A 53,399-nucleotide genomic window follows, 5' to 3' on the forward strand; every position below is an offset into this window, starting at 1 on the left:
CCAGTGCCTTGTAATTCAAGGGAGAACCAATTGCGCGTTCTCTCCGTCGAAAACAATGGCCGGCATGGCGCCGTCTGGCCAGACACAATCCAGAAACAAAATTCTACAATCGGGAAAAACTCCTGAAAAGGTCGGGCGGCATAAACAGTGCCGTGGCGGTCAGGTTATCGGCTGCGACGCTAGTCTCCGGGTTTACGGATAAGCCAATGTCAAGATTGTCGATCAGCTTGTTGGGAGCGTTGCTGGGCCTTAGCCTGGTCACCGCAGCTGTCGGGCAATCGGAAGCAAAGGGGCCGCTCACCAGGAGCGAACGGTGCGCCAATCTCAGCCACCAATTTGATGAAGCCCTCGAAACCCATGCCACGGCAACGCAGGTCACCGCGGCAAAGGCACTTCAGAGAAAGGGCAACCGGTACTGCGCTGCCAAGAAACAGGCGCAGGGCATCCGGATGCTCGCCAACGCTCTGAAGCTGCTTGGAGTGACACCGAACGACCCGGTCCAGTGACGCTCAAAACGACCCGCATAAAAAGGAAATGAAGCCATGAAGAAGTCCCTCCTGTCCGCCCTCGGTCTGGCCGTTGCCATGGCCTTCTCGATGCCGGTTCTCGGCAACGCCGCTGCCACCACCACCGCTGCCGCCGCTGCCACGACCACCGCTCCGGCCGCCACTGCCCCGGCAACCGCACCGGCCAAGGCCGCTCCGAAGAAGGTCGCCAAGAAGACCGTCTGCAAGGAAACCAAGAAGCACAAGTGCCCGGTGAAGAAGGCCCCCAAGAAGGCGGCTGCCGCGACGGCCCCGGCTACCACCGCTCCGGCTACTGCCGCTCCGGCCAAGAAGAAGCCCTGATCAACTCTGAAGTCAGTTACCATCAAGGGCCGTTCCAGCCGCAAATCGGCTGGGGCGGCCTTCTGCCAAGGGGCATGATCGAAGCCTGAGCACCGGCGGCTTCCGGACACGCACCTTGATCGGACTTAACCCGTTCGCAACGCCGGTCTTGTAGGACAATCCGCATGAAGAAGCGGCGTTCGTCCATTTTCCGCTCGGTAGCGCTCGGCGGCTTGGTTGCCACCGGCATTGCCAGGGCATTGGTTCTGCTTACAGCCAGCCCCGTGCCGGATCCGGCGAGCGGACGCACCGAACCTTCGGTGTTCGCACCGGTGATTTCCAGCAATTGGGACTACATCACGCCGGCACAGAACTGGCTGCTCATCCTGCTCACCAGCGTGACGCTGATCTGCATCGTGGCATGGCCGATCGCCGCCTGGATGGAGCGCCGGACGGATGCCGATGCCAATCGCCGCGTGCTTGGCCGCCAGGGCCGTTGAACCGCGCCCGGCACGATCCCACATGACATGAACGGCCGGGCCGTCCGTGGACAGCTGCCGGCCAAATGGACGATCGCCGCCGCTCGTGGCAGGATGCCGGGCGCCGCGTGATCGCGAAACCGTTGCCCAAACCGTCGGCTCCCGGACTGTCACCTCACATGCCTGAAATCACCACGAAGCCGCGCACCAAGGTCAAGCCGCAAACCGAGCGGCCGAAGCTCTACAAGGTCATCCTCGTCAATGACGATTTCACGCCGCGCGAATTCGTGGTGACGGTGCTGAAGGGCGAGTTCAAGCTCAGCGAGGACCAGGCGCACCGGATCATGATCACCGCCCACCGGCGCGGTGTCTGTGTGGTCGCGGTTTTCACCAAGGACGTCGCCGAGACCAAGGCGACGCGCGCCACGGATGCCGGCAAGGCCAAGGGCTATCCGCTGCTGTTCACGGTAGAGCCGGAGGAGTGAGGAGTAGGGGTTCTTCCCTTCTCCCCTTGTGGGAGAAGGTGGCCTCGCGAAGCGAGGTCGGATGAGGGGTGTTCCAGGGAACACCGACGCCTCACTCCGCTGGAGCACCCCTCAACCGTCTCGGCGCTGCGCGCCGATCCACCTTCTCCCACAAGGGGAGAAGGAAGAGGCGCCGCTACCGTCCCTCGCGGTACCACATCGAGCCCATCGCCAGGAGCAGCAGGCCGAGACCGAGGAAGCCGCCGAACAGTGGAACCCGCGAGACGGCCTTGAGCACGCTGTCGTCGGTGGTGCGCAGGCCGATCCAGTCGCTGCCGGAAGCGTCGCCGGCCGAGCGCACGGGGACGACGGAAGGCAATGTCACGCTGTCGGGCGCGGTGGGTGACGCAAGCCGGCGCACACTGCCGCCGGTGGCTTCCGCCGGCGCCTTCAGCCGGTCTTCCGTGGAGATGACATCGGCGAATTCCGGCGCGTTGACCGGCCCGACATGGGCGAGCGCGGTGAGATCGCCATTGGCGACCTGGTAGAGGCCGATCTCGCTGGTCTGAACGCTGCCAAGGAAGACGCCGGGCTCGGACTTGTCGAGCTTGACGGTCAAGGTCTTGCCGGACGGGGTGATGATCTGGGCGGGGCCGGGTTCGTCCGCCATCGTCTGGCGGCGGATCTCCAGCACCATGCCGCGTCCCTCCGCGGTCAGCCGCTCTTCCTCGAGTTCGGGCTCCTTCATCAGCCAGTGGGCGATGCGCCTGTAGAGCTGGACGTGAGGGCCACCGCCTTCGAAGCCGCGCGCCCACAGCCAGCCCTGATCGGAGAGCAGCATGCCGACGCGGCCTTCGCCCTTGCGGTCAAGCAGCAGCAGGGGCCTGTTGTCGGCACCCTTCATCACCACTTCGCCCTGCGGATTCTGCACGCCGATAGTGCGGAACCAGCGGCTCCAGTGCGGCGGCTCGTTGGCGGAACCGTCGAGACCGCGCGTCACGGGGTGACGCTGGCCGAGATCGGTCAAGCGCGGATAGAAGGCCTTTTCGACCACCTCCCCGGTTGGCATCGCCGGCAAGGCCGACATCAGCGGGGTGCGCGCGATCGAGGCGTCGCCGGCATATTCCGGGCCGGCGGCGATCAGCAGCGCGCCGCCTTTTTCGACATATTCGGAGATGTAGTCGTAATAGAGGATCGGCAGCACGTCGCGGTGCTGGTAGCGGTCGAAGATGATGAGATCGAAGTCCTTGATCTTCTCGACGAACAGTTCGCGGGTCGGGAAGGCGATCAGCGACAGTTCGTTGATCGGCGTGCCGTCCTGCTTTTCCGGCGGCCGCAGGATGGTGAAATGGACGAGATCGACCGAGGCGTCGGATTTCAACAGATTGCGCCAGGTCCGCTCGCCGGCATGCGGCTCGCCAGAAACCAGGAGCACGCGAAGGTTCTCGCGGATGCCGTCGACCAGCGCGATCGCCCTGTTGTTGGCGTCGGTCAACTCGCCCGGCTCGCGGTCGATGGCGAGTTCGATGATGTTGCGGCCGGCGCCCGGAATGGTCACCTGCAGTGGCATGGCCTGGCCGACGATCGCATGCTCCACCGCGACCTGCTCGCCATTGACCGAAACCCGAACATCCACCGGAGCGGTCTCGTTTTCGGTGGAGATGACACGGTAGGTCATGTCGAGCGGCTTGCCGACGAGGCCGAAGCGCGGCGCGTTCTCGAAGCGGATGCGGCGGTCTTTCTCATGCTCGTTGCCGGTGATGAGCGCGTGCAGCGGAGCATTGAAGTCGGGCGCGCCGGCAGGGGCGTCATGCACCTCGCCATCCGTGATCATGACGGCGCCGCCGATACGCGAGGGCGGCACATCGCGGAAGGCGCCTTCCAGCGCACTGAACAGCCGCGTTTCCGTGCGCTCCTCGGCGGCGTCGGACTTGCCGGCCTCGACGACGCGGACGTCGAACTGCTTGAAGCGGCCAAGGCGCTGCTGCAGCCCGGCCAGAGCCTCATCTGTCTGTTTGGTGCGCTCGCCGATATCCTGGCTTTGGCTGCGGTCGACGATCAGCGCCACAACGCTTTTCAGCGGCTCGCGCTCCTCGTCGAGGAAGACCGGGTTGAACAAGGCGGCGGCAAGCGCGAGCAGGGCAACGAAGCGTAGCACCGCGCCTCGCTGGCGCAGCCACAGGCCGACCGCCGCCAGCAATGCCAGCGGCACCAGGACCAGGGCCAGCTGCGGCCAGGAGATCAGCGGTTCGAAGGAAATGGACCAGTTCATGCCTTACCCTCCCTTCCATGGAGAGGGTCGATCCGCGGAGCTGCAGTAAAGGACGCCATCCTACTGCCCCAACCGCTCGAGCAGGATCGGCACATGCACCTGGTCGGATTTGTAGTTGCCGGTCAGCATGTACATCATGATGTTGACGCCGGCGCGCAGCGCATAGACGCGCTGCATCGGATCGTTCGGCACGGTCGGCAGCAACGGATCGCCATTCTCGTCGACGGCCCAGGCGCCGGCGAAGTCATTGGCGGTGATCATGATCGGCGAAACGCCGTCGCCGGTGCGTACCGGACGGTTGTCGGCATTGCTGGCATCGAGCGATGCCTCGACCCAGAGCGGACTGCCGCTGAAGCGGCCGGGAAATTCGGGCAGGATGAAGAACGACTTGGTCAGCACATGGTCCGCCGGCACCGGCTCCAGGGGTGGCACGTTGAGGTTGCCCAGTATGTCGCGCAGCCGCTCGGTCGCCGGGCTGGTCGAATCGGCGCCGATGCCGTTGGCGAACTGGTCGCGCGTGTCGAACAGCACCGTGCCGCCCTGCTGCATATAGGCGTCGATGCGGGCGATCGCGGCCTGGCTCGGCATGGGGGCCGCGGGGTCGATCGGCCAGTAGATCAGCGGGTAGAACGACAGTTCGTCCTTCGAGATGTCGACGCCGGCAGGCGCACCCGGTTCGAGCGCCGTCTTCTCGATGAGGAAACGCGTCAGGCCTTCGAGCCCGGCGCGGCTGATCGAATCATCGCCCGGCACACCGGTCAGCACATAGGCGATGCGGGTCTTCGAAATCGCCGCGATGGCCACGTCATCGCCGGGCTTGGCATCATCGGCGCGGGCGAGGTCGGCATGGCCGAACAAGGCTCCCATCGCGATCAGGATCGCAGCAGTGGTGGCGGCCGCGCCCGCGCGGCGCGGCCGGCGCGAAAACAGCCCGCCCATCCAAAGCACCGCCAGCGTGTCGAGCAGCATCAGCACCAGGGCGGCTGCGACCAGCGCGCCCTTGAGGTTGCGCGACTCATCGAACGCATACTGGATCGAGGTGACCGGAACGTTGACCTGCGGGCGGGCCAGCGGCGTCAGCGTACTTGCTGCATCGAGCAGATTATGGGCGAAAACGCCGCTTTCCGAGCCGTAGAGGCCGGGCGGGTTGTCGAATGTCACCGGCAGCGCGCCGGCGCCGGGCACCAGCGGTCGCGCATCCGGCGTTGGCTGCACAAGCGACCCGTCGGCTGCGATCATGCGATAGGGTGCCAGCGAAGTGGCGGCGGCCTCGGCCCCGGCGATCGCCGCTCCCTGGTTGCGCGACAGCTGCACGATGCGGCGCAGCATCTCCACGAAACTGCCCGAGATCGGCAGGTTGGACCAGGTCGCCTCGGGCGTGACGTGGAACAGCACCAGTGTGCCTTTGCCTTTCTTCAGCCCGGTGACCAGCGGCGTGCCGTCGGCAAGCGCGGCCCAGGTACGCTCGACGATGTCGGGGGTCGGTTCGGCCAGCACCTGCCGGCTCACCGTCACCTCGGTTGGCGGCGCAAGATCGGCGAAGGGGCCGGCCTTGGGAAATTCGGTGACCGGCTGCGGCGAGGTCCAGGACAGCGCGCCGCCGAGCGAGCGTTCGCCGGTGCGCAGGCGCACCGGCAGCAAGTCGTCGTCATTGCCGGCGGCGGCCAGCCGCGAGCCGGCGAAGCGCACCAGCGTGCCGCCATTGTCGACCCAGTCGACCAGCCTTTGCCGCACTTGCGCGGGAATGGTGCCGATGTCGGCCATGATGATCATCGCCGGCTTCTGGTCGAGGATCTGCGGGATGGCGTCGGCGAGATCGGCGCTGGAGGGTTCGACCAGATCGGCGAAGGGCTGCAGGGCGCGCCTGATATAGTAGAGCGGCGACAGAAGCGGCTGCGCCTGGTCGGCCTCGGCCTGCGACAACAGCCCGACGCGGCGCCTCTTGGAGCTTTCGTCGAGCACGCGCACCGCGCCCGCCTGGCGCTCGCCGTCGAGCGCGATCGAGGCGAAATCGTTGCGCAGTTCGAACGGCACCGTCATCGTGCCCGTGGCGGTGGCCTCGCCCGGCGCGAAGGTCAGCGTCGCATCGGCGATGCGGCGGCCCTTGTCGTCGAAGGCTCCGGCGGTGACCTGCGCGGGAGCGGGATCTCCCGGCGCGCGGATCGCGGTCAGCGCGAAGCCGTCGACCTGGTTGTCGGCGCCGGTCAGTCCGGTCAGCGCAAGCCGGTCGGCGTTCGCCCAGATGACGCGGGCGGCATTTTTCGACAAGAGCGTGTTGAAGGCGGCTTCGTCGCCCTTTGCCGCAAGCCCGTCGGCGAGCACGGCGACGCTGGCGCCGGGCAGAGCTTCCAGCGCGCCGGCAACGCGCGCATAGACGGCGGGCCGGTCGGTGGGGATCGGCCGCGGCTTGGCGGCGCGCAGCCGGTCGAGCGCGGCGGCGGCGTCGAAGGGGCCGATCTCCGCATTGGCCTTTTCGGCGGTGAAGGCGATGATTACAGGCAGGCCGTTAGAGCCCGCGTCGTGGATCAGCCGCTCAGCGGTGGCGACGCGCTTGTTCCAGTCGGCGGCGCTAGCCCAGTCATTGTCGATGACCAGCGCGAGCGCGGCACCCTCGGCCGGAAGTTTTTCGCGCGGGTTGAAGACCGGTTCGGCAAGCGCCGCGACGACGAGCGCCGCCATCAGCAGCCTGAGCAGCGTCAGCCACCATGGGCTCTGCTGCGGAGTCTCCTCGCGCTTCAGAACGCGCGCCAGAATCTTCAGCGGCGGAAAGATTTCGCTCTGCGGCTTGGGCGGAGTCAACCTCAGCAGCCACCAGATCACCGGCAGCGCCAGCAGGCCCCACAGCACCATGGGGGCGCCGAAGGAGAGCGGCAGCCAACTCATGCGACCGCCGCCTTTCCGGCACGACCGCCAGCGGTCGGCCTGGGCTGATCGCCAGTTGCGATCATGCCGGCGGACGGGCCATCGGCGGTCATCGCCATGTGCAGGCGCACCAGCGCCTCGGAAGCCAGCCGGTCTGTGTGATTGACGGTAAAGCTCCAGCCGAGCCGCTTGCACCAGCCGGCCAATTCCGCGCGGCGGGCGGTGTAGAGAAGACGGTACTCATCGCCCAGCATCTCGGCACGGCCGGCGGTCAGCTTGTCACCCGTCTCGGGGTCGGTGAACTCGGTGCGGCCGGCATAGGGGAAGGTTTCCTCGGCAGGGTCGGCGACCTCGATCAGATGGGCGCGTACGCCGTGGCGGGCAAGCACGTCGAGCCAGGCCATGGTGTCCTCGACCGGGTCGAGGAAATCGCTGACGATGACGATGTCGCAGAAGCGCCGGATGCCGGACAGGTCGGGCTTTGCCGGCAGGTCGCCGGCGTGCATGAGCTGGGCGGCGATGCGCTCGGCGCCGTTGCGGGCGGTGAATGGATCGGTCAGGCCGGGCCAGGCAATGCGCTCGCCGCTGCGCGACAAAAGTTCGGCCATGGCGAGTGCCAGAACCAGCGCGCGCGACTGCTTGGAAACGCTGGCGCCCGTCGACTTGTAGAGCATGGACGGCGATGGGTCGGCCCACAGCCACACCGTGTGGGCGGCCTCCCATTCGCGGTCACGGACATAGGTGTGGTCGTCGCGGGCAGACCGGCGCCAGTCGATGCGCGAGGAATCGCCTTCGACATAGGGGCGGAACTGCCAGAAATTCTCGCCGATGCCGCGCTTGCGGCGGCCGTGCCAGCCGGCGATCACGGTGTTGACGATGCGGCGCGCCTCGACCAGCAGGTCCGGCACAAGCGACGCCCGCAACCGGCCACGGGCGAGCGCGTCGCGCGTCGCTGCCGGAGCCTGGACCTCGCCGATGCGCGCCATCAAATCCCTTTCACAAGCTTCGCCACGACATCGCGCACGCTGGTGCCCTCGGCGCGGGCCGCGAAAGTCAGCGCCATGCGGTGCTGGAGCACCGGCTCGGCCAGTGCGCGGACGTCGTCGACCGACGGCGCCAGCCGTCCGTCATAAAGCGCGCGGGCGCGCGTGCACAGCATAAGCGCCTGGCTGGCACGTGGGCCGGGCCCCCAGGCGACGTGCTTGTCGGTCTCGGCATTGCCCTGGCCGGGCCGGGCCGAGCGCACCAGCGTCAGGATCGCCTCGACCACGCTTTCGGGCACCGGCATGCGGCGGATCAGCGTCTGGATCTCCTTCAGTCGTGCGGCCTGCAAGACGTTGGTTGCCCTGGCGTCCTCGACGCCGGTGGTCTCCAGCAGGATACGGCGTTCGGCCTCGATTTCGGGATAGAGAATGTCGACCTGCATCAGGAAGCGGTCGAGCTGGGCCTCGGGCAAGGGATAGGTGCCTTCCTGCTCCAGCGGATTCTGCGTTGCCAGCACATGGAAGGGAGCCGGCAGGTCATGGCGGACACCGGCAATGGTGACATGGTATTCCTGCATGGCCTGCAGCAGCGCCGACTGGGTGCGCGGCGAGGCGCGGTTGATCTCGTCGGCCATCAGCAGCTGGGCGAAGATCGGCCCGGAGATGAAGCGGAAGGAGCGCTTGCCGGCCTCGTCCTGTTCCATGACCTCGGAACCGAGAATGTCCGACGGCATCAGGTCGGGCGTGAACTGGACGCGGCGCGAATCAAGGCCGAGCACGACGCCCAGCGTCTCGACCAGCTTGGTCTTGGCCAGGCCCGGCACACCGACGAGCAGCGCATGGCCGCCGGCCAGCAGCGCCACCAGAGTGCGCTCGACCACATTCTCCTGGCCGAAGATGACCCGGCCAACCCCCTCGCGAATCCTGGAAATGTCGGCCAGTGCCTTCTCGGCCTCGGCGACCATGTCCTTTTCGCTGATCGGGCTTTCCTTGACCATCACGCTCATGCAGCTCGATCCCTTTTTGACTGGAGATACCTATGGTTGGAAATACGGCGACACCATAGCATAAGTTGCCGCGATTCGGCCTCGCACAGAGCCTATGGTCGAACTTAAATCACAGACTTAGGCTGACAAGCGGAACAACAGTGACTATTTCGTGACGATGACGGAACACTTTGAACATCGCCAACAAAGCCTTACGCAGGCGACCGAGGCACGCGGCCTCGAGGCGCTGATCTCGCGCGCGGCGCGTGCCGGCAAGGGCGCCGCGCCGGTCGAGCGCTGGAATCCCGACTTTTGCGGCGATCTCGACATGGAGATCAAGGCGGACGGCACCTGGTTCTACCTGGGAACGCCGATCGGCCGCATGCCGCTGGTGCAGCTTTTCTCGTCCGTGCTGCGCAAGGATGCGGACGGCAGGACCTATCTGGTGACGCCGGTGGAAAAGGTCGGCATACGGGTCGCCGATGCGCCGTTCATCGCCGTCGAGATGGACGTTTCGGGCCGTGGCGAGGAGCAGGTCATCACCTTCCGGACCAATGTCGGCGACGTGGTGGAGGCCGGGCCGGAGCGGCCCCTGCGCTTCGTCGACGAGGACGAGACGGGAGGCCTGAAGCCCTATCTCCTGGTGCGCGGCCGGCTGGAGGCACTGGTGGCGCGGCCCGTCATGTACGAACTGGTCGGACATGGCGAGGAAATCGAGATTAACGGCAAGACCATGTTTGCCGTACGCTCGAACGGCGCGGTGTTCGCCATCATGCCGGCGGACCAGCTGGAACGGCTCAGCGCATGATGGACAGAATGTCGCCGGCGCCGTTCTCATCGGCGGATTTTCGTGCGCGCTTCGCCGCGCAGCCGCGGGCGCATGCCGGTGACGACTATGGCGACCACCGGTTCAATCCGGGCCACCCGCGCCTCAACCAGGGCAAAGCGTTGCGTAATGCGGCGGTGCTGATCCCGGTGGTCGATCATGATGGCGAGGCGACGGTTCTGTTGACCAAGCGGGCCGAGAAACTGCGCAGCCATTCCGGGCAGGTGGCTTTTCCCGGCGGCACCATCGATCCGGCCGACGCCGGCCCCGAGGCCGCCGCCCTGCGGGAGACCTTCGAGGAGATCGGGCTTGGCGCCGACCGCATCGAGGTCATCGGCCGCATGCCCGACTACGTTGCCGGCAGCGGCTACCGCATCGCGCCCGTGCTGGGCATAGTGCGGCCACCTTTCAATCTCATCCTGAACGCCGATGAGGTCGACGCCGCCTTCGAAGTGCCGCTGCACTTCCTGATGGATCCCGGCAACCACAAACGCGACAGCCGCATGTGGAACGATCTCGAATGGTTCTTCTACGACATGCCTTATGGCGACCGGCGCATCTGGGGCGTCACCGCCGGCATCATCCGTACGCTTTATGAAAGGCTTTATGCTTGAGTGTTTCGATCGCGGGCAGCGCCGAGTGGCTGGAAGACAGGCATCTGCAGCGTTTGCTTGCCGTACTCACACAGGGCGGCGAGGAGGCGCGCATCGCCGGCGGTGCGGTGCGCAACACGCTGATGGGGCAGCCGGTCGCCGACATCGACATCGCCACATCCTGCCTGCCTGAAGAGACCATCCGCCGCGCCGAGGCGGAAGGCTTCAAGGCGGTGCCGACCGGCATCGAGCACGGTACCATCACGGTGGTCGCCGGCGGAAAGCCCTATGAAATCACGACTTTGCGCGCCGATGTCGAGACAGACGGGCGGCGCGCCAAAGTGTCGTTCGGGCGCGACTGGAAGGCGGACGCCGAGCGGCGCGATTTCACCATCAACGCACTCTACGCCGAGGCCGACGGCACGGTGGTCGACCTTGTCGGCGGCATCGCCGACATCGAGGCGCGGCGCCTGCGTTTCATCGGCGACCCCGAAGCCCGCATCCGCGAGGATTATCTGCGTATCCTGCGCTTTTTCCGCTTCTTTGCCTGGTATGGCGAAGGGCGGCCGGACGCCGAAGGGGTGAAGGCCTGCGCCCGGCTGAAGGATGGACTGGCGCAGCTTTCGGCCGAACGCATATGGTCGGAACTGAAAAAGCTGCTTTCGGCGCCCGACCCGTCGCGGGCGCTGCTTTGGATGCGGCAGGCTGGCGTCCTGACCGCCGCGCTGCCCGAAAGCGAGAAATGGGGCATCGACGCGATCCATGGGCTGGCCAAGGCCGAGAAGGATCTGGGCTGGGCGCCGGATCCGCTGCTGCGGCTGGAGGCGATCGTGCCGCCGGATGCCGCGCGCATGAAGCCGCTCGCCGAGCGGCTGCGGCTTTCGACCGGCGAGGCGGAGCGGTTGCGTCACTGGGCGCTGGCCGCGGCCGTCGCGCCGAGGACGACCGAAGGCGAACTGGCAAAGAGGCTCTATCGAGGCGACCCGCAAGGGTTCGTCGACCGCTTGCGATTGTCGCTCGCGGGCGCGCGGGTGCGCGCTGTCGAGGACAATGAGGCCCTGCTGGAGGCAGGCGGCTTCTCACGCCTGCTTGGCTTCGCGCTGAAATGGGAAAAACCGGTGTTTCCGCTGAAAGGCGCCGATCTCACGGCGCTTGGCGCAAAGCCGGGCCCCAAGCTCGGCGAAATTCTCAAGAACCTCGAAGCGGAATGGGTCGAGGCGGGCTTTGCGCCCGATCGCGGCACGCTGCTCGACCGCGCCGCGCAAGCCCTGAACGCCGGGTAGGATTTCCCACCCGACTGCTGGTTCTTCCAATCAGGCGGCGTCACGGACCTTCTGGATCCGTGACCGGATCGCTTCGATCATCGTTTCGCGGATGATGGTTTCGCCATGCGTCTCGCGCATGTGCTCTACGGCGCGCCGCATCACTTCGGCTTCCTCGTCGGCACGGGTGTGCCATTCGCAGCCGGGTACGAGCGACCCGCAGTGAAATTCCTTCATCGGATTTCTCCTCTTCCTCCGTGGAGCCTGCCGGGGCTCCGCCACTTTTCTTGGCGCATGGTCCGGCGCCGCGCGCAATTCGGCCCATGAGCGGGGCAAAGACCATAACACATGAGGGGCGCTCTGGTTGCATCAAAGCATCGTGCGCCCCCGGCATGCTCAGAGGTCAGGGCCAGCGCACCTCCGGCGGCAGGCTGGACAGGATGGAGGCGACATTGCCGCCGGTCTTCAGGCCGAAGATGGTGCCGCGGTCATGCAACAGATTGAATTCGACGTAGCGGCCGCGGCGGATAAGCTGCTCGTCGCGGTCGCCATCGGTCCAGTTGCCGTTGAAATTGGCCCGCACGAGGTGGCCGTAGACGACCAGGAAGGAGCGCCCGACATCCTGGACGAAGTTGAAGTCGGCGTTCCAGCCGCCCTTGTCCTCGCCCGAATGCAGCCAGTCGAAGAAGATGCCGCCGATGCCGCGCGGCTCGTTGCGGTGCGGCAGGTAGAAGTACTCGTCGCACCAGGCCTTGAATTTCGGATAATCGGCGACGTCGGCGTTTTTCTCGCAGGCGAACTGCATGGCGCGGTGGAAGGCCACGGTATCGGGATCGTCCTGGGTGCGGCGGCGGTCGAGCACCGGCGTCAGGTCGGCGCCGCCGCCGAACCAGTGGCGGGAGGTGACGACCAGGCGCGTGTTCATGTGCACGGCCGGCACGTTGGGGTTCCAGGGATGGGCAATCAGCGAAATGCCGGAGGCCCAGAAGCGGGGATCTTCCTCGGCGCCCGGCATCTGCTTCCTGAATTCGGGCGAAAACTCGCCATAGACGGTAGAGGTGTGGACGCCGACCTTCTCGAAGACGCGGCCATGCATCATCGACATCGTGCCGCCGCCACCCTTGCCCTGGTCGCGTTCCCAGGGGGTCTTTTCGAAGCGGCCAGGCGACCATGAGGCAAGCGGCCCTTGCAGGTCCTGCTCAATCTGTTCGAAGGCGCCGCAGATGCGTTCGCGCAACGCCTCGAACCACAGGCGGGCCTTCATTTTCTTCTCTTCGATATCGGCGGGCAGGCCAGCGGGTATTTCGGGTCGTTCCAAGTGCCGTCTCCGGTTGTCGGGCGAGTCGGATCCGGCCCCCCGGACAAAATGACTCGTCTTTTGCCGGCGCGATCCCTAATCTCTTGGAGGGAAGGGTCAAGTCACTTTGGTTTTGCGCATGATCCCATTCTGGACATCGATGCCGATTCCGGGTCATGCGCAAGGGGCTAAGGAGTTGTTTGGTGCGCACCCCGGCGAGACCGCCGCTGGATGGCCTGAAGAAGAGGCTCGACCAAAGCCGGGCCGAACGCGAGCGCATGCCGCGTGACGGCTTTTTGCGCGAAACCTTCGTTCTGCCGCGCTCCGACGCCCGCCTCAAGGCCAAGGAGTGGTTCGAGCGCTTCCCCAAACAGGCCTACTGGACCGAGATCGAGAGCTGGTTCGAACGCCCGGGCGACCTGATCGAGTTTACCATCAGGCGGCTGCCGGCGGCCGATTAGGATTCCCTCTCCCCGTTAACGGGCAGAAGGAAGAAGCAACCTCCGCGCTCCCGTTCCTTCCCTGGCCAGCTTGTCCCCCTTGTTCCTGAGCGGGCATTTGTCGATCGACATGCAGCCGCAGCCGATGCAGTCGCTCAGCCCGTCGCGCAGTTTCTTCAACTGGGCGATCTTGTGGTCGAGCCCGTCGCGCCAGGCGGTCGACAGCAGGCTCCAGTCGTCGCGTGTCGGGGCGCGGCCTTCCGGCAGGGAGGCGAGCGCCTCGCCGATCTCGGTCAGCGAGATGCCGACCTCCTGGGCGATCTTGATGACCGCGACCCGGCGCAGCACGTCGCGGGCATAGCGGCGCTGGTTGCCCGAGGTGCGGTGGCTGCGGATCAGGCCACGGGTTTCATAGAAATGCAGCGCCGACACGGCCACGCCGCTGCGCCTCGCCACCTGACCAACCGTCAATTCCGTTACTGGAGCCATCTGTCACTTTTCCGCTTGATCTCAACTTAAGTTGAGGTTGTAGCGAAGAAATGACGATCGGGCAAATGACAGGAGAGGGCGATGTGCGCCTGGGTGAGAATGACCGGACAAACCGTTGCCGCCGGCGATGGCAGGCATCGCGCGATCGACGCGGTGCCTGTTCTATCCGAGCTGCCGGATGGCTTCGCCCGCGACCATGGCGACGGACAGCGCGACGTTGATCGAACGCGCGCCGCCTTGCATCGGGATGGTCAGCCGCGCGTCCGCCGCCTGGTGGACCGTATCCGGCACGCCTGCGGATTCGCGCCCGAAGAGCAGGATGTCACCGTCGGCGAAGGCGAAGCCCGTGTAGGCGGCGGTGGCCTTGGTCGACAGCAGCACCAGCCGGCGCGACTGCGCCTTGCGCCAGTCCTCGAAGGCGTTCCAGTCGACATGCCGGGTCAGGGCAGCCATTTCGAGGTAGTCCATGCCGGCGCGCTTGAGCGCTTTGTCGGAGAGCGGAAAGCCGGCCGGTTCGATGATGTCGACGCCAAGGCCAAGGCAGGCGGCCAAGCGCAGGATCGTCCCGGTATTGCCGGCAATGTCAGGCTGGTAGAGGGCGATGCGGAAACGGCCGTTCATTTTCGCATCCTTCTAATAAGTGGCGGATCGGCCACAGAGGCATGGTCGTTTTGGCGGCTCCTGGACTTCAGGCTGGCCATCTGGTGCGAATGCGTTTATACGACCCGCATTGTCAACCCGAACCGTAGGAGGGGTATTTCATGATGACCATGCACATCCAGCGCCCCACCCGTGGGCTTATTTGCGCCCCGGCGGTTTCGGTACGACGTTTCTCCTGATCCTTTAGACACTCCCGCACCGAGTTCCGCCGAAACCATCTTCTGGTCTTCGAGGGAATCCTGCGATGTTTTTCAAGCTGAACAAGGGGCCGACGGCCCCGCCCCAACGTGTCCCGACCGATACGCCGCTCATTCCGCGGCATGATGTCGACCACCCGTTTTATCTCTATTTCAATACGGAGGACGGACCAATGTTCGATCCCTACAGAATACCGGGCTCGAGGAGCCTGCATATCCACCGCTTGCCGACCTGGGCGCTTCTGGTCGGCGACACCTATTCGTCGGCAATGCACGCCGAAACGCGCCGCCGTCCGCATCGCGGCATGCTGCCCGATGTCGATTTCTCGCGCGCGGTTCCCGATCCTAGCCGGCCCTCGCTGGTGCGCCGGATCATGCGGCTGATCCGGCCCGGCGCGAAAATCCGGGTCGTTGATGCCGCATCGCCGGGACCGGCGACGGAGCCTGTCGGCGAAAAGCCCGCGAGCCCCTATATTGCGCGAAGCAGGGCCGATGGTCCGGATGATTCCGGATCATCGGCCCCCGGCGCCATGCGATCCGAAGATCACGTACATCGCCACGCCGCGTAAGCGGAAAACAGATTTGACAGGCATGACCTATGTTGTTGTTTAACTGGTTTGAAAGAAGGCTCGATCCGTTCCCCGCAGCGGAACCCGTCGAGCCGCCCAAGACGCTGGTGGCCTTCTGCCTGCATTATACGCGTGGCGCCTGGCCCTATATCCTTGTCGACGCGGTGCTGGTGGCGGCCATCGCCATCGCGGAAGTCTGGATGTTCGGCTTCCTCGGCCACATCGTCGACTGGCTGTCGGCGGCGAACCGCGAAACCTTCCTGCAGACGGAGGGCTGGAAACTCGCGGGCATGGCATTCATCGTGCTGTTCGCCTTACCGGGCACGGTGTGGCTGCATTCGCTGCTCAACCAGCAGACGCTGATGGGTAATTATCCCATGCGCATCCGCTGGCAGGTGCATCGCTACCTGCTCAAGCAATCGATGAGCTTCTACCAGGATGAGTTTGCCGGCCGCATCGCCACCAAGCTGATGCAGACGGCGCTGGCCGTGCGCGAATGCGTCATCAAGGTGCTCGACGTCCTGAACTACGTCATCGTCTATTTCCTCGGCATGCTGTTCATCGTCGGCTCGGCCGACTGGCGGCTGGCGGCGCCGCTGGCTGTCTGGCTGGTCGGCTACATCCTGTTGCTGCGTTTTTTCATTCCCCGGCTGGGCAAGGTTGGCGAGGAGCAGGCCAATGCACGCTCGGTCATGACCGGCCGCGTCGTCGACAGCTATTCCAACATCCAGACGGTCAAGCTGTTTTCGCATGCGCGCCGCGAGGCCACCTTCGCCAGGGAAGGGATGGATGGCTTCCTGAGCACGGTCTACCGGTCGATGCGGCTGGTCACGGTGCTTTTCGGTACACTCTACATCCTGAACTCGCTGCTGCTGTTCTCGATCACCGCCATCTCGCTGTGGCTTTGGATGGGGCAGGCGGTAACGATCGGCGCGGTCGCCGTGGTCATCGGCCTGGTGCTCAGAATGTGGGGCATGTCGCAATGGATCATGTGGGAAATGTCGGCCCTGTTCGAGAACATAGGCACGGTGCATGACGGCATCGCCTCGATCTCGCTGCCGCGCCTCGTCGAGGACAGGCCGGATGCGCAGGAGATCGTCGTTTCCAGGGGTGAGATCCGCTTCGATGGTATCGGCTTCCACTATGGCAAGCAGAAAGGCGTCATCGAAAACCTGTCGCTGTCGGTGAAACCGGGCGAGAAGGTCGGCATTGTCGGCCGCTCGGGCGCCGGCAAGTCGACGCTGGTCAATCTGCTGCTGCGCTTCTACGACCTGGAAAGCGGCCGAATCCTGATCGACGGCCAGGAGATCGCCGGTGTGAAGCAGGATTCGCTGCGCGCCCAGATCGGCATGGTCACGCAGGACACCTCGCTGCTGCATCGTTCGGTGCGTGAGAACATCCTCTACGGCCGGCCCGATGCTTCAGACGAGATGCTTGTCGAGGCGGCTCGGCGGGCCGAGGCGCTGGACTTCATCGGCGCGCTTTCTGACGGCAGCGGCCGCAAGGGGTTCGACGCCTATGTCGGTGATCGCGGCGTCAAACTGTCCGGCGGCCAGCGGCAACGCATCGCCATCGCTCGCGTTATGTTGAAGGATGCGCCGATACTTATCCTTGACGAGGCGACGTCGGCGCTGGATTCCGAGGCGGAAGCCGCCATTCAGGAGAACCTCTACAAGCTCATGCAGGGCAAGACCGTCATCGCCATCGCGCACCGGCTGTCGACGATCGCGGCGATGGACAGGCTCGTGGTGATGGACCAGGGCCGCATCATCGAGGAAGGGTCGCACGAGCAACTGGTCGCCAAGGGCGGGCTCTACGCACAGCTCTGGCAGCGCCAGTCGGGCGGGTTCCTGCTGGAGGACATCCCGGCCGAAATCGCCAATGACGCTATAGCAAAGGGGCAAGCCGCAGAATGATGACCGCCGCATGATGACAGCCGTCTATCGCTGGTTCGAGAACTGGGTCTACCCGTTCAGGGAGCCGGCGAATCTTCGGCCACCGGTAAGCGTGGGCGGCTTCATCTGGCACTATGTCGGCCAGGCGAAGTTCGCCTTCTTCGCCATGCTGGTCATCGGCGGTATCGCGCCGCTGGTCGAGGCCGGGCTGTTCTACTTCGTCGGGCGGCTGGTCGATATACTCGACCAGCTTCCCGAACGCAGCTGGCACGCGCTGTGGACCGCCGCCGGCCCCGAACTGGTGTTCATGGTCGCCGTGGTGCTGGTCATCCGCACGCTGGTGGTGGGCCTGTCGGCGCTGGTCGACGAGCAGACGATCACGCCGGGTTTCTACAATCTGGTGCGCTGGCAGGCGCACCGGCATGTCTCGCGCCAGTCCTACGCCTTCTTCCAGAACGATTTCGCCGGGCGCATCGCGACGAAAGTCTGGCAGGCAGGGCAGGCGACCGGCGACCTGATGGAGAGCTTCATCGAGGTCGTCTGGTTCATGATCGTCTACACGGTGACGACGCTGGCGCTGGTGGCGGGTCTCGACCTCAGGCTGGCGGTGCTGGTGGTGATCTGGATTACCGCCTTCGGCTGGCTGGCGAAACTCTACCTGCCGGCGATCCGCAAGCATGCCGAGGCGACGGCGGAGGCCGGCTCGATGATCAACGGCCGCATCGTCGATTCCTATTCCAATGTGCAGACACTGAAGCTTTTCACGGCCGATGGCGACGACCGCTATATCAGGAACGGCTTCGACATCTATCTCGACGCGCTGCGCCCGTTCACCCGCCGGCTGACCGGCGTGCGCATGGCGCTGACGACACTGTCGGGCATCATGATCACCGCGATCGGCTGCTTTGCCGTCTATCTCTGGGTCGAGGGCTCGATCACGGTCGGCGCGGTCGCCTTCACCCTGTCGCTGGTGCTGCGGCTCAACATGCTGCTCGGCCGGCTGATGATGCAGCTCAACGGCATTCTGCGGAATCTCGGCGTGCTGGAAAACTCCAAGGCGCTGATCTCGCAGCCGCTCGGGCTCGTCGATGCGCCCGATGCGAAAGAACTGGTTGTCGCCGGCGGCCGCATCGACGTGAAGAACGTCGAATTCCACTATGGCAAAGGGTTCGGCGTGCTGAACGGCATCGACCTTGTCGTCAAGCCGGGCGAGAAGGTCGGGCTCGTCGGCCCGTCGGGTGCGGGCAAGACGACGCTCGCCAATCTGATCCTGCGGCTCTACGATCTGGAAGGCGGGTCCATCACCATCGATGGCCAGAACGTTTCCGAGGTGACGCAGAATTCGCTGCGCGCCAATATCGGCGTGGTCAGCCAGGAAACCGCGCTGTTCCATCGTTCGCTGCGCGACAACATCAAGCTTGGCATGCCCGATGCCACGGACGCGCAGGTGATCGCGGCGGCCAGAAGGGCCGAGGCGCATGAGTTCATCCTGGGCCTGCGCGACAACAGGGATCGCCAGGGTTACGAGGCCTTTGTCGGCGAGCGCGGCGTGAAATTGTCGGGCGGCCAGCGCCAGCGCGTGGCGATTGCCCGTGTGTTCCTGAAGGACGCGCCGATCCTGATCCTGGACGAGGCGACTTCGGCGCTCGATTCCGACATCGAGGCAGCGATCCAGGAGAATCTGGCGCGGCTCATGGAAAACAAGACGGTGATCGCCATCGCCCACCGCCTGTCGACGATCGCCGCCCTCGACCGGCTGGTGGTGCTCGATGGCGGCCGCATCGTCGAACAGGGTACGCATGATGAGCTGGTGGCGCTGGATGGGCTCTATGCGCGGCTGTGGAAGCGGCAGTCGGGCGGCTTCCTTTATCATGAGGAAAGCGCACTGGAAGAAACGCGGCCGGCTGAATAGATTCAGGCCGATGCTGTTTTGATTGGAGACCTCGGGGCCAGCCATGTCGGTGCGCATGCCGTCGAATTTTGGAAGAGCCAGCGCTCCCGAGAGCGGGCTCGACGTCCTTGGTCACGAAATCCTGGCCGAAAAGGCGGCGGCCCTTGGCCGTGCCGGCCAGAAGGTCGAGGAAACGCTGGCCCGGCTGCATGACAATGCCGACGATGCATCGCGCCCCCGCCTGCTCAAGGAGGCCGCCGCGGCCGTTCACGCCTATTTCATCCAGCGCGAACTCTGCGGCCTGCGAAAACACGATGCCGTCATCCGCGAATACAACATCCCCAGGGCGGTGCTGGTCAGGCTGGGCGCGGCTTAAGGCTCACTCCAGCCATTTCGTGATGAAGCTGCCGTTTTCGTGAATGTCGGTGGTTTCCAGCGGGCCGGGTCCGAGATTGGTGAATTTGTGCGGCGTGTCGGGCGGCACGATGACGATCTGGCCGGCGCCGGCCTCTATTTCCTGGTCGCCGACCGTAAACAGCCCGGTTCCCTGGCGGATGATGAAAATCTCCGCGTAGGGATGGGAGTGCAGCCGGGGGCCGCCGCCGACATCGGGCAGATAGTTGAAGATCAGGCAGGATTTGGCGCCGTAGGCGCCGCATTGCAGTTCGCCCTTCCAATGGTCGGAACGAACAGCCCATTCGTCGCGGTCGATGACATGCGCCATGAGGCCAAGAATAGATCACGCCGGCGTGTCGTGTCGAGGTAAAGAGGGGTCCCGGTTTTGCTGATATTTCCCGGTTGTTTAGCCGCCTTTGGCGGCCATTCGCCGTCTTGCCCCGCAATAGGGGATTTTGTCCCCGCGACAATCTGCCCTTGTGCCTTCACCCGTCTGGACAAAAACGGGCTTCACGCATAAACCGAAGTCCAAATGCCGGAGGAATTCGCTAGCCTGTTTGCCATGCGCTGTCGGGTTGGCGTTATTGAGCGGGGAACAAGGCTCGGCCACCGGCGCGGAAGAGGCGAAAGGATCAGGCACCCGTGAGCGCAACCGACATCCACGATCCCAATCGTCGAGATTTTCTCTACGTCGCCACCGGCATGGCCGCCGTGGTCGGCGCCGGCGCCGTCGCCTGGCCGTTCATCGACCAGATGCGCCCCGATGCCTCGACGCTCGCGCTCGCTTCGGTCGAGGTCGATGTTTCCTCGCTGCAGCCCGGCAGTTCGCTGATCGTCAAGTGGCGCGGCAAGCCGGTCGTGGTGCGCAACCGCACCGAGAAGGAAATGAAGGACGGCGAGGCGGTCAACCTCTCCGATCTCAAGGATCCGATCGCCCGCAACGCCAATCTGCCGTCGGACGCACCGGCGACCGACGCCAACCGCACCACGCCCGGCAAGGAAGCCTGGATGGTGATGGTCCAGGTCTGCACCCATCTGGGCTGCATCCCGCTTGGCCAGGAAGGTGATTTCGGCGGTTGGTTCTGCCCGTGCCACGGTTCGCAATACGACACCGCCGGCCGCATCCGCAAAGGTCCGGCGCCCGAGAACATGGCGATCCCGGTATTCAAGTTCATGTCCGATACCAAGATCCTTATCGGTTGAGGCAGGGGGATATTTCGATGAGCGAGGGACACTCGACCTATACGCCCAAGACCGGTCTCGGACGCTGGTTCGACGCCCGCATGCCGCTGCCGCGGCTGGTGTATGATTCTTTCGTGGCCTATCCGGTGCCGCGCAACCTCAACTACATGTGGACGTTCGGCGGCATCCTGTCGATCATGCTGGTGGCGCAGATCCTGACCGGCATCGTGCTGGCCATGCACTACACGTCCGACACGAACCTTGCCTTCGGCTCGGTCGAGAAGATCATGCGCGACGTCAATTCCGGCTGGCTGCTGCGCTACATGCACGCCAACGGCGCGTCGTTCTTCTTCGTCGCCGTCTATATCCACATCTTCCGCGGCCTCTATTACGGCTCCTACAAGGCGCCGCGCGAGTTGCTGTGGATCCTGGGCTGCATCATCTACCTGCTGATGATGGCGACCGGCTTCATGGGCTACGTGCTGCCGTGGGGCCAGATGAGCTTCTGGGGCGCCACCGTCATCACCGGCTTCTTCAGTGCCATTCCGCTGGTCGGCGACTGGATCCAGCAGCTGCTGCTGGGTGGCTTCGCCGTCGATAATCCGACGCTGAACCGCTTCTTTGCGCTGCATTACCTGCTGCCGTTCATGATCGCCGGCGTCGTCGTGCTGCACATCTGGGCGCTGCATGTGGTCGGCCAGTCGAACCCGACCGGCATCGAGATCAAGTCGAAGACCGACACCGTCGCCTTTACGCCCTACGCGACGATCAAGGACGCGTTCGGCATGATCGTGTTCCTGTTCTTCTTCGCCTATTTCGTCTTCTACCTGCCGAACTATCTCGGCCACCCGGACAACTACATCGTCGCCAATCCGCTGAAGACGCCGGCCCACATCGTTCCGGAATGGTACTTCCTGCCGTTCTACGCGATCCTGCGCGCCATCACCTTCAACATCGGGCCGATCAACTCCAAGCTCGGCGGCGTGCTGTGCATGTTCGGTGCCATCGCGATGCTGTTCCTGGTGCCGTGGCTCGACACCTCCAAGGTGCGCTCGGCCGTCTACCGGCCCTGGTACAAGCTGTTCTTCTGGCTGTTCGTGGCCGACGCCATCCTGCTCGGCTGGCTGGGCTCACAGCCGGCGGAAGGCAGCTATGTGTTCATGGCGCAGATGGCGACGCTGTTCTACTTCGCGTTCTTCCTGGTCATCATGCCCGTGCTCGGCCTCATCGAGACGCCGCGCAGGCTGCCGAACTCGATCACCGAGGCGGTGCTGGAGAAGAACAAGGGTGGCAGCGGGCATCCGGCGGGCGCCACGGCCGCACCACAGACCAAGGGCTGAGCGGTAGAGAATCTAAGGGGATTTGGCATGAAAAAGATTCTCACCTCGCTCGCGCTGATCGGCCTTGTGGCCGCCGGCACGGCAGCGTTCGCGGCCGAAGAGGCGCACAATGCGGCGGCGCCGACGCACTTCCCGATCAACGAGCCGAAGGAAATGAGCTGGAGCTTCACCGGCCCGTTCGGCACCTATGACAAGGCGCAGCTGCAGCGCGGCCTCAAGGTCTACAAGGAAGTCTGCTCGGCCTGCCATTCGATGAACCTGGTGGCATTCCGCACGCTTTCGGACCTCGGCTACAACGACGCTCAGGTCAAGACGCTGGCTGCCGGATACACCATCCATGACGGCCCCAACGATGCCGGCGACATGTTCGACCGTCCCGGCAAGCCGTCGGACCATTTCCCGCCGCCGTTCGCCAACGAGGAAGCCGCCGCTGCCTCGAACGGGGGTGCTGCTCCGCCCGACATGTCGCTGCTGGCCAAGGCACGCGGCGTGGAACGCGGCTTCCCGCAGTTCGTTTTCGACATCTTCACCCAGTACGATGCCGGCGGCCCGGACTATATCCATTCGCTGCTGACCGGCTACGACCAGACGCCGCCGGCCGGCATGGTCATCCCGGAAGGCACGCATTACAACCCGTACTTCATGTCGGGCGTGTCGCTGAAGATGCCCAAGCCGCTCTCCGACGGCCAGGTGACCTACGATGACGGTTCACCGCAGACGGTCGACCAGTATTCCCGTGACGTTTCGGCCTTCCTGATGTGGGCGGCCGAGCCGCACATGGAAGACCGCAAGAAGACCGGCTTCCGCGTTCTGGTATTCCTGCTCCTGTTCGGCGCGCTGGTCTACATGACCAAGCGCAAGGTCTGGGAAGGCGTCGCTCACTAAGCTGAGTGTCGACACCCGCGGGTGGAAACAAAAAGGGCGCCTCTCGGTGCCCTTTTTCATTTTCAGGCGGTGGCGGTGTCACATGGCCGTCACCGCATCTGGCGATCCTGCATCATTCCCAACCAAGGATTGCGCCCATGAAGAAATACGCATCGCTGGCGGCCGGTCTGCTGCTGCTGGTCGTCGGCTCGGCGGCCCAGGCCGAAGACGCAAAGCCCTTCGTCACCAACAAGGACATCGACCTGACGATGATCCTGCCGCCGCCGCCGGCCAACGATTCGGCCCAGACCAAGGCCGAACTCGGCGAAGTGCTGACCCTGCAGGTGACGCGCACGCCCGAGATGGTGGCCAGTGCCGTTGCCGACGCCGAAGAGAATGTCTGGCGTTTCGCCGACGTGATGGGACCGAACTTCACCAAGGACAAGCTGCCGAAGTTCTCGGCCTTCTTCGACCGCGTGGTGGAAACCGAAGGCGCCGTCGTCGACCCGGCCAAGGATGTCTGGAAGCGCCCGCGTCCGCACCAGCTCAGCGATCTCGTCAAGCCCGCGGTCAAGCTGTCGAGCTCCGGCTCCTGGCCGTCCGGCCACGCTACTGTCGGTACCATGATGGGCATCATCCTGGCCGACATGGTTCCCGAAAAGCGCGCCGAGATCATGGCCCGCGCGGCTGCCTATGCCCACAACCGGGTCGTCGGCGGCATCCACTATCCGTCCGATGTCGAGATGGGCAAGATTTCCGGCAGCGTCATCGCCGCGGTGCTGCTCAACCGGGACGATTTCAAGGCCGAGTATGAGGTGGCCAAGGCGGAACTCAGGGCCGACCTCGGCATGTAGGCCTTCGCCGCATCCCTGCCGCCAGGAGGGCGCCGGATGGCGCCCTTTTGCGTTCCCGCATCCGATGCCGCGCTTTATGGTACGACTGAAGTTCCCAATTGGGCAGGAAACGCTTGGAAGGGGCGGCCATGACCGAAGACGAACCCGATGCGGACGGTGCCGCCATAAGGGCCATCATCGCCCGGCAGTTCGCGAGCCTGAGCTGGGGCGAGGGGCGGGCTCCCGGCTGGGATGATTTCGCCGGCGATTTCCTGGATGGCGCCAGTCTCTTCCCGGCAGCCCGCCCGGCAAGACGCACCAGCGTTGCCGACTTCGTCGAGCGGATGCGCGGCCTGTCGCAGACATCGCTGCGTTCCCTGGACGAGACAGTGCTGGGTACGGATATCCGCGTTTTCGGCAATATCGCCATCGCGATGGCCGCGGCGGAGATGACCGAGAACGGCGCCGAGACCAACCACTCCATGGAAATGCTGCTTCTGGTGAAGAGCGGCGGAAACTGGAAGATCGCCGCCCAGGCCTGGGACAGGGCGAGCGAGGCCAATCCTTTGCCGGATGTGCTTGTCTCGGGCGCCGCATCGCGCTAGCCCTTATCGGTCGCGTCGGGTTGCCATCGGCATCCGCGCCGCGGCAGGATCATCCGGAGAGCCGCCTCATGAAACCTTCGCTCGAAGACACGCTGCTTGCGGCGATCCGCACCATTCCGGATTATCCGAAACCGGGCATCCTGTTTCGCGACATCACCACGCTGCTTGGCAATGCGCGCGCCTTTCGCCGCGCCATCGACGAACTGGTGCATCCCTATGCCGGGCAAAAGATCGACAAGATCGCCGGCATCGAGGCGCGCGGCTTCATCCTGGGCGGCGCGGTCGCGCATCAGCTCTCGGCCGGCTTCGTGCCGATCCGCAAGAAGGGCAAGCTGCCCTACGAGACCGTGCGCGTCGCCTACAGCCTGGAATATGGGCTGGACGAGATGGAGATGCACAAGGACGGCGTCTCGCCGGGCGAGAAGGTGATCCTGGTCGACGACCTGATCGCAACCGGGGGCACGGCGGAAGCCGCCGTGAAGCTTCTGCGCCAGATCGGGGCGGACATACTGGCCGCCTGTTTCGTCATCGACCTGCCGGACCTCGGCGGCCGCGCCAAGCTCGAGGCGCTCGGCGTTCCCGTGCGCACGCTGATCGGTTTCGAGGGGCATTGAGGGAGCGCTTCCCTTCTCCCCCTGTGGGAGAAGGTGTCGCCGAAGGCGACGGATGAGGGGTGTTCCAGGGAACGCCAGCGTCTCACTCCGCTGGAACACCCCTCATCCGTCTTGCCGCTTCGCGGCAATCCACCTTCTCCCACAGGGGGAGAAGGAAGAACCTAATCAACCTTCACCAGCACGGCGCTCTCGAACTCCAGCACCTTGTCGCCGGTCGAATCGAAGGCGTCCGCGCGCAGCGTCAGGAGCCGCCAGCCGGGGCGCGAAGCGATGGGGCGATGGGAGACAGCGGTGCGGGTGAAGGTTACCGTCTCGCCGGCATAGACCGGCTTCAGCCATTTCAGGTTCTTGAAGCCGGGCGAGGGGCCGAATTCGGGCGCTGGACCGGTGCCGGTCCAGCCTCCGGCGTCCATGCGGGCCTCGAGATTGTATTTCATCCAGGTCGCGGCGGTGTGCCAGCCGGAGGCGCAGAGCCCGCCGAGCACGCTCGATCTCGCCGCCTCCTCGTCGACGTGGAACACCTGTGGGTCGTATTTGCGCGCGAAAAGCTTGATCTCTTCGGGTTCGAAGACATGCGAGCCGAGCGTGACCGTGGTGCCGATACGGAAGAACTCGTCGAGGGTCATGCAATGGCCTCGCGGGTCAGGAACATGCCGGTATTTTCTAGCTCGAAAACACTTTCGCCACGCTGGTTGAAAAGCTCGGCACGCATGGTGACAAGGCCGAGCTGGGGCCGCGATTTGGACAGGCGCTTGGCGATGATGGTGCTGTGGCCGCTCAGCATGTCGCCAGCCAGCACCGGCTTCTTCCATTTGACATAATCGATGCCGGGCGACCCCTGCGACGTCGAATCCAGCAGGAAGGCATCGCACCACATGCGCATGAACATGGCGCAGGTGTGCCAGCCGGAGGCCGCCAGTCCGCCGAGAATGCTGGCCTTGCCGGCCTCTTCGTCGAGATGCATGGGCTGGGGATCGAACTCCGCGGCGAATTCGATGATCTCTTGCGCACTCACCAGCTTGGTGCCGAGGTCGAGCGACGTGCCCTCGACGAAGTCGTCGTAGGTCCAGGTCTTTCCGGCAATGGAAGTCTTTCCGGTCATGGTTTCGAATCCGGCTGCGCAACACGCGATCCCCACGGATCGGGGTTTCCCGGATGCAGGCCGGAAGCCGTCAGGTCAAGTTTTTTCTGGTAAGCCAGCCTGTCTCGGCCGCCAGACGCGGCAGCGCTCAGAGCCAGCCGCGGCGGCGGAAATACCAGAAGGGCAGGATCGCCGACACGATCATCAAGCCGATGGCGAAGGGATAGCCGAGCTGCCATTTCAGTTCGGGAATGATGTCGAAATTCATGCCGTAGATGGAGGCGACCAGCGTCGGCGGCAGGAAGATGACGGCGGCGACCGAGAAGATCTTGATGATGGCGTTCTGTTCGATCGAGATCATGCCAAGCGTGGCATCGAGCAGGAAGGAGATCTTCTGCGACAGGAAGGTGGCGTGATCGGCAAGCGAGAGCACGTCGCGCGACAGGGTCTTGATGCGGGCGCGGACATCCTTGCTCATCCGGGTCTGGGTGGCGACATGGGCGAGGAAGCCGGCAAGGCGCTGCAGGGAAATCAGGCTGTCGCGCACGGAAGACGCGATGTCCTCCTTGCGGCCGATGGCCTTCAGCAGTTCCTGGAAATCGCGGTTGCGCTTCGAGACCTTGGTAGATCGCGCTTCGAAAATGTCGCGCGAGATCGTCTCGACGTCGCGGCCGGCGCGCTCCAGTATATCGGCGAGGCGGTCGACGATCGCCTCCAGCAGGCCGATCAGGATGGTGTCGCCGCTGGTGCAGCCCATCGCCACCTTCTCGGCGCGCATGGGAAAGGTCTTGAAGGCCTTCGGCTCGTGATAGCGCACGGTGATCAGTCTGTTGCCGGACAGCGCGAAGGTAACCGGCGACATCAAGGGGTCGTCTAATTCGGTCTGCGCCGGCAGGGCGGCGGTCATGAAATAGGCGCCGTCCTCGACATAGAGGCGGCTGGATATCTCGATCTCCTCCATTTCCTCGCGGGTCGGGATGGCGATGCCGAGCCAGCTTTCGATGGAGGCCTCTTCCTCCTTGGTCGGATTGACGAGATCGGCCCAGACGACCTTGTCGCCATCGGCCAGCAGATCCTCGGTGAGGCGCAGGCGGTCATTGTCCACGACGAAAGCCTTGATCATCGCCTGATCTCCCTTACCGGACCATGTGCTCGGATTGCACGGCTCTTCGTCGCGTGCGCCCGCCGCTTAGACCCCGCACATGACAAAATCAAGACAGGCCCGGCCCCGAAGCCAGCCCGCGCCGGTCAGAAGAACTCGTCGAGAAGCCGATACCAGGAAAGCTTTGCCGGCTCTGCCTGCGGTAGTCCATAGCGTTCCATAAAGGGTTTCACCCAGGCTTCGCCCAGATTGTGGCGGATGCTGCGGCAAGCCAGGGCCAGATCCTGGTGGCGATCGGCGACGCCCAGCCGGCCGCAATCGATGAAGCCGCTGAAGCGGCCTTCGGCGGCCATGAAGTTCGGCAGGCAGGCATCGCCATGGGTGACGACGAGATCTTCCGCCTGCGGTCGAAGGGCGATGAGTTCGGCGAAGGCATCGGCGGCCGTCCGCCCCTGCCGTTCGTCGTCGAAGTCGCTCTCGTCGACTTCGCCGGCCTCCATGCGCGCGCGGGCCGTGGCGATACGGCCTTCGATGCGATGATCGAAGGGGCAGGCGCTGGTGTCGAGGGCGTGTAGCTCGCGAAGCGCGCCTACCATGATTTCGACGACGTCAGCCGGATCGATCACCGCCGACGCCAGATCCTCGCCGGCGACCGCCGACATCAGCAGCCAGTCGTGACCGGCATGGCTTTCCAGGTCGATCACATCGGGGCAGGCCACGCCTTGTCCGGCAAGCCAGCGCAGCCGTGCAGCCTCATCGGCAAGCTCGGCAAAGGGACCGCTCTGCTCGCACTTCAGGAACAGGGTCGGCTTGCCGTCAGCCACCAGCCGGAAGACGCCGGCCTGTGACTGGCCGATCGTCTGGCGATGCCAGGCATAGGCGGAGAGCCTGTCCCTGAACCCTCGCGGCAGCTCATTCTCGTGGTCGAGCGTCATCGACAAGCATATCAGGCTTTGCTGTGGGGGGAGGCCGGGATGCTGGTGTCCGGCCTCCAATGTCTCTACCGGGCGTTCGGCAGGATCTGGTGCAGGATGATCGCCCAGACGGCGCCGAAAGCGATCGACGAGCCCAGTATGTACTGCACGATGTCGGGCAGCGTCTTGACGAAGTCCGGCGGCGCCAGCGTGGCGAACAGCGCCATCAGGATCGGCAGGCCGATGACCAGCATGTTGCGCTCCGTCAGCGGTGTGCCGCGCACCACGCGAAAGCCGTTCATGGCGATGACGACGCAGAGCACGCCGAAGACGCCGCCGATGACCGGTCCGGGGATCGAGGCGATGACCGCCGACAGTTTGCCGATCAGCCCGAACAGCACCAGGAAGATGCCGGCGGCGGCAAAGGCGGCGCGGCTGGCGATGCCGGTGATGGCGATGATGCCGGCATTCGACGAATAGCCGGTGACCGGCGTGCTGCAGAGCAGCGCGCTGATCAGGCAGCCGAGCCCTTCGCCGGTGGCACCCTTGTCGAGCTGCTCATCCGACAGCGGCCTGTCGATGACGGCGCCGACAGCGAACCATGTGCCGGTGGTTTCGGCCAGGACGACGATGTAGACGATCAGCATCGTCAGCATCGCCGACAGCGAGAAGGTCACGTCGAGGTTGAGGAAGGCGATGCGCGGCAGGGAAAACCAGGTCGCGGCGGAAACACCCGACATGTCGAGCTGGCCCATGAAGGCGGCGGCCAGGCTGCCGGCCAGAAGCGCGATGATCACCGACAGCAGGCGCAGCCAGTTGCCTTTGGCGCCAAGCGCCATGCCGGCCAGCATGCAGCCGACGAGGACCGCCGCGGCGATGAAGGCCAGGATGATGTTGCCGCCGACGGTGGCCGTGCCATGGACGGCGAACACGCTTTCCTTCAGTGCCACCGGCATCAGCGCGACGCCGACGACGATGATGATGGCGCCGCCGACGATCGGCGGCACGAAGCGGTTGACGAGGCGGTGGAAGAGTTTGGTCGGCGATCCCAAAAGCATGACGAGAATGGCGCCCGGTATCAGCGCGCCGATCACGGCCGAAAGCCCGCCAATACCGCCGCCGGCGCCGAAGGCGATCGCCAGTACGGCGCCGATCGGCACGAAGGACGGTCCCTGGACGACCGGCAGCCGCATCAGAAGCTGGGACTGGATCAAGGTCGCGACCCCTGCCGCCACGAAAGCCGACTGGATGAAGGCGCCGGCATCGCCGACGCTGAAGGCAAGCACGGAAGCGATGATGAACGGCACGATGTAGACGTCCATCGCCAGCACATGCTGGAGGCCGAGCAGAGCGGCCTTACCCAGCGGCAACGGATCGTCCGGCTGGGCGATCAATGTGATTTCTGGTGCAACGCGTTCCATGATGTCCCCTCTGGAAATCCCCGGTCGATCATGGGATCAGTCGGCGGCGAAAGACAGCGGCGGAAATGATTGCCAACTGTTTTCTTCTAGGCCACGCAGGGGCGGTTTCACGCTCCAGCAGGACGGAGCGACCCCATGACGGCAACCCATTTCACCCTGCTCGGCACCGCCTTCCATACACCCGAGCGCGGCAGGCTGGAGACGCTGGAGGATCACCTGTTCGGCATCGATGACCAGGGGCGGATCGCCGAGATTCTGGCGCCGGGTCATCCCGACTACGCGGCGCGCGCGAGTGATGCCCGCGAGGCGGGAACACTCGTGGAACTCGGCGCGGGACAATTCCTGTTGCCAGGGCTGGTCGACCTGCACATCCATGCGCCGCAATGGCCGCAGATGGGCAAGGCGCTCGACGTGCCGCTCGAAGTCTGGCTGCAGAAATACACGTTTCCGCTCGAGGCGCGATACGCCGATGTGGGCTATGCCAGGGAGGTCTATGCCGGGCTGGTCGACAATCTGCTCGCCAACGGCACCACCACGGCGCTCTATTTCGCCACCGTCCATGTCGAGGCCAGCCTGGCTCTGGCCGGCATCTGCCTCGAGAAAGGCCAGCGCGCGCTGGTCGGCAAGGTGGTGATGGACGATCCGCAGCAGTGTCCGCCCTTCTACCGCGATGCCGACGCGGCGAGCGCGGTTGCCGATACCAGACGTTTCATCGAGGCCGTGCGCAACATGGCTTCGGGTGAAAGGCCGCTTGTCCAGCCGGTGATCACGCCGCGCTTCATTCCCAGTTGCACCGACGCGGCGCTGCAAGGTCTCGGCGATCTCGCCGATGAATTCGGCTGCCATGTGCAGACGCATTGTTCGGAGAGTGACTGGGCCAAGGCTTTCGTGGAGGAGCGTTTCGGCCGGACCGACGCGGCAAGTCTCGACGGGTTCGGCCTGCTGACGCGCCATACCATCCTGGCGCATTCGAACTTCATCGATCGCCGGGACATGGACCTCATCAAGGAGAAGGGCGCGGGCGTTGCCCATTGCCCGCTGTCCAATGTCTATTTCGCCAATGCGGTGTTTCCGCTGCGCGAAGCGCTCGACCGGCATATGCATGTCGGCCTCGGCACCGATATTTCGGGCGGCTACAGCCCGTCGCTGTTCGATGGCTGCCGGCACGCGCTGTCGGCATCGAGGATGGTGCAGAGCGGCGTCCATGCCCATCTGAAGGCCGACGCGCGCGGCGCGCCGGGCGAGCCCATCACCCATCAGGAGGCGTTCTGGCTTGCCACCGCAGGCGGCGCGGAAGCGCTCGACCTGCCGACCGGCAGTTTCCGCGTCGGGCATGAGTTCGACGCGCTGCTGATCGACACCCGGGCCAAGGCCTCGAACATCCACATCGACGCTGAGGGCGACACGCTCGAGGATGCCTTCCAGAAAATCGTGCTCAACGCGGCGCGGGCCAATATCACCAGCGTCTGGGTGAGCGGCAGGATGGTGGCGGGGGAGTAGCGCGACGGTGAGCCAGCCGACCCATTTGGCTTTAAACACTTTCAAAATTTCGGGCGATTGCGCAAAATTGGCACGATCGCGCGTCATGCTATGATGATGGACGCGTTGAACGGCAGGGCAAGCACATGACCGGGAACCTGATCGCGGCAATCGTCGGGGCGGAAAGCACGGTGATCCAGAAGCTTCTGGCCGAGGCCGTTTCGGATTGGCGGCGGTCGGGCTTGCAGGTCTGCGGCGTCGTGGAAGAAGCGCACGGCCTGACAGGCCGCTCCTGCAGTTCCGGCTTTTTGCGCAACGTCCAGACCGGCAACGTCTTCGCCATGTATCTGGACGAGCCGCCGGCCCACACATCGTGCCATCTCGACGAGATGGGCGTGGTCGATGCCTGCGCGAGCATCATCGACCATGTCGCGGCGAGCGATCTCGTCGTGCTGAGCAAGTTCGGCAAGGTCGAAGCGGTGGGCAGCGGCCTGTTCGAGGCATTCGAGGCGGCTATCAGATCAGGCAAACCCTTGCTGACGTCGGTCGCGCCCAAACATCACTACGCCTGGCAGCGCTTTGCCCCGCAAGCCGCCTTCATCAAGCCGGACCGGGCCTCGATCGAGGCCTGGAGGCGCGGGGTTTTCAATGCAACGCGGCCCAGCCGTGCTGCAAGCATGGTGCTGTCCAACTGAGGGAAGGTAGGCGCCCGGCTCCAGACGTCGTCAGGTGTTGAACTTGAACAGCAGGACGTCGCCATCCTGCACGACGTATTCCTTGCCTTCGTCGCGCGCCTTGCCGGCTTCCTTGGCCGCCACTTCGCCGCCCAGCGTGATGTAATCGATATAGGCGATGGTCTGGGCGCGGATGAAGCCGCGTTCGAAGTCGGTGTGGATGACGCCGGCCGCCTGCGGGGCCTTGTCGCCTTTGTGGATGGTCCAGGCGCGCGTTTCCTTCGGCCCGGCGGTGAAATAGGTGATGAGGTGTAGCAGATCGTAGCCGGCGCGGATGACCTTGTTCAGGCCGGGCTCGTCGAGGCCGAGCGAGGACAGGAATTCCATCTCTTCCTCGTCCGAGAGCTGGGCGACTTCGGCCTCGATCGCCGCCGAGATCACCACTGTGCCAGCGCCCTGCGCGGTGGCCATCTTTTCCACCGCCTTGCTGTGCTCATTGCCGGTGGCCGCGTCGGCCTCGGCGACGTTGCAGACATAGAGCACGGGGTGCGAGGTCAAGAGGTTCAGCCCCTGCAGGATGCGCAGATCCTCGGCGGAGATGCCTTTTAGCAGGATGCGGGTCGGCTTGCCGGCCTGCAGCAGCTCGAGCGCCGCTTCCATCATGGGCAGCACGGTGGTTGCTTCCTTGTCCTTCGAGCCGGCGCGCTTGCGGATCTGGACGATGCGGCGCTCAAGGCTGTCGAGGTCGGCGAGCATCAGCTCGGTCTCGACGGTCTCGGCGTCGGCGACGGGGTCGATGCGGCCCTCGACATGGGTGATGTCGTCATCCTCGAAGCAGCGCAGCACGTGCACGATGGCGTCGACCTCGCGGATGTTGGCGAGGAACTGGTTGCCCAGCCCTTCGCCCTTGGAGGCGCCGCGCACCAGGCCGGCAATGTCGACGAAGGAGATGCGGGTCGGGATGATCTCCTTGGACTTGGCGATTGCCGCGATCTTCTGCAGCCGGGGATCCGGCACCGCCACTTCGCCGGTGTTCGGTTCGATGGTGCAGAAAGGATAGTTGGCGGCCTGCGCGGCAGCCGTCCTGGTCAAGGCATTGAACAGCGTCGACTTGCCGACGTTGGGCAAGCCAACAATGCCACATTTGAAACCCATGTTCGTCCGGTCCTATCGGGAAAAGCGAAATTTGATGAGGGCTATGGGCGAAAGGGACGATCAACGTCAAGCCCCGATCGGCCGAGCCGGTCCGCCGCGGATGATGTCATTGTCGCGGGATCATCGCGCAAGCCAGCGCAATCTGGCGAGACGACGCGGTTGGCTGTCGACGAAGGCCTCGTCGTGCTCCAGCACCGCAAGCGCCTGCCGGGCGCTGTCGCGGGCACGATCGAACTCGCCGAGGCGGGCGCAGCATTCGGCGAGTTCCTCCTGCACGAAAGGTGCCTGCTCGCCGTCTGCGGCCGCTGCACCGGCTGTTGCTTCAGCAAGCCGCCTGGCTTCTTCCAGGCGATCCAGCGCGCGCAACGTCCGGATGACGGCGTAGCGCGCGATGCGCAGCTCGCGTCTTTCACCCGCCAAGCTGCGCAGCTCGACCGCCTGCTCGAAGATTGCCAATGCATCCGCGAACCGACCGGCATCGAAATAAGACCAGCCGAGATTGTTGAGCAACGCCGCGCGCCAGAACGCTGCCTGCGGATGGTCGTCGATATAGGCAAGCGCGGCGGCGGTCCATTGCACGGCATCGCCCAGGGACCCGACAACCGCCATCATATGTGCTGCATCCACGGCCAGCGCATGGGCCGCGGCCTGCCGCGCCAATTGCCAGGCTTGTTCGAAAAACGGCCGCGCCTTGTCGCGCTCGCCGGCGGAATTGCAGAGGCGGCCGCGCTCGACGGCGCAAAGGGCGCGGGCGTGCGGATCGTGACCGGCCAGCCGCTCAGCCTGATCGATCAGCGCATGGCCTGCGGCGAAGTCACCGGCCAGGCCAAGCCGCCTGGCTTGCCCAACCAGATCCGAAACACTGTCAGACATGCCGGTCTCACCTGTGGTCTTGGCCGGCATTTGCTAGCGCGCCTTGCGAGCCGTCGGCAAGGCTTGCAGTGCTAAGCCAATCACGCCTTCGTCACTACGGCGTGATTGTGCGTCGGCGCTAAATTAGCGATGTCGCAAGACGACATGTTCACCAGAGAGGGAGTCCTGACATGAGCGCATTCAAGCTTTCCCGTCGTGACAGCCTGCGTAACATTGCCATTCTCGGCGTCGCCGGAGCCGCTGCCGCTTCCGGAGTGCTTTCCGCAGGGCCGGCCGATGCCGCGCAACCGCATATGAGCAAGGCGCTGAATGATCTCCAGGCGGCGCTCAACCAGCTTCAGGCGGCGCTGCCGGACAAGGGCGGTCATCGGATCAAGGCCATGGCGTTGGTGAAGGACGCCATCGACGAGACGACCAAGGGCATGGCCGTCGGCGCGATGTAGTTCCGTGCGGCCGGCGTTGCCTGCGTGGTCAGGTCGCGCCGGCCGCCTCAGTCTTTACCGAACAGCTTCTTCAGCATGGCGGCCATCGGGCCGGTCTCCGGCAGCTTGGCGGGCGCCTGCTGGGCACGAGCCTGGCGGATGTGGCTCTGTTGTTTGGGCTGCTGCTTCGGCACCGGCTTTTCCAGCTCGGCTATCGTCTTGCCCTGGAGAGCAAGTGCTGCCTTGTTCATGAAGCCGGATTCATCGCCCTTGACGATCATGGCGGCGTTGTCGGCGATCGCATCGAGCAAGGGGTCGAGCCATTCGCGGTCGGCCTTGGCGAAGTCGCCGAGCACATGATGCTGGACCATTTCCTTGACGCCGGGGTGTCCGACGCCGATGCGCACGCGGCGATAGGTGTTGCCGACATGGCCGTCGATGGATCGGATGCCGTTGTGGCCGCCGGCGCCGCCGCCGGTCTTGATGCGCAGCTTGCCTTCGGCGAGATCGATCTCGTCGTAGAAAACGGTCAGAGCGGAGGATTCGAGTTTGTAGAAGCGCAAGGCTTCGCCGACAGACTGGCCGGAAAGGTTCATGAAGGTCTGCGGCTTGATCAGGATAACCTTCTCACCGCCGAGCATGCCTTCGCAGATCAGGCCCTGGAACTTCTTCGACCAAGGCGAAAAGGAATGGCGGCGGGCGATAGCGTCCGCCGCCATGAAGCCGACATTGTGCCGGTTTTCAGCGTATTTCGCGCCCGGATTGCCGAGGCCTGCAAAAACAAGCATCGTTCAGCTCCGGGCGGGAAAGAGTTACTTCTCTTCGGCGGCCGGAGCCGCTTCGGTCGTGGCCTCGGCCGTCTCTTCCGTCTCCGGCTTCATCGCCGCGGAACCGGCAATGGTCGCGATGGTGAAGTCGCGATCGGAGATCACCGGCTTGACGCCGGCCGGCAGCTTGACCGCCGAGATGTGGATCGAATCGCCGATGTCGGCGCCGGCGAGATCGACGGTGATGAATTCCGGGATCGCATTGGCCGGGCAGTGGAACTCGACTTCGTGACGCACGATGTTGAGCACGCCGCCGCGCTTGATGCCGGGCGACTTGTCTTCATTGATGAAGTGGACAGGCACGTCGACGTTGACTTCGGTGTCCTTGCCGATGCGCAGGAAGTCGACATGGACAGGGAAATCCTTGACCGGGTCGAGCTGGAAGTCCTTCGGCAGAACCTGGATCTTCTTGCCGCCGACATCGATCGTGGCGACCGTGGTCAGGAACCCGCCGCCGTGGATCTTGTAGTAGACGTCCTTGTAGTTCAGCGCAATCGCCAGGGGAGGCTGCTTGTCGCCGTAAATCACTGCAGGCACTTTACCTTCGCGGCGAACTGCACGGGCGGACCCCTTACCGACCTGTTCGCGCGCTTCGGCCTTGAGCTCGTAAGTATCGTGGCTCATGGTTTTTCCTTTCGCGTGTTATGGAGCGTTTGCGGAAAGGCACGGGCCCGACCGTAAACGTCGAAAGCCGCCGGACCTCGATACCCGGATGAGGGCGCCGCCTGAAACGGAGCTTGTTCGGGATCACAAGGGGGAAGGCAGCCTTCCGCCGCGTTGCCTCCAAGGGTGTCTACGCGGGTGGCGGCTCTATAGCGGAAGGCGGGCGGACGTGCAAGCCGTGGCCGGAGGGTTGCCTACCGCCCCCCGCTCAGCGCGTCCCGCAATGTCTGGACCTGGCGGTTGAGGCCATCGAGTTCGGCTAGCGTCATGCCCGACCGTTCGACCAGGGTTTCGTTCAGGCAGTTGCACTGGACCAGCAGCTTGCGGCCGGCTGATGTCAGTTCGACCTGAACCTGGCGCTCGTCGGCCTGGCTGCGCTGGCGGGTGACGAGGCCAGCCTGCTCCATGCGCTTGACCAGCGGCGTGATGGTGCTCGATTCCAGGGCGAGCCGGTGCGCGATGGCGCCAACCGACATGCCGTCCGCCTCTCCCAAGGCGTTCAGTACCAGATATTGCGGATAGGTGATGCCCATCTCGTCCAGCATGGGCTTGTAAGTGCGATTGATCGCCATCGAGGTGGCGTAGAGGGTGAAACAGAGCTGATTGTCCAGCGGGAGAGGCACGGCGCATTTCCTTTTTGCCTGTTATCCGGCATTCCATACCGCAAAAAATGATATCGCGATACATATTTTCATGGACAGGCGATCCGGCTTGCGTTAGCCATATTGTTATCGCGATATCATTTATTGCGAAATCAAACTGAAGGAGATTGAGATGACCTCGCAGACCAAGCCAGGTTCAGGCAGCGGCACGATCACCACCAGCGACGGAACGCAGATCTACTACAAGGACTGGGGGACCGGTCAGCCCGTCGTCTTTCATCACGGCTGGCCGCTGAGCGGCGACGACTGGGATGCCCAGATGCTGTTCTTCCTCTCCAAGGGCTACCGCGTCATCGCGCATGACCGGCGCGGCCATGGCCGCTCGACCCAGACCGATACCGGCAACGAGATGGACACATACGCCGCCGACGTAGCGGCGCTTGTCGCGCATCTCGACCTCAAGGACGCCATCCATGTCGGCCATTCGACCGGCGGCGGCGAAGTGGCGCGCTACGTCGCGCAATATGGTTCGGGCGGCCGGGTCGCCAAGGCTGTGCTCATCGGCGCCGTGCCGCCGATCATGCTGAAGACCCCGGCCAACCCAGGCGGCCTGCCGATCGAAGTGTTCGACGGCTTCCGCTCGGCCCAGGCGGCCAACCGCGCGCAGTTCTTCCGGGACGTTCCGTCCGGGCCGTTCTACGGGTTCAACCGTCCGGGCGCAGAGGTGTCTCAGGGGGTCATCGACAATTGGTGGCGCCAGGGCATGATGGGCGGCACCAAGGCGCATTTCGACTGCATCAAGGCTTTCTCGGAAACCGACTTCACCGAGGATTTGAAGAAGATCGAGGTACCGGTGCTGGTGATGCATGGCGACGACGACCAGATCGTGCCGATCGCGGACTCGGCGCTGCTGGCGATCAAGCTGCTCAAGAAGGGCGAACTCAAGGTCTACAAGGGCTTTCCGCATGGCATGGCCACGACCCATGCCGATGTCATCAACGCCGACCTTCTGGCCTTCTTCAAGGCGTAGGAGGCTTCGGGCTGAAACAGAAAAGGCACCCGCAACATTGCGGGTGCCTTGTCGTCGGTTGATTTCGGATGTTCAGGCGGCCTGCGCCTTCCTGGCTTCCTTCATGTTGGGCAGGAACACCGTCAGCAGTCCCAGGAACGGCAGGTACGAGCAGATCTGGAAGACGAAGTCGATGCCCTTCATGTCGGCGACGACGCCAAGCACGGCGGCCGCGATGCCGCCCATGCCGAAGGCGAAGCCGAAGAAGATGCCGGCGATCATGCCGACGCGGCCCGGCACCAGTTCCTGCGCGAAGACGACGATGTTGGAGAAGGCCGAGGACAGGATCAGCCCGATCAGCACCGTCAGCACCATCGTCCATTCCAGGTTGGCATAGGGGAGCGCCAGCGTGAAGGGCAGCACGCCGACGATCGAGAACCAGATCATGGCCTTCTGTCCGTAACGGTCGCCGAACGGCCCGCCAAGCAGGATGCCCAGCGCCGAGGCGCCGAGGAACAGGAACAGCATCACCTGCGACATCTGCACCGAAACGCCGAACTTATGCATGGAATAGAAGGTGTAGTAGCTGGCGAGGCTGGAGATGTAGGCGTTCTTGCTCAGCACCAGAAGCGTCAGCACCACCAGCGCGCCCATGACCTTGCGGCGCGAGAAGGGCGAGACGTGGCTGACGGCCTTGCGGCTGCTTTGCGCGGCGCGCAGCCGGCTGTACCAGCCGCCGACCCGCCACAGGATGAAGATGCCGATCAGCGAGCCGATGGCAAACCAGGCAATGCTGGTCTGGCCAAAAGGCACGACGATGAAGGCGGCCAGCAACGGCCCCAGCGACTGGCCGAAATTGCCGCCGACCTGGAACAGCGACTGCGCCAGGCCGAACCGGCCGCCGGAGGCGAAGCGGGCGATGCGCGAGGATTCGGGATGGAAGATCGCCGAGCCGATGCCGATCAGCGAGGCGCCGATCAACAGCAGGTAGTAGTGTCCAGCATAGGCGAGCACGACCAGGCCGATCAGCGACGAGGCCATGCCCCACGGCAGGGAGTAGGGCATGGGCCGCTTGTCGGTGACCATGCCGATCAGGGGTTGCAGCAGCGACGCCGTCACCTGGAAGGTGAAGGTCAACAGGCCGATCTGCCAGAAATCGAGGCCGTAATTGTCCTTGAGCAGGGGATAGATGGCCGATAGCAGCGACTGCATGATGTCGTTAATGCAGTGGCACAGGCTTACCGCCAGAATGACGGTGAAGGCCGTTGCCTGGGCTGAAACGTGACTGGCGCTCGCGGGCGCCGCGACGCTGCTTGCTGTCGTATCGGTCAAGATAGGCTCCGTGGTCTTTTTGGCGGGCATGCCCGCAGGGCAGTCTGGCGGACGCTCTTGCGGCCGCCTTCGAGACGATTGCCTTATAAGCTGCTTGCAGGGCGACTTCTTTCGTGGTTTGGTCCAATAGTTTCGCAAGTGGGCCATAGCCGATGCCGCATGGCAGGGAAATCTTTCGCGCCGGCAATGGCAATCTCGGTCAATTGCACGAGAGCCGCTGGCAATGGCTGGAGGAAGTGGCCGGTCCGGCCGTGGCTTTGCCGACCGAGTATCCGGACGGCTATCTCGTACCCCGGCACCGCCACAGCCGCAGCCAGCTCTTGCATGCATTGGTCGGCGTCGTGCTTGTGACGACCCGGCACGGACGCTGGATGGTGCCGCCTGACCATGCGATGTGGATTCCGGCAGGCACCGAGCATTCCGTCGAGATGCTGGGCGATGTCTCGATGCGCTCGGTCTATGTCATGCCGGGCGCGATCCCGGGGCTGCCGGAAGGCCTGCGTGTGGTCGGCGTTACCGAGCTGATGCACAGCCTGATCGTTGAATCGGAGAAACTGCCGCAAGGCGGCGAGCTGGAAGGCCGTGGCGGGTTGATCATGAACCTGCTGCTGCATGAAATCCCGACCTTGCCGGAACGGCCGCTCGGTCTGCCGTTCCCGTCCGATCCCAAGCTGGCGGCACTCTGCCGGCGCTTCGTCGCGGCACCCTCGCCACATGCCACGATCGACGAATGGGCCGATGCCGCCGGCATGAGCCGCCGTTCCTTCACGCGCGCCTTCCAGCGCCAGACCGGCCTGTCGCTGTCGACATGGCGCCAGCAGGCCTGCCTGTTCGCCGCCCTGCCTAGGCTCGCCGACGGCGAACCGATCACCAGGGTCGCGCTCGATCTCGGCTATGACAGCGTGCCGGCCTTCATCACCATGTTCAAGCGCATGCTCGGCTCATCGCCGCGCGGCTACATGCGCGGCGCGCGCGACAGCACGGACGGCCCGCGACGTCCAACGCTGGATGCGGGAACCAGATTGTTGCCGTCGGGAGGTTAGTCGAACAGGCTCGACACCGATTCCTCGGTCGCCGTGCGCGAAATGGCTTCGCCCATCAGGTCGGCGATCGAGATGACGCGGATGTTGGGCGCGTCGAGCACGCTTTGCGTCGGCTGGATGGAATCGGTGATCACCAGTTCCTGCAGCTTCGAGCCGCTGATGCGGGCGGCCGCTCCGCCCGACAGCACGCCATGGGTGATGTAGGCGGTGACGCTGGTGGCACCGTTGGCCAGCAGCGCATCGGCGGCGTTGCAGAGCGTGCCGCCGGAATCGACGATGTCGTCGATCAGCAGGCAGTCCTTGCCGGCGACCGCGCCGATGATGTTCATGACTTCCGATTCGCCGGGGCGCTCACGGCGCTTGTCGACGATGGCGAGCTGGGCGTCGAAGCGCTTGGCGAGCGCGCGCGCCCGCACCACGCCGCCGATGTCGGGCGACACGACCACGACGTTGCCGAGTTGCTTGTACTTGGCCTTCACGTCGCGGGCCATGACCGGCACCGAGAACAGATTGTCGGTCGGAATGTCGAAGAAACCCTGGATCTGGCCGGCATGCAGGTCGAGCGTCAGGACGCGGTTGACGCCAGCCCGCGCGATCATGTTGGCGACCAGCTTGGCCGAGATCGGCGTGCGGCCCGACGCCCGGCGATCCTGCCTTGCGTAGCCGAAATAGGGGATGACGGCGGTGATGCGCCTGGCCGAGGAACGCATGAAGGCGTCGACCATGATGAGCAGTTCCATCAGATGGTCGTTGGTCGGGAACGAGGTCGACTGGAGGACGAAGACATCCTCGCCGCGCACGTTTTCCTGGATCTCGACGAAGATTTCCTGGTCGGCGAAGCGCCTGACACTGGCCTTGCCCAGCGGGATGTTGAGATAGCGGGCGACCGCTTCAGCCAGCACCCTGTTGGAATTGCCTGCGAAGAGTTTCATGCACCGTTCCTGGTGGAGGATGGAGAGCCCCAACAGACTCGCCTGCGCCCTTTAACCGGGCTTTTAGCGGCCCGCGCCGGTATTGCAAGCGGGAATCCGCCGGCTAATCGCAAGAAAGCTTTCCGTCGCCGGCGGGCAACACCTCAGCCGGCGCTCCCGCCGAGAAACGCCGCGAACTGGTCGATGGTCTGGTCGGCGATCGCCTGCATGGTCGCCGGTGCCACGGCCTTCCAGCTGTCGGCGCCCGCGCCGGCGCCGGAATTCACCGAAGGCGCCTTCATCTGGCCGTTGATGCGGTGCAGCCGGTTGCCCGAGGGATCATAGACGTCCCAGACATAGATGACCGTGGTGTCCTTGCCTTCGGACATGGTCGAAAAATAGCCCTTCAGCACATGCGTCGCGGTCTGGTCCTGGCTGCCGGCGAGCGTGATGCCGCGCTGTTTGGCGCGCGCCTGCAACTCCGCCGTCAGCGGCGTGGCGGCTTCCACCGAAGCGCCGACGATCGGCGCGATCTGCAGCCGCGTCTTGGCAAGGACCGCCGCGGTCGGGGCAGGCGCGGTGGCGGCGGCAGGGGCGCCCGCCGTCGTCGTGGCAGGGGCGGGAACCGTTCCGACACTGCCCTGAGTGGCTGGCGCGGGCGTCGCCGAGGCCGCCGGCGGCGTGATGGCTGAGGGTTCGAGAACGTCTTTTGCGTTGGTGCAGGCGCCAAGCGCCAATGCCACGAGCAATGACACGGTCGTCACATGCGATCGTCTCATTTGCCTTCTAACTCCTTGGCGAAGAACGCCTCCCATTATGGATTCACTGCACGATCAAGTCGAGATCATGGCGGGAAAGCGGCTTCGGCTGGGATTCGGTGGTCAGGTAGGTGCGGCCAAGCGTCATTGCCGTCTCGGTCTCGGAATCCATGATGATCATGTGGGCGAACAGCGTCATGTTCGGCGCGATCGGCTCGGGATTGCCCTGGTAGAACATCGGCATGTCCATCCAGGACGGCGTGAAGCGGGCGCCGACCGAATAGCCGCAGGCGTTCAGCCGGTGCTTGGTCAGGCCATGCGCCTCCATGGTGCGGGCATGCGCGTCGAAGACGTCGCCGAAAGTGTTGCCCGGCGTCATCGCCTTCTCGACGGAAAGAAGTGCCGCGCGTGCGGCATCGAACAGCTCCTGATGGCGTTTGGAAACCTTGCCGGTCAGCACCGTGCGCATCATCGGCGCATGGTAGTGATGGAAGACGCCGGCCCATTCGAGCGTCAGCTGGTCGTTCTTGGTGAGCTTGCGGCGGCCGGCCTTGTAGCGGCAAAGCAGGGCGTCGACACCGGAGCCGATGATGAACTCGTTGGCCGGATAATCGCCGCCGCCGGCAAAGACCGCACCTTGCATGGCGGCCAGGATAAGCGCCTCGTCGCCGCCCTGCTTGATCAGCGGGAGCGCCGCGTCGAGCGCGTCGTCGGAGAGGCTGGCGGCTTTCTCCGCCTTGGCGACCTCCGCCGGGCTCTTGAACAGGCGCAGCCGCCCGACGATGCCGGAAGCGTCGGCGATCTGGCCGAAGGTCTGCAATTGCTCGTCCAGGCGGCGGCCATTGTAGGCGGTCAGGCCGTGCGTGTCGTACTCGACGCCGATGCGGGCGCCGAGCAGGTCGAGTTCGTTGAGCAGGTTGCGCAGGTCGACCGCCGGGTTGGCGCCGTCGCGGTCGGTCCACAGCACGATGTTGTCGATGATCGAGGTCTGGCGCGCCTGGCGCAGGTCGGCCGAACGGGTCAGAAGCACCATCGACCCGTCGGCCTTCACCACCAGGCACTGGAAGAAGCAGAAGCCGAACGTGTCGTAGCCGGTCAGCCAGTACATGCTTTCCTGCGCGAACAGCAGGATGGCATCGAGCTTCTTCTCGGCCATCTCGATCATCAGCCGATCGCGCCGCGCGTCGAATTCGGATCTTTCAAAATGCAGCGCCATTATTCATTCTCCAAAACAATTGCCGAAACCTGCCGGCCATAATCGGGTTCCCCGCGGTGCGTGGTGCGCCGGTAGGAGTAGAAAAGATCTTCTTCGGCATAGGTGCAGCGGCCGAGACCCTCGGCGCCGACGCCGGCCTTGAGGAGCCGGTCGACCGTGTAGCGGTTGAGGTCGAACATCGAATGGCCGGCCTTCGCCGAAGGCGCGAAGTACCGTTCGTTGCGGTCGTCCGCCTCGACGAAGCGGGTCACGAATTCCGGCCCGACCTCGTAATTGTCCGGGCTGATCGAAGGGCCGAGCACGGCAACGATGTTGTCACGGCGGGCGCCGAGGCTTTCCATGGCGGCGATGGTGTTTTCAAGCACGCCCGTGAACGCGCCTTTCCAGCCGGCATGCGCCGCGCCGATGATGCGCGCCCTAGCATCGGCGAACAGGACCGGACCGCAATCGGCGGTCGATGCGCCGATCGCGATGCCGGGCCGGTCGGTGACGATGGCGTCGGCCTTGGGCCGCTCGCCGGCAAAGGGCTCGCGGGCGACGATGACGTCTGGAGAATGGATCTGCCAGGCGGTCAGCAGATGGCTTGCCGGCACGCCCATCCAGGCAGCGACGCGGCGGCGGTTCTCGGCCACCAGCGCCTTGTCGTCATCCGATCCGGAGCCGATGTTGAGGCCCTGGTAGATGCCGGTGGAGACGCCGCCCGTGCGGGTGAAATAGCCGTGGCGGATGCCTTGTGCCCGGGCCTTGTCCAGCAGCGGCGACCGAACGGGATCCGGTTTGGTCTGATTGAGCATGCGGGCGTTGTTGTCCGTGTCGGCGGTTTCGTCAAGAAGAACCGGCCGGCGAGGCGGCCGCTCTTTACCGGACGGGAGATTGGGAGGGGCGACGGTGAAAAGTCAATCCGCCGTCGCGAAGTGAGTCGTCGCGGAGAGCCTGGCGGCCACGCCGCGCGGCATGACGGCAAGCACCTTGAACAGGTCGCCCATGGCCTGCGGTCCCGCGAGGCGTTCGACATCGGCGCTGATCTTGTCACGCGCCGCCTGATCAGCGTCCGCGCCAAGCCGGCCGGCGCGCTCGAGAATGCCCATGCCGAGCAGGAAACTGCCCTGCGTCGACAGATGGAGGTCGAGCCCGTGCGCGCGCACGGTCGCGGCCAGGGCGGCGAAATCGACATGGGAGGTGAGGTCGGCTTCGCCGGGATTGGCCAGCACATCTTCATGACCGTGCCGGCGCAAGGCCTGCAGTGTGTCGCCTATGCCCGGCTGGAGGTGGCCGTAGTCGAGGAACAGCCCGGCGCCGCCATGGCGGGCTATCCGCCCGGCGATGGCGGCCATCAGGGCCGTGCGCGCCGGCGCCAGCTCGGCGACCGCACCTTGCGGTGCATCGTCGGCATCCGCCGGCAGCAGCGTTGGATCGACCGAGCCGGCGCCGGCGAAGAAGCAGAGGGCGTCCTTGTCGTCGAGACCGACCATGCGTTCGCGCCAGCCCAGGCCCACGCGCACGAACTGCCGGATAGGAACCGCATCGAACAACTCGTTGCCGACGATGAGCAGCGGCTGATCGGGCAGCGTCTCGATGGTTTCGTGCCAGCGGACCGCGAACGGCGTCGTGCCGAGCGTCTGCTTCTGGATTTCGGCCAGGCGCGGGCTGGTCTCGATCATGGCGAAGCCGGCGGCATTGGCCAGTGTCGGGTCGAGCCGCGACAAGGTGCGCAGCATGTCCTTCATCAGCGTGCCGCGGCCGGGGCCGATCTCGGCGACGGTGACCGGCATCGGCCGGCCGACCGCCGCCCAGGCCTGGTAGAGCCAGACGGCGACGAGTTCGCCGAACATCTGGCTGATCTCCGGCGCGGTGATGAAGTCGCCGGCCACGCCAAAGGGCTCGCGCGTCGTGTAGTAGCCGTCGTCTGGATCGAACAGGCAGAGCGCCATGTATTCGTTGACGGGAAGCGGTCCGACCGCCTCGATCAGGTCGACGATGCGGGTCTTCAGCCGCGTCATGTCGCCTGTGGCTGCGCCTGCTGCACCGGCTTGGCCGTCGCCATCGCCCAGATGCCGGCCAGCACCATCGGCGTCGACAGGATCATGCCCATGGTCAGCCAGTTGGTGCCGAGGAGATAGCCGAGCTGCTGGTCGGGCTCGCGGAAGAACTCCACGAAGATGCGCGACAGGCCATAGCCGCAGATGAAGGCGCCGCCGACGAAGCGCGGCGTCTTCAGCTTCAGACGCGAATGGGTGAGGATTCGCAGAACGAGGAACAGCACCACGCCTTCGAGCAGGGCTTCATAAAGCTGGCTGGGATGGCGGGTGAAGGGGCCGCCATTGGGGAATTCGATCGCCCACGGCACATCTGTCGGCCGGCCCCAGAGTTCGGAGTTGATGAAGTTGGCGACGCGCACGAGGCCGAGCCCGACCGGCACGCCGGCGGCGACGACATCGAACAGCGACCAGGTACGGATGCCACGCCTGATGGAAAACAGCGTCATGGCCAGGATGACGCCGAGCAGGCCGCCATGGAAGGACATGCCGCCCTGCCAGACGGCGAAGATATCGAGCGGGTGGGCGATATAGCGCGCCAGATCGTAGAAGAGCACGTAGCCGGTGCGCCCGCCCAGCACGACGCCGATAGCGGCCCAGACGATGAAGTCGTCGAGATCCTCGGGCTTCATCGGCAGAACGCCATCAGGCCAAAGCTTCGGGTTCGCGGCCAGCCGCTTGGCGTACCACCAGGCGAACAGGATGCCGACGATATAGCCGACGCCGTACCAGTGCACCGCCAGCGGCCCGATCTGGATCAGGATCGGGTTGATGTTGGGGAAAGGCAGCGAAGCCAGCGGCAGCAGGAAATATTCGTTCAACGGGGAGCTCTCGGTTGCGATCGGCGCGGACCATGCGGCAGGGTTTTGGCAGGGTCAAGGCAAGGTGACGCTCGTCGCCCGCCGGAGATCGAGGTCGCTCCAGGCGCGCGGCGCCGGGCGCCGGCGGCCCGGCTAGTCACGGGTCTTGTCGGCCACCAACTGGCGCAATGCGTCATTGATCCTGTCCTGCCAGCCCGGACCGTCTTCCTGGAAATGGTCTAGCACGGCCCGGTCGATCTTGATCGAGACGAGTTCGCGGACATTCGGGGCAGCCGATGGCTGGCGAGGCGGAGCTTCAACCGGCTTCTTGACCGGCTTGAAGACAGCTTCGGCGGCAGCGAACGGATTTGTCGGTCGGCGCGGGGGCGTTGCCATTGGTTGATCCTGATTGGAGGCGACTCATGCTTGATGCAAGTCGCGATGGAACCGCCATATAGGCGACTTGGCACCATTTCGTACAGGTCGCCGTCATGTCGTCAATTTTCGGGAAACAAAATCGCCTCCAGGTCCATCGCACCGTGTAATATGTGCAGTATCTCCACGGCGTCGGCGCCAGTGCGATAGAAAATCAGATAGTTGCCGTGAACGCGTCGGCGGATGCCTGACGATCGATGCCGCTCAAAGAGCGGATATCGCTCGGGCATAGTGCGCAACTCCATACAATCGCTGCGCAACTCCTGGATGAACGTGACCGCTCGAAATGGGCTGTCGAGCGCGATGTGGTCGCCAATGGCTTCGAGGTCTGCCTCAGCCTGATCTGTAAAGACCAGCCGCTTCACTTGGCTTTGGCTGCCATTGTCTTGTATTTGGCCTCAAGCCTATCCAGCACTTCACCGCCAGCCTTAACTCTGCCCGCATCAGCATCCGCAATGCCTTTGGCGAGGGCCGCATCGAGGGCGGCAAGACGCTTCTCTCGTTCTTCGACCAAGCGAACGCCCTCGCGCAACACTTCGCTTTTCGAATTGTAGCGGCCGGTGCTGACAAGCTGGTTGACGATATCTTCGAGACGGGCTCCCAAGTCTGCGCTAATGGCCATGACGGTGCGCTCCTAAAAAAACATTCCAACACAATAATAGTTATTGGTTCGGCCTGCCAGCGACTTTTAGCAGGTTCGACTTGATGCCGCACCAGGCTTCAACGTTCTTGCATTCCTCGGCGCGCGCCACTACGTCATTTCGAGCAAGCGAGGATCTGCCATGTCGACCGGACCGAACCGCATTCTCGATGAATTCGCCAAGCTGATGACCGACGCCGCCGGTGCCGCGCAGGGCGTGCGGCGCGAGGTGGAGACGGCCTTCAAGGGCCAGGCCGAGCGCATCCTGAACTCCATGGACGTGGTGCAGCGTGAAGAGTTCGAGGCCGCGCGCGAGATGGCGGCCAAGGCGAGGGAAGAGAACGGCAAGCTTGCCGAACGCATCGAAGCGCTCGAGGCCAGGATCGCCGAACTGACCGGGCAGGCCACACCTGCGGCCTCGGCCAAGCCAAAGCCGAAAAAATAATTCGTTAAACTTTTCCACAAAGCACCAGCCTGAAAATCGCTTTGCCGTGAATCGCTTACCGGCATTGCGTGACTCTTTGTGACAGCCACCTTTCCACATGCGAATGACGCAGTGCGAAAAATTGGGCTGTTCACGCGACTCCCGATCAATAGACTGAATTTGTTGCATGATTCGGAGCAGGGTCATGCGCCGGGCGGTGGGGTCCGGTCTGGGGTCTTTGCGTCGAGAGCCCCCGGCCGTCCGAGTTCTAGACAAGATTGTTCGTCGTGTGTGCCCCGCGGAGCGTGTGGCGCTCCCCTGAACACAGGAAGCATTCCATGGAACTTCTCGAACTCGAATTGTCCCGCGAAATCCATCCGGTGGATGTGATCGAGCAGGTGGCCCACAACAATGACTGGTCCTTCGAACGGGCCGGCGACGATGAAATTTCGATCTCGGTTGCCGGAAGCTGGACCGATTATCACGTGTCCTTCTCCTGGATGGAGGATTTCGAGGCGCTGCACCTGGCCTGCGCCTTCGACATCAAGGTGCCCGAAGCGCGCGCGCTGGAAGTGATGCGGCTGTTGTCGCTGATCAACGAGCAGATGCTGTTCGGTCATTTCGATCTCTGGGAGCAGGAAGGCGCGATCATGTTCCGCCAGTCGCTGCTTCTGGCCGGCGGGGTCGAACCCTCGAGCCAGCAGGTCGAGGTGCTGCTGTCGTCGGCGCTGGAAGCCTGCGAGTGCTATTTCCAGGCTTTCCAGTTCGTCGTCTGGTCGGGAACCTCGGCCAAGGACGCGCTGGCGGGCGTGCTGTTCGAGACCTTCGGAAACGCCTGAGGTCGAGACAGGATGAGTTCGAGCAGCGAGCGCAAGCCCGAGATCAGCTTCGCCGATTTCGATCGTGTCGACATCCGTGCCGGCACGATCGTCGAGGCGGAACCGTTTCCGGAAGCGCGCAAGCCCGCCTTCAAGCTCAGGATCGATTTCGGACCTGGCATCGGCATCAAGAAATCCTCGGCTCAGATCACCAAATACTATACGCCGCAGACGCTGATCGGCCGGCAGGTGTTCGCGGTGGTCAACTTCCCACCGCGCCAGATCGGCCCGTTCATGTCGGAAGTCCTGACGCTGGGTTTTCCCGACGAAGAGGGCGCCGTGGTGCTCGGCGCGATCGAGCGCAAGGTGCCGGACGGCGGGCGGCTGTTCTAGAGAGGCACGCCGCGTTCCTTGACGGCCCCCTCTGTCCTGCCGGACATCCCCCCTCGATAGGGAGATCAGCAGCTTCGTCTCCGCCGCCTCTTTTGCAGCGTAGAAAATTGGCGAAGGCAGTCACGACATCCAATCTCCCCCCCCGTGAGGGGGAGGTGTCCGACAGGACAGAGTGGGGTGCTGTCCCGCTGCGTTTCAGGTCGATGGCGGTCCTAGGCCGCCAGCTTGCGCGGTGTGCCCAACGCTTCCTCGACCGTGTCGAGAAACATCTCCGCGCAGGCTTTCCAGCTGTAGCGCATGGCGCGTTCGCGAGCCTGATCGCGGCTGACATTGAGCGCTGCGAGCGAGGCTTCGCGCAGATCGTTCGAGACCGCGCCGCCAACGCCGTCGCCGACAATGTCGATCGGTCCGGTCACAGGATAGGCGGCCACGGGCGTGCCGCTGGCCAGCGCCTCGATGATGACATTGCCGAACGTGTCGGTGCGGCTGGGAAAGACGAAGACGTCGGACGAGGCATAAATCTCGGCCAGCTCGTCGTTCGGGCGATGGCCAAGGAAATGGGCGTTGGGGTAGCGCGCCTTGAGCTTTGCCAGTTCTGGGCCTTCGCCGACGACCACCTTGCTGCCGGGCAGGTCGAGGTCGAGGAAGGCCGAGAGATTCTTTTCGATGGCGACGCGACCGACGCAGAGGAAGACCGGCCCGGGGAAGCCGAGGTCCTTCCTCTTGTCGGGCCGGAAATGATCGGTGTCGACGCCGCGTGTCCAGGGCCGCAGCTTGTTGAAGCCGCGCGCCGTGAGGTCGTCGGCCAGCGATTGCGTGGCCACCAGCGTGCCCTGGCCGGAATTGTGGAAATCGCGCAACCAGCGATAGGCCCAGCTCTCCGGCACCGGCAGGCGGGCGCTGAGATATTCGGGAAAGCGCGTGTGATAGCTGGTGGTGAAGGGCCGGCCGGCGTTGCGGCAGTAGCGCCGCGCCATGATGCCGAGCGGGCCCTCGGTGACGATGTGGATATGGTCGGCCTTGTAGGCGTCTATCAGGCGCGCGACATGGCCGGGCGTGGTCAGCGCCAGGCGGATGTCGGGATAGGTCGGCAAGGGCAAGGTGCGAAAGATGTTCGGCGTCAGGAACTCGACCGCCACGTCGTAGGATTTCAGCGTCTCGGTAAGCCGCTCCAGCGTGTGGACCACGCCGTTGACCTGCGGGCGCCAGGCGTCGGTGACCATCAGTATGCGCATGGCGGCCCCTTGCCGGAATGATCGCGATGCCGGAACGGCGACCAGCCGGCGGCCCTCGCTTCGCTCCAGCGCACCCGGGCGGGCACAGGCTCGAAGTGAGGCGACGGAGCCAATCGATTGACGTCGCGCGTTTCATGCGCGCTCTTGATCATGGTTTCATGACGGGCGGATGAAGACCCGCCCAAACCCGCGAGAAGCAGGCATCGGATCCATGAAGACATGGTGACCAAGCAAGAAGAACAGCTTACCGGCGCGACCTTTTATTTGATCGGCGACAGCCCAGCTCTGTTCCTGTCAGGCGGGAACCTTGATCACCGCCCGCAAGCCGCCAAGCGGACTGTTGTCGAGCGTGATGTCGCCGCCATGGCTGCGGGCGATGTCGCGCGCGATCGACAGGCCGAGGCCGGTGCCGCTGGCATCGAGGTTGCGGGCTTCGTCGAGCCGCACGAAGGGTTTGAACACATCCTCGCGCCGGTCGAGCGGAATGCCGGGGCCATCGTCGTCGACGGTGACCACGAGCGAGCCGCGGCCGTGGTTGGCGGTGACCTTCACCGTGTTGGCATAGCGGAAGGCGTTGCCGATCACGTTCGACAGCAGCCGCGCGAAGGCGTTCGGCCTGACATGCACGGTCGGATCGCCCGAAAGCGTCGTCGACAGCTTGCATTTGCGCAGGGTCGCTTCGTCGCCGAGTTTCTGGAAATAGGCCTCCAGATCGAAGCGGCCCGCATCCTCCGAGGCTTCGCCGCGGGCGAAAGCGAGATAGCCTTCCAGCATCGACTGCATGTCGTCGATGTCCTGGTTGAGGGCAGCCTTCGTCTCGGCCTTGCCGCCGGCCAGCGCAAGCTGCAGCTTGAAGCGGGTGAGGATGGTTCTGAGATCATGGCTGACGCCTGTCAGCATGGCGGTGCGCTGCTCGATCTGGCGCTCGATGCGCTCGCGCATCTGGATGAAGGCGAATCCGGCGCGGCGGACCTCCTCCGCGCCGCGCGGCCGGAAATCGCGCGGCGCCGGCCGGCCCTTGCCGAAGCTTTCGGCGGCCTCGGCGAGCGTCAGGATCGGCCGGATCTGGTTGCGCAGGAAGGGGATGGCGATCATCAAGAGCACCAGCGAGGTGCCGACCATCCAGATCAGGAAGATGTGGGTGTTGGAGGCATAGGCCTGGCTGCGGCGCACAAAGACGCGCAGCACCTTGTTCTCCAACTGGACGCGCACCTCGACAATGTTGGAGTTGCCGACTGTGTCGATCCAGAAGGGGCGGTTGATCTGGCGGGTGATCTCGGCGGAGAGAACGTCGTCCAGGATCGAGAAGAACGGCTTTGGACCGGGCGGCGGCAGCGGGTCGGGCGGCAGCAGGTCGACCTTCAGCTGCATGCGGTCCTGCGCGATGCGGATGATGTTGGCGTAGTCGGCGTCGTGCGGATAGGTCTCGATCAGGTCGATGATGGCGGCGATGTCGCGCACGGTGGCCTGCGACAGGCGCTGCGTCACCGTTGCCCAGTGGCGCTCCATGAAGACGAAGGCGACCACCGACTGTAGCAGGATCATCGGCGCGATGACGATGATCAGCGAGCGCGCGTAGAGGCGCTTGGGCATGTAGAGCGAAACCAGACGCCAGAACCGGTTCCAGACGCGCGGCACCGCCTTGAGCGTCCGCGTCGCGCGTGCGCTCAAGCCGTCATTTCCCGGCTGTTCCAGTTCCGTGGTCGCCATGGGCTCTTTTCATCCGTCGACGGCGCCTCGATCAAGAGCTTCCGAAAACCGGCTTTCGCTTTTCGGGATCATGCACCGGGGGCCTCGACCGGTATTCTATTCCACGCTGAGCCGATACCCAATACCGCGCACGGTCTGCAGCCAGACCGGATTGGACGGGTCGCGCTCGATCTTGCGGCGCAAGCGGTTGATCTGGACGTCGATGGTGCGCTCGCCGACCTCCGAATCGTCGCCGACAAGCTCGTGGCGCGGGATCGTCTCACCGGCGCGTGCGGCGAAGATCGCCAGGATCTCCTGCTCGCGGTCGGTCAGCTTCAACGCCTCGCCGCCGCGCTTCAGTTCGCGCCTGGCGATCTGGAAGGTGTAGGGGCCGAAGACCAACTGCTCGACCTTGGGCGTGGCGGCGGGGCCGCCGCGGCGCAGGATGTTGTTGATGCGCAGGATCAGTTCGCGCGGGTCGAAGGGCTTCGGCAGATAATCGTCGGCGCCGGCCTCGAGGCCCGAGATGCGGCTGTCGGTTTCCGACAGCGCCGTCAGCATCAGGATCGGCACGTTCTTTTCGGCGCGCAGCGATTTGGTGAGGTCGACGCCGGTTTCGCCCGGCATCATGACGTCGAGCACGAGCAGGTCGAAATCGAGGCCGGCGAGCTTGCGCCTGGCTTCGCCGGCATTGCCAGCGACCGTGACGCGGAAGCCGTTTTCGGTCAGATACTGCTTGAGAAGATTGCGGATGCGGGTGTCGTCGTCGACCACGAGCAGATGCGGCGCATCGTCGTCCGGTGCGGCCGCCTGGTCGACCCTCTCAGTGCTCTCCATGGCTTTTCCCTGACATTTTTGCGGACCCAACGTCGATCTGAGCTCTCAGTTCCGGATTGACCATCGCTTCGAGGAAGCGTTCCACCATGGTCCGTTCGGTGGTGCCGGAATCCTGCAATGCAGCATGGATGCGGCGCGACTGTGGCCGCGCTAGCGCCAGGGCCAGGGCGCGGCCTTTCGCTGTCGGATATAGCTCGCGCTGGCGGCGGTCGCGCGGGCCCTGCAGCTGCACGACATGGTCGGTGTCGATCAACTGCTTGAGCACGCGCGCCAGGCTTTGTTTGGTGATCTTCAGTACATCGAGCAGTTCGGCGACGGTGAGGCCAGGGCGGCGGTTGACGAAATGCAGCACCCGGTGATGGGCGCGGCCGAAGCCGTAGTCGGCCAGGATCTGATCGGGATCGGAGGTGAAGTCGCGATAGGCGAAGAAGAAGAGTTCGATGATGGCGAAGTCGATGCCGTCCTCGACTGACATTGCGGTCCTGACCGGTTTGCCGGCGGCTGGGTTTCGATCCGTCATCATTTCTCCATGGGCAGGAAGATTATGTCAGTACTATTGACGTAATTTCCCTGCAATGGTAATTTTTGACAAGCTTTTGGACGGATTGCGAACGAAAAGGCAAGGCCAGCCGGTTTTTCCGGAACTTCCTGAGTTTGCCAGAGCGCGATTATCCGCCTACGCTTCCGGACACCGGCCGGCGTCTCCAGTTTCACGACGCGGCCAAGAAGAACACGCAACGACACCAACGATATGCGGGCCGCGGCTCGCGGGAGGTTACAATGGCATCCGTTCCCTTCGATCAGCTGGACGGTTTCATCTGGATGAACGGCGAGTTCGTTCCGTGGGGCGAGGCCAAGATCCATGTGCTGACCCACGGGCTGCATTACGCCAGCGCCGTCTTCGAGGGCGAGCGCGCCTATGGCGGCGAGATCTTCAAGCTCAACGAGCACACCGAGCGCCTGCATGAATCGGCCCGCCTGCTCGGCTTCAAGATTCCCTATTCGGTGGCCGAACTCAACGACGCCTCGACCACGCTTCTGAAGAAGCAGGGTTTCCAGGATGCCTATGTCCGTCCGATCGCCTGGCGCGGCAGCGAGCAGATGGGTGTCTCGGCACAGAACAACCGCATCAACGTCGCCATCGCCATCTGGCAGTGGCCGAGCTATTTCGACCCGGCACAGAAGCTGAAGGGCATTCGCCTCGACGTGGCGGAATGGCGCCGGCCCGACCCGCGAACCGCGCCTTCGCGGTCGAAGGCCGCCGGCCTCTACATGATCTGCACCATGTCCAAGCATGCCGCGGAAGCCAAGGGCTACGCCGACGCCATGATGCTGGACTGGCGTGGGCAAGTCGCGGAAGCAACGGGCGCCAACATCTTCTTCGTCAAGGACGGCAAGATCCACACGCCGAAGCCGGATTGCTTCCTCGACGGCATCACCCGCCGCACCGTGATCGGCCTCGCCAGGGATCGCGGCCTGGAAGTCATTGAACGCGCCATCATGCCGGAAGAACTCGAGGGTTTCGAGCAATGCTTCCTGACCGGGACGGCGGCGGAAGTAACGCCGGTTTCGGAGATAGGTCCCTACCGATTCGAGGTCGGCGAAATCGCCAAGAACCTTATGAACGACTACTCTGCCGCGGTGCAGCCGAAGCGCGCGATCGCCGCGGAATAACGATAGTCACAGCTTTTCGCGCAAGCAGGGGCGGTTTTCGAGCCGCCCCTTTTATTTCAGCGCTTCTGCATTTGACTTTCCCCCAATTCGGCGTCTCATGATGGTGTCGG

The 53,399-nt window shown here is 64.4% G+C and carries 60 protein-coding genes; 27 read left to right on the plus strand and 33 right to left on the minus strand.

Translation table 11 applies throughout. From position 1 onward, the window contains the following. The first annotated feature begins 206 nt into the window (after window positions 1-206). The 4 genes from FFS37_RS18655 (at window position 207) to clpS (ending at window position 1,791) form a co-directional block, all read left to right on the plus strand. Window positions 207-506 (plus strand): hypothetical protein, encoded by a 300-nt coding sequence (locus FFS37_RS18655; RefSeq protein ID WP_171026329.1) that lies wholly within the window; start codon window positions 207-209, stop codon window positions 504-506. A 36-nt stretch (window positions 507-542) separates the two neighbouring features. Further along, window positions 543-848, plus strand: coding sequence for a hypothetical protein (locus FFS37_RS18660; protein ID WP_137932427.1), 306 nt, complete (start codon window positions 543-545; stop codon window positions 846-848). Between the two features lie 164 nt (window positions 849-1,012). Continuing rightward, the gene (locus FFS37_RS18665; RefSeq protein WP_137932428.1) at window positions 1,013-1,327 is read left to right on the plus strand and encodes a hypothetical protein; all 315 of its coding nucleotides are present in this window, start codon (window positions 1,013-1,015) and stop codon (window positions 1,325-1,327) included. 158 nt (window positions 1,328-1,485) lie between these two features. Next, window positions 1,486-1,791, plus strand: a complete 306-nt coding sequence (gene clpS / locus FFS37_RS18670; RefSeq protein WP_137932429.1) for an ATP-dependent Clp protease adapter ClpS — start codon at window positions 1,486-1,488, stop codon at window positions 1,789-1,791. Between the two features lie 175 nt (window positions 1,792-1,966). Here clpS and FFS37_RS18675 read toward each other — a convergent pair whose 3' ends face one another. Genes FFS37_RS18675 through FFS37_RS18690 form a run of 4 tightly spaced genes read right to left on the minus strand, consistent with a single transcriptional unit; the run spans window position 1,967 to window position 8,894 of the window. Beyond that, window positions 1,967-4,042, minus strand: coding sequence for a hypothetical protein (locus FFS37_RS18675; protein WP_137932430.1), 2,076 nt, complete (start codon window positions 4,040-4,042; stop codon window positions 1,967-1,969). A 60-nt stretch (window positions 4,043-4,102) separates the two neighbouring features. After that, window positions 4,103-6,925: a DUF4159 domain-containing protein gene (locus FFS37_RS18680; protein WP_137932431.1), complete on the minus strand. Its 2,823-nt coding sequence runs from the start codon at window positions 6,923-6,925 to the stop codon at window positions 4,103-4,105. Next, a complete protein-coding gene (locus FFS37_RS18685) occupies window positions 6,922-7,890 on the minus strand; it encodes a DUF58 domain-containing protein (protein ID WP_137932432.1) in 969 nt (322 codons plus the stop codon). Before FFS37_RS18685 ends, FFS37_RS18680 begins: the two co-directional genes overlap by 4 nt. Further along, window positions 7,890-8,894, minus strand: a complete 1,005-nt coding sequence (locus tag FFS37_RS18690; protein WP_137932433.1) for an AAA family ATPase — start codon at window positions 8,892-8,894, stop codon at window positions 7,890-7,892. Before FFS37_RS18690 ends, FFS37_RS18685 begins: the two co-directional genes overlap by 1 nt. 157 nt (window positions 8,895-9,051) lie before the next feature. Here FFS37_RS18690 and FFS37_RS18695 point away from each other — a divergent pair, with 157 nt between their 5' ends. The 3 genes from FFS37_RS18695 to FFS37_RS18705 are packed head-to-tail and all read left to right on the plus strand — an operon-like array spanning window position 9,052 to window position 11,575. Further along, window positions 9,052-9,681, plus strand: a complete 630-nt coding sequence (locus tag FFS37_RS18695; RefSeq protein WP_137932434.1) for a DUF1285 domain-containing protein — start codon at window positions 9,052-9,054, stop codon at window positions 9,679-9,681. Continuing rightward, window positions 9,681-10,313 carry a CoA pyrophosphatase gene (locus FFS37_RS18700; protein WP_137932511.1) on the plus strand — a complete coding sequence of 211 codons (633 nt, stop codon included), beginning with the start codon at window positions 9,681-9,683 and terminating at the stop codon, window positions 10,311-10,313. The genes FFS37_RS18695 and FFS37_RS18700 overlap by 1 nt, the downstream gene beginning before the upstream one ends. Beyond that, window positions 10,310-11,575 (plus strand): CCA tRNA nucleotidyltransferase, encoded by a 1,266-nt coding sequence (locus FFS37_RS18705; protein ID WP_137932435.1) that lies wholly within the window; start codon window positions 10,310-10,312, stop codon window positions 11,573-11,575. The genes FFS37_RS18700 and FFS37_RS18705 overlap by 4 nt, the downstream gene beginning before the upstream one ends. Window positions 11,576-11,605: 30 nt before the next feature. Here the strand turns inward: FFS37_RS18705 and FFS37_RS18710 are convergent, their stop codons facing one another. Then, entirely contained in the window at window positions 11,606-11,791 is a 186-nt protein-coding gene (locus tag FFS37_RS18710; protein WP_137932436.1) for a DUF1059 domain-containing protein, read from the minus strand. Window positions 11,792-11,957: 166 nt separating this feature from the next. Further along, window positions 11,958-12,872: an oxygen-dependent coproporphyrinogen oxidase gene (gene hemF, locus FFS37_RS18715; RefSeq protein WP_137932437.1), complete on the minus strand. Its 915-nt coding sequence runs from the start codon at window positions 12,870-12,872 to the stop codon at window positions 11,958-11,960. A 182-nt stretch (window positions 12,873-13,054) separates the two neighbouring features. Here hemF and FFS37_RS18720 point away from each other — a divergent pair, with 182 nt between their 5' ends. Continuing rightward, window positions 13,055-13,312, plus strand: a complete 258-nt coding sequence (locus tag FFS37_RS18720) for a hypothetical protein (protein WP_013893458.1) — start codon at window positions 13,055-13,057, stop codon at window positions 13,310-13,312. Between the two features lie 15 nt (window positions 13,313-13,327). Here the strand turns inward: FFS37_RS18720 and soxR are convergent, their stop codons facing one another. Continuing rightward, the gene (gene soxR, locus FFS37_RS18725; protein ID WP_137932438.1) at window positions 13,328-13,780 is read right to left on the minus strand and encodes a redox-sensitive transcriptional activator SoxR; all 453 of its coding nucleotides are present in this window, start codon (window positions 13,778-13,780) and stop codon (window positions 13,328-13,330) included. Window positions 13,781-13,942: 162 nt separating this feature from the next. Beyond that, entirely contained in the window at window positions 13,943-14,401 is a 459-nt protein-coding gene (locus tag FFS37_RS18730) for a tRNA (cytidine(34)-2'-O)-methyltransferase (RefSeq protein WP_137932439.1), read from the minus strand. 283 nt (window positions 14,402-14,684) lie between these two features. Between FFS37_RS18730 and FFS37_RS18735 the strand changes: the two genes are divergently transcribed. From FFS37_RS18735 to FFS37_RS18750, 4 genes are read left to right on the plus strand one after another with little or no spacing between them, the layout of a single operon-like run. Beyond that, a complete protein-coding gene (locus tag FFS37_RS18735) occupies window positions 14,685-15,206 on the plus strand; it encodes a hypothetical protein (protein ID WP_171026330.1) in 522 nt (173 codons plus the stop codon). Window positions 15,207-15,235: 29 nt separating this feature from the next. Beyond that, window positions 15,236-17,122: an ABC transporter ATP-binding protein gene (locus FFS37_RS18740; RefSeq protein WP_137932440.1), complete on the plus strand. Its 1,887-nt coding sequence runs from the start codon at window positions 15,236-15,238 to the stop codon at window positions 17,120-17,122. Between the two features lie 10 nt (window positions 17,123-17,132). Beyond that, the gene (locus FFS37_RS18745) at window positions 17,133-19,013 is read left to right on the plus strand and encodes an ABC transporter ATP-binding protein (protein ID WP_137932441.1); all 1,881 of its coding nucleotides are present in this window, start codon (window positions 17,133-17,135) and stop codon (window positions 19,011-19,013) included. A 43-nt stretch (window positions 19,014-19,056) separates the two neighbouring features. Continuing rightward, window positions 19,057-19,368 carry a DUF6665 family protein gene (locus FFS37_RS18750; protein WP_137932442.1) on the plus strand — a complete coding sequence of 104 codons (312 nt, stop codon included), beginning with the start codon at window positions 19,057-19,059 and terminating at the stop codon, window positions 19,366-19,368. A 3-nt stretch (window positions 19,369-19,371) separates the two neighbouring features. Here FFS37_RS18750 and FFS37_RS18755 read toward each other — a convergent pair whose 3' ends face one another. Then, on the minus strand, window positions 19,372-19,716 hold the full coding sequence (locus tag FFS37_RS18755) for a cupin domain-containing protein (protein ID WP_137932443.1): 345 nt from the start codon (window positions 19,714-19,716) through the stop codon (window positions 19,372-19,374). A 314-nt stretch (window positions 19,717-20,030) separates the two neighbouring features. Between FFS37_RS18755 and petA the strand changes: the two genes are divergently transcribed. From petA to FFS37_RS18785, 6 genes are all read left to right on the plus strand, one after another. Next, window positions 20,031-20,591 (plus strand): ubiquinol-cytochrome c reductase iron-sulfur subunit, encoded by a 561-nt coding sequence (petA, locus tag FFS37_RS18760; RefSeq protein WP_137932444.1) that lies wholly within the window; start codon window positions 20,031-20,033, stop codon window positions 20,589-20,591. A gap of 17 nt (window positions 20,592-20,608) precedes the next feature. Continuing rightward, window positions 20,609-21,910, plus strand: a complete 1,302-nt coding sequence (locus FFS37_RS18765; RefSeq protein ID WP_137932445.1) for a cytochrome b — start codon at window positions 20,609-20,611, stop codon at window positions 21,908-21,910. Between the two features lie 27 nt (window positions 21,911-21,937). Further along, a complete protein-coding gene (locus FFS37_RS18770; protein ID WP_137932446.1) occupies window positions 21,938-22,795 on the plus strand; it encodes a cytochrome c1 in 858 nt (285 codons plus the stop codon). A gap of 137 nt (window positions 22,796-22,932) precedes the next feature. Then, entirely contained in the window at window positions 22,933-23,628 is a 696-nt protein-coding gene (locus FFS37_RS18775; protein WP_137932447.1) for an acid phosphatase, read from the plus strand. Window positions 23,629-23,756: 128 nt separating this feature from the next. After that, a complete protein-coding gene (locus FFS37_RS18780; protein WP_137932448.1) occupies window positions 23,757-24,212 on the plus strand; it encodes a hypothetical protein in 456 nt (151 codons plus the stop codon). A gap of 68 nt (window positions 24,213-24,280) precedes the next feature. Next, complete coding sequence (locus FFS37_RS18785) at window positions 24,281-24,826, plus strand: adenine phosphoribosyltransferase (RefSeq protein ID WP_137932449.1); 546 nt, start codon at window positions 24,281-24,283, stop codon at window positions 24,824-24,826. Window positions 24,827-24,987: 161 nt separating this feature from the next. On the opposite strand, the gene FFS37_RS18790 is transcribed toward FFS37_RS18785, so the two are convergent. The 5 genes from FFS37_RS18790 to FFS37_RS18810 form a co-directional block, all read right to left on the minus strand. Next, a complete protein-coding gene (locus FFS37_RS18790) occupies window positions 24,988-25,452 on the minus strand; it encodes a MaoC family dehydratase (protein ID WP_137932450.1) in 465 nt (154 codons plus the stop codon). Continuing rightward, window positions 25,449-25,910, minus strand: a complete 462-nt coding sequence (locus FFS37_RS18795) for a MaoC family dehydratase (RefSeq protein ID WP_171026334.1) — start codon at window positions 25,908-25,910, stop codon at window positions 25,449-25,451. Before FFS37_RS18795 ends, FFS37_RS18790 begins: the two co-directional genes overlap by 4 nt. Window positions 25,911-26,055: 145 nt before the next feature. Continuing rightward, complete coding sequence (corA, locus tag FFS37_RS18800; RefSeq protein WP_137932452.1) at window positions 26,056-27,030, minus strand: magnesium/cobalt transporter CorA; 975 nt, start codon at window positions 27,028-27,030, stop codon at window positions 26,056-26,058. A 125-nt stretch (window positions 27,031-27,155) separates the two neighbouring features. Further along, window positions 27,156-27,944 (minus strand): APH(3')-II family aminoglycoside O-phosphotransferase, encoded by a 789-nt coding sequence (locus FFS37_RS18805; RefSeq protein ID WP_137932453.1) that lies wholly within the window; start codon window positions 27,942-27,944, stop codon window positions 27,156-27,158. 65 nt (window positions 27,945-28,009) lie between these two features. Continuing rightward, window positions 28,010-29,344: a uracil-xanthine permease family protein gene (locus FFS37_RS18810; protein ID WP_137932454.1), complete on the minus strand. Its 1,335-nt coding sequence runs from the start codon at window positions 29,342-29,344 to the stop codon at window positions 28,010-28,012. Window positions 29,345-29,479: 135 nt separating this feature from the next. On the opposite strand from FFS37_RS18810, the gene guaD reads away from it, so the two are divergent. Together guaD and FFS37_RS18820 are read left to right on the plus strand one after the other, a co-directional pair. After that, window positions 29,480-30,844 carry a guanine deaminase gene (gene guaD, locus FFS37_RS18815; RefSeq protein WP_137932455.1) on the plus strand — a complete coding sequence of 455 codons (1,365 nt, stop codon included), beginning with the start codon at window positions 29,480-29,482 and terminating at the stop codon, window positions 30,842-30,844. A 125-nt stretch (window positions 30,845-30,969) separates the two neighbouring features. Then, complete coding sequence (locus tag FFS37_RS18820) at window positions 30,970-31,518, plus strand: DUF2478 domain-containing protein (protein WP_137932456.1); 549 nt, start codon at window positions 30,970-30,972, stop codon at window positions 31,516-31,518. A gap of 30 nt (window positions 31,519-31,548) precedes the next feature. Here FFS37_RS18820 and ychF read toward each other — a convergent pair whose 3' ends face one another. Next, window positions 31,549-32,652: a redox-regulated ATPase YchF gene (gene ychF / locus FFS37_RS18825; protein WP_137932457.1), complete on the minus strand. Its 1,104-nt coding sequence runs from the start codon at window positions 32,650-32,652 to the stop codon at window positions 31,549-31,551. A gap of 120 nt (window positions 32,653-32,772) precedes the next feature. Then, on the minus strand, window positions 32,773-33,555 hold the full coding sequence (locus tag FFS37_RS18830) for a tetratricopeptide repeat protein (RefSeq protein ID WP_137932458.1): 783 nt from the start codon (window positions 33,553-33,555) through the stop codon (window positions 32,773-32,775). A 140-nt stretch (window positions 33,556-33,695) separates the two neighbouring features. Here FFS37_RS18830 and FFS37_RS18835 point away from each other — a divergent pair, with 140 nt between their 5' ends. Continuing rightward, complete coding sequence (locus FFS37_RS18835) at window positions 33,696-33,968, plus strand: hypothetical protein (RefSeq protein WP_137932459.1); 273 nt, start codon at window positions 33,696-33,698, stop codon at window positions 33,966-33,968. A gap of 47 nt (window positions 33,969-34,015) precedes the next feature. Here FFS37_RS18835 and pth read toward each other — a convergent pair whose 3' ends face one another. The 3 genes from pth to FFS37_RS18850 all read right to left on the minus strand — a co-directional run bounded on the left by pth (window position 34,016) and on the right by FFS37_RS18850 (window position 36,060). After that, complete coding sequence (gene pth / locus FFS37_RS18840) at window positions 34,016-34,735, minus strand: aminoacyl-tRNA hydrolase (RefSeq protein ID WP_137932460.1); 720 nt, start codon at window positions 34,733-34,735, stop codon at window positions 34,016-34,018. Window positions 34,736-34,759: 24 nt separating this feature from the next. Then, entirely contained in the window at window positions 34,760-35,398 is a 639-nt protein-coding gene (locus FFS37_RS18845; protein ID WP_137932461.1) for a 50S ribosomal protein L25/general stress protein Ctc, read from the minus strand. Between the two features lie 233 nt (window positions 35,399-35,631). Then, window positions 35,632-36,060, minus strand: coding sequence for a MarR family winged helix-turn-helix transcriptional regulator (locus FFS37_RS18850; protein ID WP_137932462.1), 429 nt, complete (start codon window positions 36,058-36,060; stop codon window positions 35,632-35,634). A 151-nt stretch (window positions 36,061-36,211) separates the two neighbouring features. Here FFS37_RS18850 and FFS37_RS18855 point away from each other — a divergent pair, with 151 nt between their 5' ends. Continuing rightward, the gene (locus FFS37_RS18855; protein ID WP_137932463.1) at window positions 36,212-37,069 is read left to right on the plus strand and encodes an alpha/beta fold hydrolase; all 858 of its coding nucleotides are present in this window, start codon (window positions 36,212-36,214) and stop codon (window positions 37,067-37,069) included. A gap of 72 nt (window positions 37,070-37,141) precedes the next feature. Here FFS37_RS18855 and FFS37_RS18860 read toward each other — a convergent pair whose 3' ends face one another. Further along, the gene (locus FFS37_RS18860; protein WP_137932464.1) at window positions 37,142-38,410 is read right to left on the minus strand and encodes an MFS transporter; all 1,269 of its coding nucleotides are present in this window, start codon (window positions 38,408-38,410) and stop codon (window positions 37,142-37,144) included. 122 nt (window positions 38,411-38,532) lie between these two features. On the opposite strand from FFS37_RS18860, the gene FFS37_RS18865 reads away from it, so the two are divergent. After that, window positions 38,533-39,423: an AraC family transcriptional regulator gene (locus FFS37_RS18865; RefSeq protein ID WP_137932465.1), complete on the plus strand. Its 891-nt coding sequence runs from the start codon at window positions 38,533-38,535 to the stop codon at window positions 39,421-39,423. Here FFS37_RS18865 and FFS37_RS18870 read toward each other — a convergent pair. The 9 genes from FFS37_RS18870 to FFS37_RS18910 form a co-directional block, all read right to left on the minus strand. After that, window positions 39,420-40,355, minus strand: coding sequence for a ribose-phosphate pyrophosphokinase (locus FFS37_RS18870; RefSeq protein WP_137932466.1), 936 nt, complete (start codon window positions 40,353-40,355; stop codon window positions 39,420-39,422). The genes FFS37_RS18865 and FFS37_RS18870 overlap by 4 nt on opposite strands. 143 nt (window positions 40,356-40,498) lie before the next feature. Then, window positions 40,499-41,113 (minus strand): hypothetical protein, encoded by a 615-nt coding sequence (locus tag FFS37_RS18875; protein ID WP_137932467.1) that lies wholly within the window; start codon window positions 41,111-41,113, stop codon window positions 40,499-40,501. Between the two features lie 43 nt (window positions 41,114-41,156). Then, window positions 41,157-42,308 carry a M24 family metallopeptidase gene (locus FFS37_RS18880; RefSeq protein ID WP_137932468.1) on the minus strand — a complete coding sequence of 384 codons (1,152 nt, stop codon included), beginning with the start codon at window positions 42,306-42,308 and terminating at the stop codon, window positions 41,157-41,159. Then, window positions 42,308-43,102 (minus strand): peptidoglycan editing factor PgeF, encoded by a 795-nt coding sequence (gene pgeF, locus FFS37_RS18885; protein WP_137932469.1) that lies wholly within the window; start codon window positions 43,100-43,102, stop codon window positions 42,308-42,310. Before pgeF ends, FFS37_RS18880 begins: the two co-directional genes overlap by 1 nt. Window positions 43,103-43,204: 102 nt before the next feature. Continuing rightward, the gene (locus FFS37_RS18890; RefSeq protein WP_137932470.1) at window positions 43,205-44,308 is read right to left on the minus strand and encodes a class I SAM-dependent methyltransferase; all 1,104 of its coding nucleotides are present in this window, start codon (window positions 44,306-44,308) and stop codon (window positions 43,205-43,207) included. Further along, entirely contained in the window at window positions 44,305-45,165 is an 861-nt protein-coding gene (lgt, locus tag FFS37_RS18895) for a prolipoprotein diacylglyceryl transferase (protein WP_137932471.1), read from the minus strand. The genes FFS37_RS18890 and lgt overlap by 4 nt, the downstream gene beginning before the upstream one ends. A gap of 132 nt (window positions 45,166-45,297) precedes the next feature. Then, entirely contained in the window at window positions 45,298-45,540 is a 243-nt protein-coding gene (locus FFS37_RS18900) for a BrnA antitoxin family protein (protein WP_137932472.1), read from the minus strand. Window positions 45,541-45,641: 101 nt separating this feature from the next. Beyond that, window positions 45,642-45,944 (minus strand): type II toxin-antitoxin system RelE/ParE family toxin, encoded by a 303-nt coding sequence (locus tag FFS37_RS18905; protein WP_137932473.1) that lies wholly within the window; start codon window positions 45,942-45,944, stop codon window positions 45,642-45,644. Then, window positions 45,941-46,201 carry a type II toxin-antitoxin system ParD family antitoxin gene (locus FFS37_RS18910; RefSeq protein WP_137932474.1) on the minus strand — a complete coding sequence of 87 codons (261 nt, stop codon included), beginning with the start codon at window positions 46,199-46,201 and terminating at the stop codon, window positions 45,941-45,943. The genes FFS37_RS18905 and FFS37_RS18910 overlap by 4 nt, the downstream gene beginning before the upstream one ends. 160 nt (window positions 46,202-46,361) lie before the next feature. Between FFS37_RS18910 and FFS37_RS18915 the strand changes: the two genes are divergently transcribed. The 3 genes from FFS37_RS18915 to FFS37_RS18925 all read left to right on the plus strand — a co-directional run bounded on the left by FFS37_RS18915 (window position 46,362) and on the right by FFS37_RS18925 (window position 47,854). Then, the gene (locus FFS37_RS18915; protein WP_137932475.1) at window positions 46,362-46,664 is read left to right on the plus strand and encodes an accessory factor UbiK family protein; all 303 of its coding nucleotides are present in this window, start codon (window positions 46,362-46,364) and stop codon (window positions 46,662-46,664) included. A gap of 317 nt (window positions 46,665-46,981) precedes the next feature. Further along, entirely contained in the window at window positions 46,982-47,482 is a 501-nt protein-coding gene (locus FFS37_RS18920; protein WP_137932476.1) for a type III secretion system chaperone family protein, read from the plus strand. A 12-nt stretch (window positions 47,483-47,494) separates the two neighbouring features. After that, window positions 47,495-47,854, plus strand: coding sequence for a tRNA-binding protein (locus FFS37_RS18925; RefSeq protein ID WP_137932477.1), 360 nt, complete (start codon window positions 47,495-47,497; stop codon window positions 47,852-47,854). Between the two features lie 212 nt (window positions 47,855-48,066). Here FFS37_RS18925 and FFS37_RS18930 read toward each other — a convergent pair whose 3' ends face one another. The 4 genes from FFS37_RS18930 to FFS37_RS18945 all read right to left on the minus strand — a co-directional run bounded on the left by FFS37_RS18930 (window position 48,067) and on the right by FFS37_RS18945 (window position 52,135). After that, window positions 48,067-49,089 (minus strand): glycosyltransferase family 4 protein, encoded by a 1,023-nt coding sequence (locus FFS37_RS18930; RefSeq protein WP_137932478.1) that lies wholly within the window; start codon window positions 49,087-49,089, stop codon window positions 48,067-48,069. Window positions 49,090-49,383: 294 nt separating this feature from the next. Beyond that, window positions 49,384-50,799 (minus strand): ATP-binding protein, encoded by a 1,416-nt coding sequence (locus FFS37_RS18935; protein ID WP_137932479.1) that lies wholly within the window; start codon window positions 50,797-50,799, stop codon window positions 49,384-49,386. 96 nt (window positions 50,800-50,895) lie between these two features. Further along, complete coding sequence (locus tag FFS37_RS18940; RefSeq protein ID WP_127279700.1) at window positions 50,896-51,615, minus strand: response regulator; 720 nt, start codon at window positions 51,613-51,615, stop codon at window positions 50,896-50,898. Continuing rightward, window positions 51,602-52,135, minus strand: a complete 534-nt coding sequence (locus FFS37_RS18945) for a MarR family winged helix-turn-helix transcriptional regulator (RefSeq protein ID WP_137932480.1) — start codon at window positions 52,133-52,135, stop codon at window positions 51,602-51,604. The genes FFS37_RS18940 and FFS37_RS18945 overlap by 14 nt, the downstream gene beginning before the upstream one ends. 260 nt (window positions 52,136-52,395) lie before the next feature. Between FFS37_RS18945 and FFS37_RS18950 the strand changes: the two genes are divergently transcribed. After that, complete coding sequence (locus tag FFS37_RS18950) at window positions 52,396-53,289, plus strand: branched-chain amino acid aminotransferase (protein ID WP_137932481.1); 894 nt, start codon at window positions 52,396-52,398, stop codon at window positions 53,287-53,289. Window positions 53,290-53,399: the final 110 nt, after the last annotated feature.

This window comes from Mesorhizobium comanense (genome assembly GCF_005503535.1).
GTDB classification, from domain to species: Bacteria; Pseudomonadota; Alphaproteobacteria; order Rhizobiales; family Rhizobiaceae; genus Mesorhizobium; species Mesorhizobium comanense.

Coding starts and splice junctions, on each gene's coding strand:
- FFS37_RS18655 (WP_171026329.1), top strand. CDS start 207: ATGTCAAGATTGTCGATCAGCTTGTTGGGAGCGTTGCTGGGCCTTAGC.
- FFS37_RS18660 (WP_137932427.1), top strand. CDS start 543: ATGAAGAAGTCCCTCCTGTCCGCCCTCGGTCTGGCCGTTGCCATGGCC.
- FFS37_RS18665 (WP_137932428.1), top strand. CDS start 1,013: ATGAAGAAGCGGCGTTCGTCCATTTTCCGCTCGGTAGCGCTCGGCGGC.
- clpS (WP_137932429.1), top strand. CDS start 1,486: ATGCCTGAAATCACCACGAAGCCGCGCACCAAGGTCAAGCCGCAAACC.
- FFS37_RS18675 (WP_137932430.1), bottom strand. CDS start 4,042: ATGAACTGGTCCATTTCCTTCGAACCGCTGATCTCCTGGCCGCAGCTG.
- FFS37_RS18680 (WP_137932431.1), bottom strand. CDS start 6,925: ATGAGTTGGCTGCCGCTCTCCTTCGGCGCCCCCATGGTGCTGTGGGGC.
- FFS37_RS18685 (WP_137932432.1), bottom strand. CDS start 7,890: ATGGCGCGCATCGGCGAGGTCCAGGCTCCGGCAGCGACGCGCGACGCG.
- FFS37_RS18690 (WP_137932433.1), bottom strand. CDS start 8,894: ATGAGCGTGATGGTCAAGGAAAGCCCGATCAGCGAAAAGGACATGGTC.
- FFS37_RS18695 (WP_137932434.1), top strand. CDS start 9,052: ATGACGGAACACTTTGAACATCGCCAACAAAGCCTTACGCAGGCGACC.
- FFS37_RS18700 (WP_137932511.1), top strand. CDS start 9,681: ATGGACAGAATGTCGCCGGCGCCGTTCTCATCGGCGGATTTTCGTGCG.
- FFS37_RS18710 (WP_137932436.1), bottom strand. CDS start 11,791: ATGAAGGAATTTCACTGCGGGTCGCTCGTACCCGGCTGCGAATGGCAC.
- soxR (WP_137932438.1), bottom strand. CDS start 13,780: ATGGCTCCAGTAACGGAATTGACGGTTGGTCAGGTGGCGAGGCGCAGC.
- FFS37_RS18730 (WP_137932439.1), bottom strand. CDS start 14,401: ATGAACGGCCGTTTCCGCATCGCCCTCTACCAGCCTGACATTGCCGGC.
- FFS37_RS18735 (WP_171026330.1), top strand. CDS start 14,685: ATGTTTTTCAAGCTGAACAAGGGGCCGACGGCCCCGCCCCAACGTGTC.
- FFS37_RS18740 (WP_137932440.1), top strand. CDS start 15,236: ATGTTGTTGTTTAACTGGTTTGAAAGAAGGCTCGATCCGTTCCCCGCA.
- FFS37_RS18745 (WP_137932441.1), top strand. CDS start 17,133: ATGATGACAGCCGTCTATCGCTGGTTCGAGAACTGGGTCTACCCGTTC.
- FFS37_RS18750 (WP_137932442.1), top strand. CDS start 19,057: ATGTCGGTGCGCATGCCGTCGAATTTTGGAAGAGCCAGCGCTCCCGAG.
- FFS37_RS18755 (WP_137932443.1), bottom strand. CDS start 19,716: ATGGCGCATGTCATCGACCGCGACGAATGGGCTGTTCGTTCCGACCAT.
- FFS37_RS18765 (WP_137932445.1), top strand. CDS start 20,609: ATGAGCGAGGGACACTCGACCTATACGCCCAAGACCGGTCTCGGACGC.
- FFS37_RS18770 (WP_137932446.1), top strand. CDS start 21,938: ATGAAAAAGATTCTCACCTCGCTCGCGCTGATCGGCCTTGTGGCCGCC.
- FFS37_RS18775 (WP_137932447.1), top strand. CDS start 22,933: ATGAAGAAATACGCATCGCTGGCGGCCGGTCTGCTGCTGCTGGTCGTC.
- FFS37_RS18780 (WP_137932448.1), top strand. CDS start 23,757: ATGACCGAAGACGAACCCGATGCGGACGGTGCCGCCATAAGGGCCATC.
- FFS37_RS18785 (WP_137932449.1), top strand. CDS start 24,281: ATGAAACCTTCGCTCGAAGACACGCTGCTTGCGGCGATCCGCACCATT.
- FFS37_RS18790 (WP_137932450.1), bottom strand. CDS start 25,452: ATGACCCTCGACGAGTTCTTCCGTATCGGCACCACGGTCACGCTCGGC.
- corA (WP_137932452.1), bottom strand. CDS start 27,030: ATGATCAAGGCTTTCGTCGTGGACAATGACCGCCTGCGCCTCACCGAG.
- FFS37_RS18805 (WP_137932453.1), bottom strand. CDS start 27,944: ATGACGCTCGACCACGAGAATGAGCTGCCGCGAGGGTTCAGGGACAGG.
- FFS37_RS18810 (WP_137932454.1), bottom strand. CDS start 29,344: ATGGAACGCGTTGCACCAGAAATCACATTGATCGCCCAGCCGGACGAT.
- guaD (WP_137932455.1), top strand. CDS start 29,480: ATGACGGCAACCCATTTCACCCTGCTCGGCACCGCCTTCCATACACCC.
- FFS37_RS18820 (WP_137932456.1), top strand. CDS start 30,970: ATGACCGGGAACCTGATCGCGGCAATCGTCGGGGCGGAAAGCACGGTG.
- ychF (WP_137932457.1), bottom strand. CDS start 32,652: ATGGGTTTCAAATGTGGCATTGTTGGCTTGCCCAACGTCGGCAAGTCG.
- FFS37_RS18830 (WP_137932458.1), bottom strand. CDS start 33,555: ATGCCGGCCAAGACCACAGGTGAGACCGGCATGTCTGACAGTGTTTCG.
- FFS37_RS18835 (WP_137932459.1), top strand. CDS start 33,696: ATGAGCGCATTCAAGCTTTCCCGTCGTGACAGCCTGCGTAACATTGCC.
- pth (WP_137932460.1), bottom strand. CDS start 34,735: ATGCTTGTTTTTGCAGGCCTCGGCAATCCGGGCGCGAAATACGCTGAA.
- FFS37_RS18845 (WP_137932461.1), bottom strand. CDS start 35,398: ATGAGCCACGATACTTACGAGCTCAAGGCCGAAGCGCGCGAACAGGTC.
- FFS37_RS18855 (WP_137932463.1), top strand. CDS start 36,212: ATGACCTCGCAGACCAAGCCAGGTTCAGGCAGCGGCACGATCACCACC.
- FFS37_RS18860 (WP_137932464.1), bottom strand. CDS start 38,410: ATGCCCGCCAAAAAGACCACGGAGCCTATCTTGACCGATACGACAGCA.
- FFS37_RS18865 (WP_137932465.1), top strand. CDS start 38,533: ATGCCGCATGGCAGGGAAATCTTTCGCGCCGGCAATGGCAATCTCGGT.
- FFS37_RS18870 (WP_137932466.1), bottom strand. CDS start 40,355: ATGAAACTCTTCGCAGGCAATTCCAACAGGGTGCTGGCTGAAGCGGTC.
- FFS37_RS18875 (WP_137932467.1), bottom strand. CDS start 41,113: ATGAGACGATCGCATGTGACGACCGTGTCATTGCTCGTGGCATTGGCG.
- FFS37_RS18880 (WP_137932468.1), bottom strand. CDS start 42,308: ATGGCGCTGCATTTTGAAAGATCCGAATTCGACGCGCGGCGCGATCGG.
- pgeF (WP_137932469.1), bottom strand. CDS start 43,102: ATGCTCAATCAGACCAAACCGGATCCCGTTCGGTCGCCGCTGCTGGAC.
- FFS37_RS18890 (WP_137932470.1), bottom strand. CDS start 44,308: ATGACGCGGCTGAAGACCCGCATCGTCGACCTGATCGAGGCGGTCGGA.
- FFS37_RS18900 (WP_137932472.1), bottom strand. CDS start 45,540: ATGGCAACGCCCCCGCGCCGACCGACAAATCCGTTCGCTGCCGCCGAA.
- FFS37_RS18910 (WP_137932474.1), bottom strand. CDS start 46,201: ATGGCCATTAGCGCAGACTTGGGAGCCCGTCTCGAAGATATCGTCAAC.
- FFS37_RS18915 (WP_137932475.1), top strand. CDS start 46,362: ATGTCGACCGGACCGAACCGCATTCTCGATGAATTCGCCAAGCTGATG.
- FFS37_RS18920 (WP_137932476.1), top strand. CDS start 46,982: ATGGAACTTCTCGAACTCGAATTGTCCCGCGAAATCCATCCGGTGGAT.
- FFS37_RS18925 (WP_137932477.1), top strand. CDS start 47,495: ATGAGTTCGAGCAGCGAGCGCAAGCCCGAGATCAGCTTCGCCGATTTC.
- FFS37_RS18930 (WP_137932478.1), bottom strand. CDS start 49,089: ATGCGCATACTGATGGTCACCGACGCCTGGCGCCCGCAGGTCAACGGC.
- FFS37_RS18935 (WP_137932479.1), bottom strand. CDS start 50,799: ATGGCGACCACGGAACTGGAACAGCCGGGAAATGACGGCTTGAGCGCA.
- FFS37_RS18940 (WP_127279700.1), bottom strand. CDS start 51,615: ATGGAGAGCACTGAGAGGGTCGACCAGGCGGCCGCACCGGACGACGAT.
- FFS37_RS18945 (WP_137932480.1), bottom strand. CDS start 52,135: ATGACGGATCGAAACCCAGCCGCCGGCAAACCGGTCAGGACCGCAATG.
- FFS37_RS18950 (WP_137932481.1), top strand. CDS start 52,396: ATGGCATCCGTTCCCTTCGATCAGCTGGACGGTTTCATCTGGATGAAC.